This is a genomic window from Claveliimonas monacensis, assembly GCF_014982975.1.
GTDB lineage: Bacteria > Bacillota > Clostridia > Lachnospirales > Lachnospiraceae > Claveliimonas > Claveliimonas monacensis.
Genome location: NZ_JADCKL010000005.1, coordinates 115,344 through 173,014, shown reverse-complemented (window position 1 = coordinate 173,014; position 57,671 = coordinate 115,344). Strand labels below are relative to the sequence as shown.

The following is a 57,671-nucleotide window of genomic DNA, read 5'->3' as shown; positions in this document are numbered from 1 at the left end:
GGACAGTCAGCGGCACCAGCATGACAAAAGAACTGACGAAGGTCTACGAACAGTACGGGCGGAACGATGAACTGATCTTTACATTGCTCCGAAACGCGGCAGAGACGGCCTTTGACCCGGAGGTCAAGGATACACTGGAAAAGAAATGGAAAGGAATTTAGAATGGAAAAGAAAGAGATTTTAAAATATGTAGATCACACGCTTCTGACGCAGAGCGCAACCTGGGAGGAGATCCGCCAGATCCTGGATGATGCCATGAAATACGGGACAGCATCCGCCTGCATTCCGGCATCCTATGTGAAACAGGCGGCAGACTATGTGGAGGGAAAACTTCCGATCTGTACAGTCATCGGATTTCCAAACGGCTACAGCACAACAAAGGTCAAAGTATTTGAGACAGAAGACGCTGTGGAAAACGGCGCTTCCGAGATCGATATGGTCATCAACATCGGCCACCTGAAAGACAAAAAGTATGATAAGATTGAAGAGGAGATCCGCCAGATCCACGAGGCCTGCGGCGGAAGGATACTGAAAGTCATTATCGAGACCTGTCTTCTGACGGAAGAAGAAAAGATCAAGATGTGTGAGATCGTCACAAAAGCCGGGGCAGAATACATTAAGACATCCACCGGATTTTCCACTGCAGGTGCAACCGCTGCAGATGTGGAGCTGATGCGGACCCACGTCGGAAAAAATGTGAAAGTAAAAGCAGCCGGAGGCATTTCCTCTTTTGAGGACGCGGAAGAATTTATCCGTCTCGGGGCAGAGCGGCTGGGCACGAGCAGGCTGGTGAAAATTGTGAAAAACAGCCCGGACGCAGGAGCCGGATATTAAGTCGGATACTGGCAAACAAGAGACAGGGAAAGGAGGCGGCGGGCGTGTGCACCTGCATCACGTACGAGAACGGTGACTTTTATTTTGGGAGGAATCTGGATCTGGAGTATTCTTTTGGAGAGAGGGTGGTCATCACACCGAGAAATTATCCTCTGACATTCAAAAAAGAGGCAGCGATGGATTGCCATTACAGTATGATCGGCATGGCGTCGGTGATGGGGGGATATCCTATGTACGCCGAGGCGGTCAATGAGAAGGGGCTTGGCATGGCAGGGCTCAATTTTCCGGGCAATGCGTTCTATCCGTTGGAGGGTAAAAAGAAGTACCAGGTCACACCCTATGAGGTGATCCCCTGGATACTGGGATGCTGTGCCACAGTCAGAGAGGCCCGCATGTACCTGGAACAGGCAGACCTTGTGGGGATACCATTCGCAGCGGACGTTCCCCTGGCGCCTCTGCATTTTATGCTGGCAGACAAGACCGGCGCCCTGGTGGCGGAGCCGGTGGAGGAGGGGCTTAAGCTCTACGAAAATCCTTTTGGCGTGCTGACAAACAACCCGCCTTTTCCCTTCCATCTTATGAACATGCAGCAGTATCTGAACCTGACTGCGAAGGCTCCGGAGAATCGCTTTGGAGAGGGGACAGATATGAAGCCCTTTGGCCAGGGAATGGGGGCTGTCGGCCTTCCGGGAGATGCGTCGCCGGCGTCCCGGTTTGTGCGGGCCGCTTTTGTAAAGTGGAACTCCAGAGCCAGGCGGGAGGAGAAGGCAAATGTGTCCCAGTTTTTTCACATTCTTGACAGCGTGGCGATGGTTCGGGGGATGGTACTGACTGAGGAAGGTCGGGAGGATATCACCACCTACTCCTGCTGTGTCAATGCCCGCACCGGCGTGTACTATTTTAAGACCTACGACAACCACAGGATACAGGCCGTGGATATGAGAGCGGAAGATATGGATGGAAGCGGGCTCCTTGCATATGAGCTGCCTTTAGAGGAGGACATCCAGTACAGACTGAAACAGGGAGGAAGAACAGAAGATGCATGATATAGATAGTGGAAGAGAAGAGGGGGGGTTTGAGATCCGCCTGATCCGGCCGGAAGAGGCGGCGGAGGCGGCGGAAGCGGAAAGGATATGCTTTCCGCCCAATGAAGCAGGGAAGAGGGAGATCGTGGAGGAAAGAGCGGCCCTGGCAGGAGAGCAGTTTTTGGTGGCGGCAGACAGAAAGAGCGGGAAGATCGCAGGGTATCTGAACGGGCTGGTGACAGATGAGACCAGTCTGCGGGACGCGTTCTTCAGGCAGACAGGCCTGCACGACCCGGAAGGGGCCAATGTCATGATCCTCAGCTTAGGAGTGCTGCCCCAGTACCGCGGGCAGGGGCTGGCTTCTGCGCTGATGGAAAAGTATGCGCAGCAGGAGCGGGAGCGGGGCCGCAGTATGCTCGTTCTCACCTGCCTGGAGGAGAAAGTAGGGATGTACGAGAAGATGGGATTTAAAGACCAGGGTATGTCCCAATCCTCCTGGGGCGGAGAGAGCTGGCATGAGATGACCTGCATGCTGTAGGAGGGAAAAAACGTAACTGCCGGTTAAAAAAACTTCCTGAAACTTAATGACTGCTCAATATACACAGGAATTCCCATCTGCTACAATAACAGTAACGAAGGCCTTCAGAATAAAGAATGAGGAGGAACAGTCTGTTATGCAGATGAAAGATGTGATACGCAGAAAACGCAAGGAGCTTGATCTTACCCAGGAGCAGATGGCGGAGTATCTGGGCGTGTCGGCTCCTGCTGTCAATAAGTGGGAGAGCGGCGCCACATACCCGGAACTCTCTCTCGTCCCCGCCCTGGCCCGGCTTTTAAAGACAGACCTGAACACGCTGATGTGCTTTCACGAAGACCCGACCCGTGAGGAGATCGCGCAGTATATGAACGAGGTGGCTGAGATTTCTAGGGAGAACGGGAGCGGGCCTGGGAGATCGCAGGCTACAGCCGGAAGGTGATGGAGATTTACAGGTGGGATTACAGCGGGCTGGCGCTGGAATTTACGGTGGCCATGGAGGAAAAGGACGCGGACCGATGTGTGGAGATCCTGCGGGAGATGCTGGACTCTCTGTCCAGGCGGTCGGAGATGGAGAAGTCGATCCTGTTTACCCATATAGCCACAAAGGAGATGGATCCGGATTTCGGAAAGCAGATAGCAGAAGCGCTCCTGATGGCGATAGAAAGGGATGACCAGTATCAATTTCTCAGAGAGAGGGAAGACTTTCAGGAGATCCTGGCAGGATACGCCAGGAAGGATTGATTTTGTATGTTTGCTGAATATGTTCTCCTTTTTGTCGGGATATGATATAATAGGGTTTATCCGACAATAAGAAGAAAGGAAACAGAGGATGTCCAGATTCATTCCTCTGTGGAGAAAGTTATGAAAAGTTTACTGATATTGGGAGCCGGCGGCTTCGGCCATATGATCCAGGAGACAGCCCGGCTCCTGGGATATGAGAAAGCGGTCTTTCTCGACGATGCGGTGAAAGGCCCGGACGTAGTGGGAAAATGCTGTGATTATGAGAGCTTTCTGCAGCAGTACGACACGGCTGTGGCAGCCCTGGGGGATAACAATATGCGTCTCCACTGGACGGAAAAGCTGATGGAGGCAGGGTACCATGTGCCGGCCATCATCCATCCGTCGGCAGTGGTGAGCCCAAGTGCATCTATTGGAAATGGCAGCTTTATTATGCAGAGGGCTGTTGTCAATACGCACACGATAGTGGAACACGGCGTACTCATCAACAGCGGTGCGGTCGTGGATCACGACTCCCATATCGGCTGCGGGGCCCATATCGGACTTGGCAGTGTGGTAAAAGCCAACTGCAGCATTGCCCCCAAAGTGAAAGTGGAAGCCGGGGAAGTGATCTTCTCCACAAGACGGAAGATTGACGGCGTGGAGGACAGGAACCTGGAGGACGCCATCTACGCTTTTGGGTTTGGAAACCGCTGCAGCTATGTAAAGCCTTTTGGCGCCGGTCATATCAATGAGACCTACGCTGTGTACATGCCCGGGGAGGGCGGAGACGAGCTGGCCTATGTCCTGCAGAGAGTGAACAGCAATGTATTTAAAGATCCTGCGGGAGTTATGGACAATATCTTCGGCGTGACAGAGTATCTGCGGAATGTGATCCGCAGGGAGGGCGGAGATCCGGACAGAGAGACCCTCTCCTATATCAAGACAAAGAGCGGCTGCAATTATTTTGAGGACAGCGAGGGGGAGCCCTGGAGATGCTACAACTTTATTCCGGACTCTGTCTGCTACCAGCTTGTGGAGGAGCCGGAGCAGTTCTACCAGTCCGGCAGCAGCTTCGGGCATTTCCTGAAGCAGCTCAGTGATTATCCGGCATCGAAGCTGAACGAGACCATTCCGGATTTCCACAATACGATCAGGCGGTTCGAGGCATTCCAGGTTGCGCTGAAGAGGGATCTGAAAAACCGGGCGGACTCCTGCCGGCCTGAGATCGACTTTGTGCTGGCCAGAGAGAAGGACTGCGGCGTGCTGGTGCATCAGCAGGATGAGGGGATCCTTCCTCTCCGGGTGACCCACAATGACACAAAGCTGAACAACATCCTCTTTGATGAGAAGACGGGGAAAGGGCTGTGCATCATTGATCTGGATACCATCATGCCCGGACTTGCGGCAAATGATTTCGGAGATTCCATCCGCTTTGGCGCTGCCACCGCAGAGGAGGACGAGCCAAACCTGGATCTTATGCATTTTGACATTTCTCTCTATGAGCTGTATGTGAAGGGATATCTGGAGGAGACGAAAGATGTCCTGACAGAGGCTGAGATTGGAAGTCTTCCGTGGGGCGCGCGTCTGATGACGCTGGAGTGCGGTATCCGCTTCCTGACAGATTATCTCCAGGGAGACACGTATTTTAAGACGGATTATCCGGAGCACAACCTGATCCGGGCCAGGACCCAGTTCCGCCTGGTGGACGAGATGGAACAGCAGTTTGAGCGCATGCAGGAGATCGTGCAGAAATATACAAAGTAAACGGCAGAAGCAGGGGTGGTCGTGTGGTAGAGTTTATTGATTATGAGAAGCGGCTGACGTGTGAGGACCATATTGTGCTGTGGTACTATTTCCATATCTATGTAGACCCGGAGAAGGACTATCGATCTTTCCGCATTACGGAGGAGCTGATCAACGCCTATAATGCCCCGTCCAATCAAAGCAGGAGAGAGGAGATCTTCAGGATCACGGAGCGGATGAAGAAGGAGCTGGACGTCTGGCGGGCCAGATATCACGAGAGAATATGGGAGTACGAGAAACCTGTCATATGGGCGGACCGCAAAAAGACGGATTATTATCTGAACCAGCTGGAGACATCCCACAGATTTGAGGTGTACATAGACTACTGTTTCAGACAGAGAGGATATGACATCGGTCTCTATTATGGAAAACAGCAGCAGTACTCCCAGGGGGAGACAAAGGCAGGTATAGAGATCAAGTGTGACAGGAAGCTGCGCGAGACAGGGAATGTCTATATAGAGTACCAGGAGAGAATGACCAGGGAAGGTGTGTGGGTAGACAGCGGGATATTGAAGCCGGACGAGACAAAATACTTTCTGATCGGAACGGAGGAAGAGTTTTATATTCTTCCGAGGGAGGCACTGTACGGGCTGTATACCGGAGTGGTCCTGCAAGGAGAATACATTCCAGGGGCCAAAAAGGTGAGAGAAAAAACACACGGAACTTCCAAAGGATTTATTATCAGCAGTCAGATCGCCGGGCAGATCAATCTGACTGTGGAGGAGACGATCCAGAGGCTTACGCAAGAAAGAAGATAATTACGTGGAGTAGATCCCGTCTACTGTGATCCGTTTAAAGAAGCGGGACAGGCCCAGCTGAACTGTCTCGCTGTATTTCAGAGGCGTCTTGTAGATGAAGATGTCTCCGAAATCGTGGGAAAAGCTTTGAAAACCATTTTCTTTTAAGGCAGCTGCCTCGTCCTGATCAACAAACCTTGCTGATATATTTAACATCGGGCCGCCTCATGTGGAGCACACGTGGGGGCTGATCAGGATGTGGCTGTGGCCCTTTTCTTTCATATGGTCTGTCAGACGTTTGTCCAGTTTAAAATGCATATCGATCACCCTTTCTGCTTTTGTTGTAACTGTATTGTAAGACAAAAATAAAAATTTTTCTGTGACGAGGTTACAGTCAGCAGAAAAAGGAAAAACGGATGACTCTCCTTAGAGCCATCCGTTTTTTCTAAAGCTTTTCGCCTGTCAGCATCTCGTATGCCTGCAGATATTTGTCAATGGTCTTCTGTACAATGTCCTCCGGCAGTGTCCAGTCGTTGTCCGGGTTGGCCTTCAGCCAGTCGCGGGCAAACTGCTTGTCAAAGGAGGGCTGTCCGTGTCCCGGTTCATACCCTTCAGCCGGCCAGAAGCGGGAGCTGTCCGGTGTCAGCATCTCATCGCCCAGGACGATATTGCCGTTTTCATCCAGACCGAACTCGAATTTGGTGTCTGCGATGATGATCCCCTTTGTCAGAGCGTAATCAGCGCACTTTTTGTAGAGGGCAATGGTGTAGTCGCGAAGGCGGGCTGCATACTCCTCGCCTTTTCCCGGGAAATATTTCTCCAGATGAGCGATGCTCTGCTCGTAGGAGATGTTTTCATCGTGGTCGCCAATCTCCGCTTTTGTGGACGGTGTGTAGATAGGCTCCGGAAGTTTGTCAGACTCTTTTAAGCCCTCCGGCAGTTTGATACCGCACACAGTGCCGTCTTTCTGATAGCTGGCCCAGCCGCTTCCTGTGATGTAGCCACGGACAATGCACTCGATGGGGAGCATCTCCAGCTTGCGGCACATCATGCTGTTGCCGTCAAATTTTGGCTGTTGGAAAAATTCCGGCATATCTTTTACATCTGTGGAGATCATGTGGTTGGGCAGGATGTCCTGTGTCATGTCAAACCAGAATTTGGACATCTGTGTCAGCACAGTCCCCTTCTTTGTCACTTCATTTTTCAGGATCACGTCAAAGCAGCTGATGCGGTCTGTTGCGACCATGATCAGGCTGTCGCCGTTGTCGTAGATCTCGCGTACTTTTCCTTCTTTGATTGGCTTCATATCGTATACCTCATTTCTATGACCTGTTGATGGTGCTGCGTCTTTTTGCGGCGCTTGGATATCCCTGCACGCTGCGGCTGCATCCGGCCTTGGGATATCATGCTAAACAGATTATAACACAAAAATTATAATTTGCTCTAATTTTCACGTATTCTTTTATTAGCTTTTATAATAAGTGCTTATAATCATGCCGACGGGCAAGACTGGCCTCTTGTAAATCAGTGCTGTTGTGATAAGATAAAGACAGAAATAAAGAAAGGGAAGGTGTTTCATATGAACGCAGAAGTGAAAGACTATGTTGTAGAGAAAACTCACGAGCTGATGGAGGCAGCCTCCTGCAGCAAAGAGGCAAAAGAAGCAGCCCAGGCATGGCTTGATGCGTTGGGAACAGCAGCGGAAGCAGAAGAGACAAAGAAATACATCGCTGAGCTGGAAGAGGATATCATGCCGCTGGAGGGGCTCATCGCCTTTGCGGAGTCTGATATGGGAGTCAAGGTTTTCGGAGACGCCGCCGGTGGTGTGGCAGAGCATGCAAGACAGATCAAGGCTGCCGGAGCGAAATACTGCGACTGCCCGGCCTGCGCGGCTGTGGAGGCTATCCTTGCGAAAAAGGAGGAGATGCTGGCTAACTGAGAAGGAGCCGGCAGATCAGGAGTGGATAAAGTGAAGAAAAAGGAAACGGCGCCTATGTCTGCGATGTGGACATGGACGAGGATGAGTATATCCGCTTTATATCGGACAGTCACTACGCCTGTCCTTACTACCGCAACGGGGACGATTACAGGATAGTCAGAAAACAGATGTAAAAAAATCCACTGTATCTTTTTGATTTTAAAGGTACAGTGGATTTTCAGCTTATTCCATCCATTGGAATTTACCTCCTTATTTACTTGATATCTATTTGAAACTATTATCTCAAATAGTGAATTTTTTTGTTTTAAATTACGTTCCCATTGGTCTTTACCTCTTTCGTTAGTTTCGTTAAAAATTGGATTTAAGATTCAGTTTTCGGTGGTCCGTCCTCCTTTTCTTTTGATGGTTTTATCATACACCGTAAAAGAGAAAATGTCAATATAAAAATCAGAAAAAAGTAAAATTATTTAAAAGATAACAGATTTATATGATGGATAAAAAATATAAAATTTTTAATTTGTATATAAAACATAAAATTTTCGGACAAAATCGGAGCAGCCTCTGAGAGACTGCTCCTCTGTGTGAATAACGGTGAACTAGTTATCCGATCCGGCTGCAGCCTGGAGCTTTTCAATCAGGGCTGTCAGCTCATTCTCGGACAGACCGGAAAAGCTCTTGAAGGAGCGCAGCGGAGAGTTCTCCAGCATTTTCAGCGTCATTTCCGGGGTGATGGCCTCAGAGGCGGCCTCTGAGGAGTTGTCTCCTCCCCCGATCATATCGGAGGCCAGATCCTCCATCATAGAGCGGATGACCGGGGCTGTCCTGGGATCGGCCAGGAGCTCTGCCACGGTAGTATTCCGGTGGATGTGGAAAGGCAGTTTTGTGTCTGTGGAAAGGCGGACGGTCTTGGAAAGGCGGATGTCTCTGGAGGAGGCGGCCGCCAGGATCTGGTAGTCGCCGGAAGCAGCGTACCAGTCGTGGATCTGTGTGTTATACCAGGCAAAACTGCGCTTGTCCAGCGTCATGGTCACGGCCTTTTCCTGTCCTGGTTCCAGGTAGACTTTGACAAAATTTTTCAGTTCCTTCTCCGGCCGATTCGCGGCTTTGGTCTGGTCTGCCACATAGAGCTGCACGATCTCTTTTCCGGCCATGTTCCCCGTATTCTTCACTTTGAGAGACACAGTCAGTGTGTCGTCGTCTGCCAGCTGGTCGCAGGAGAGCTGCATGTCGCTGTACTGGAAGGTGGTGTAGGAGAGACCGTGGCCAAAGGGGAAGCGAACGTCCATCGCTTTTGTGTCGTAGTACCGGTATCCCACGAATACCCCTTCTTTGTACTCCACTTTCTGCCCGTCTCCGGGGAAGTTCAGGTAGGAGGGATTGTCCTGCAGCTTCAGGGGAATGGTCTCCGCCAGTTTTCCGCAGGGATTGGCCAGGCCGAAGAGGAGACGGACCTGGGCGGCCCCTACTGCCTGGCCGCAGAGGTAGGACTCCAGGATGGCGTTTACGTCATCGGCCCAGGGCATTTCCACGGGAGAGCCATTGTGGAGGACAACCACCGTGTTTTTCTGTACCTTGAGGATTTCTCTGATCAGCTCGTTCTGAGATTCCGGCATCTTCATATGGGTGCGGTCGTATCCCTCGGACTCAAACGCGTCGGGAAGGCCGGCGAAAATGACGGCGATGTCCGCTTCAGAAGCAGTCTGCACTGCCTCTGCCAGAAGGTTCGGATCTGTCTGGTCCTCCGCCACATCATACCCCTGGGCATAGGTGACAGAAGAGGTGATCGTAGGGGTCTGCTTCACGGCATCCAGCGCACTTGTGATCTTGCAGGAATTGATGTGGGAGCTGCCGCCGCCCTGGAACCTGGGCTTTGCGGCAAATTTGCCGATAAAGGCGATCTTCTTTCCCTCTTTGGGAAGGGGAAGAATGCCGTCGTTCTTGAGGAGGACCATGGACTCTTCTGCGATCTTCGCGGCAAGCTGGTTATGCCTTTCTTTGTCAAAGTTTCCGGGCATGCGGCGGTCTGCGAATTTAAAGATGATCCTTAAAATGCGCTCCACAGCGGTATCCAGGACGGACTCATCCAGCGTGCCTGCCTTGACGGCGGCCACGATCTCCGCGTCTGTATGTCCGCCGCTGGCGGGCATCTCCAGATCCAGACCGGCTTTCAGGCCTTCTATTCTGTCATTGACGGCTCCCCAGTCGGACATGACATAGCCACCAAAGCCCCACTCGTCCCGCAGAACTTCTGTCAGGAGCCAGTGGTTCTCAGAGGCAAAGGTGCCGTTGATCTTATTGTAGGAGCACATGACTGTGTCCGGCTTTCCCTCCTTGATCGGTGCCTCGAATGCGGCCAGGTAGATTTCCCGGAGCGTCCGCTCATCTATCTCGGAGGAGCAGGACAGGCGGCGGTACTCCTGGTTGTTGGCAGCAAAATGTTTGATGGAGGTGCCCACGTTTTTGGACTGTACGCCCTGGATATGGGCGGCTGCCATCTGGGCGGCCAGATAGGGGTCTTCAGAAAAGTATTCAAAATTCCGTCCGCACAGGGGAGAGCGCTTGATGTTGACTGCGGGACCAAGGATGACTGACACATCCTCGGCCTGGCACTCATCTCCCAGGGCTTCCCCCAACTCTTTTAATAGATCCCGGTCAAAGGAGCAGGCCGTGGCGCAGGCTGTTGGAAAGCAGACAGCTTTAATGCTCTCGTTTGCCCCAAGATGGTCAGCTTTCTCGTTCTGTTTGCGGAGGCCGTGGGGGCCGTCGCTGACCATAACTTCCGGGATGCCCAGGCGCTCCACTCCCTTCAGGTGCCAGAAATCTTTGCCGGAGCACATGCCGGCTTTTTCCTCCAGAGTCATCTGGCTGATGATGGATCTGATATCACGTTCCATAAATGTACCATTCCTTTCTAAAATGCCGGGAGATACCGGCATGATTTTTCTTTTACGCCTTTACGATAGCATAAACACCGTGGAAATGATAGACGGAAAATTTTCGGATTGCGGGAGGGAGTTATATTATATAAAATAGAGGATAGATTGGAAATGGGAGGCGAAAAAATGATCAGATGGAACAACGATTATAATCATGGAGCTCACCCGGCTATCCTGCAGGCATTTGCAGATACAAATGACAGCAGCTATGAAGGCTATGGGCTGGACGAGTGGTGCCGGAAGGCGGCCGGGGAGATCCGGAAGCACCTGGGAGGTGTGGATGCGGACATACATTTTATGCTGGGAGGAACCCAGGTGAACTACACAATGATCGCCGCTGCGCTCCGCCCTTACCAGGGGATCATCTGTGCTGACTCAGGACATATCCAGGTTCACGAGACCGGCGCGGTGGAGAACACAGGCCACAAGATCCACGTGGTTCCGGGAGTGGACGGAAAGATTACGGCGGCAGCTGTGGAGAAGGAGGCGGAGAGCTACCGGACAAGCGATGTCCCGGAACACGTGACGCAGCCTAAGATGGTATTCCTGTCCTTCCCGTCTGAGTACGGCACCATCTACACAAAGGAAGAGCTCTCCGGGATCAGCTGGGTCTGCCGGGAGTACGGACTTTATCTGATGGTGGACGGCGCCAGGATGGGTTACGGCCTGGGCGCGGAGGGAAATGACGTGACTTTGGCGGATATTGCGGCGGCAGCGGACATTTTCTACATCGGCGGCACAAAATGCGGTGCCATGATGGGAGAGGCTGTGGTGATCGTAAATGAGGAGCTGAAGGATCATTTCCGCAATTATATGAAGCAGAATGGGGGACTGCTGGCAAAAGGCTGGGTGCTGGGACTTCAGTTCTACACTCTGTTCAAAGACGGCACATATTTTGCGATCACAGAGCAGGCGGACCGCTATGCCATGCAGATCCGGCAGGCTTTTGCCGAGAAAGGCATACCGTCTTATATCGAGAGCCCGACTAACCAGCAGTTTGTCCTGCTGACAGAAGAGCAGAAAGAAAAGCTGGCAAAGAACCATATATTCGAAAACCAGTTCTGGACGGAGGACGGCCGTTTCTGTGTCCGTTTCTGCACAAGCTGGAGCACAAAAGAGGAGGAAGTGGAGACCCTTTTAAGGGATATCAGGGAACTGTAAGATTTCTGAAGAAGGAGTGGAAAGAGGGGAGACAAGATGCAAAAAGAGGACAGGAAAAAAAGAGAGGGACAGAAGATCCTGATGCGGGGCGGCAGCATCGTGGAGCGGATCCGGGCAGCAGAGTAAGCGGGAGTCTGGAAACATGTAAAGCAAAGCAGGCTGGAGCAGGAGAGAAAGGAGCAGGAATTATGAGGATATGGATGGAAGAGCAGGTGGGAGAGAAGGATCATTTTGCGGCGGGTATTACGCTGTCCGTGATCGGACTGGCTGTTGCGGCCATTGCGCTGCCCTGCGGGGTTACCCTGATGGCTTTGATCCTTGGCGGACCTGTAGCCGAAGTCTCTCTTGCGGCCTGCATCGGGGGAGCGGCTCTGACCGTCTTTCTGGCAAGAAAGATCGGCCGGAAAGTCCATCAGTACTGCACGGTGTTCTGCCAGGATGACGAGGGCAGGCTCTTTGCAGTGGACATCCGAAAATTTGTCGGCTGCCAGAGGGGGGCGATCGGATTTGTCCAGATGCTCTTTCAGATGCAGAAGGCAAAGAAAAATATGAAGACAAGCCATATCCTGGAGAGGTATATGCGGCAGAGGCCAAGTCTTACCGGGGTGGAGACACAGATCCTGTCAGTGGAGAAGATGCGGATGGCGGGAAATGGCTGGCGTGTGATATGTCAGGTAGAATATCCGAACAAAAAGAGAGGAAAGAGGAGCTTTCTGCTGGTGGGCGGATATGAGAACGAGGGAGAACTGGTAGCTGCCTTTGAGAGGCGGCTTAAGGGAACTGTAATGTAGACTAAGGCCTTGAAAGGAGCCTTTGAAAGAAAAAAGAAAAGATTTCAAAAAAGGGTTGACCCTCCTCCTGGGGCAGGGGATACACTGTCATCAGATCCGGATCAATGCCAGCAGAAAGGGGAAGAGGAACATGCTTCAGATCGGTGAATTTTCAAGAATATGCCAGGTGAGCGTCAAGACGCTGCACCACTATGACAGGATCGGACTTCTGGCGCCTGCAAAGGTGGACGCCCTGACGGGGTACCGCTACTATGAAACGGAGCAGATCGATGCCATGAACTATATCCAGCGCCTGAAACGCTACGGCTTTTCGCTGGATGAAATCCAAAAGCTCCTCACCCTTTCGGATGATAGAGAAATGCTGGTCAGGCTGCGGCAGCAGAAAGAGAGACTCAAGCAGGAGCAGCAGGAGAGAGCCATCATCCTGAACGAGCTCCAGACGCATATTTCTGTATTTGAAAGGACAGGTGACATGATGACATACCAGAAAGGCTACAGGATCGAAGTGAAAGACTCGCCGGCCATGAATGTGCTGACAAACCGGGCCATGATGAGCGTGGATGAATTCGGGAAGTACTACAGCCCCCTCTTTGAGAGGGTGCCAAAGGAGCGGGTCACCCCCACCGGAATAAACGGATCCAGGTACTACGATAAGGAGTTTGACCGGGAATCTTCGGACATTGAGCTCTTTATCGGAATAAAAGAGAAGGACAAGGCGGATGAGGTGATGGAGCCCCGCCTGTGCGCCATGACGCTCCACAGGGGCAGCTACTCCACCCTCTCGGAGGCCTACGGGGCGGTGGTCTCCTGGATCATGGAGAACGGCTATGAGATGGCGGGGGAGCCCTTTGAGCTCTATCTCAGGACCCAGTTTGACACCCTTTCCCCGGAGGAGTGGGAGACGGAGGTGTATTTTCCGGTGAGGAAGAAGTAGAGGATGAATAGCTCCGGCGAGACGGTTGGAATAGGTCTATAAGAAATTTATGAAACTCACTTTCTGTTATACTGTGGATAGATGACAGAATGTGGGTTTCTTGTTAATTGATTTTAATAATGGTACAATGATTATACTGATCTTGTTTGCGTGATCAACAGCAATTAAACACTATATTCTGGATAAAGGGATAAGGAAAGTAAAATGTTTGAAAAAGCACAAAATGAAAAAAACAAGGCAACATATGATTTTACAACTTTGTGGTCAACGCAATTTTTCGGATTTTATCAATTCAAAAATTTTTTGGAATTTGCATCGGATCAGAGTGTACAAATCGATTATCTGAAAAGCAGAGATGTGATATGGGGGAATGAAAACGGGGAAGGACATGATATAATGTCTCAAGTAATGATTGATTTTTACTTGAACGATTTTGCCGACGCAGTGAAACTGATAAAGAATCAATTTATCGTTTTCCTTTTTACCAGATATGAGTTTGTGATTCAAGACACCGTGAAATGTCTGATTAACGATGAACCACAAAGACTTTTAAAAATATTGAAAATTTATCCGGATTATGAAAAGACGTTAGGTTTTAACTTAAAAGATTTTATTAACTGTCAGACAAAGGAAGAGTATATAGCTCTTATGAGCGAACGCTTTGCCAATAAAATTTTATCGGGGAGGCCATCAAAGGTTCTTGGCAGACTACGATGTCTTTTAACATTTAAAGATATTGATGAATCTGTTTTGGATGAAATTATGGATAGGCGTAATAAAATTGTCCATGAAGGCCATTTATACGATATGAAAATTTCGGATTTGGAATTCTACTATGATGCTATAGAGAACTTGCTGACAGTACTGGCAACAGCACTAAAAAATATTAATATATATGTTGAGGATGAAGGGAAAATATTAAACGGAGAACACCAATGAAACTATTATGAAGACAGAGCGGTACAGTCTCTCACCACAACGCCCACAGGCTATCAGGCCACTGTGTCGGGAACAGAGGACTATGAGGCAGAGAGTGAGCTGGATGGGGATGAAATCGCAGAAATGTACTGTGATTGGCTCTATGCGATGGAAGGGGGCAATGTGAAAGACCGTGCTTCCGAAAGATGTAGAAGGAGTGACCTGTCCGGCAAAGCAAAGTAAAAATAAAAAAGAGGATGAGATACAGGAGGTTATAGCCCTGGCGCGTCAGGATCCCCTTTTTGCAATACTCTTCTGACAAAATACGGCTACAGGAATCCGATGCTGCTTGTGCGTCTGGAAAAAGAACTGGATAGAGATAAACGCTGTCTGAAATGTCTTCTGAGACTAAAAAATGTATGTACCGAACAGGAATGGAACGAATACCGGGAGAAATGTCTGGAGCAGACTCCTGGAAGCAATACAAAAAGAAGGTTGGATTACTCGTCTAGATCAGTATGAAAAGGTACTGAAGGAATATTTTTCGGAGCAAGTAGGGGAGATGTATATCAGCTATGTGCAGAGTCAGGCGGAAGGGCATCCTACAGGAAAATGTATAAGGAGATTATGACATATTTAAAAGAGATAGGGAAATATCCGAACGGAGAGGACATTGCCCGGAAGATTGCAGACGAATGGAAACAAAAGTACAGGCGCAGATCCGCTATGATGGATGAGCTTGGAAGGGCCGGATTTTAGGAGGAAGATATGTTTCACAGAAAAAAGAAAAGTACGTCAGCTTACGACCCGGCCACACACATTCCAGCCATACGCTGCAGTATCTGCACTGGCGAGCAGGTAGCCGGCTTTCAGGAAACTGCCACCGGAAAATTTACAGATATCTGTCTTATACGAAATGAGGCGGACTTGAAAGAATTCCGGGAGCAGTACGGGATCAGCGGCGAGATAAAAAAGATATATTAAGATATATTGAGGATTGTATCCGGCGACACAATATGTTATGATACTTAAACAAACACATGTTCGAAAAAGGAGGTGGCTACAGTGCGAGAACAGACAAGCGAAGACCTGACAATCTATACAAAGACAGTTCCGGCGCGGGCGGGGGAGTATGCGGATTTCCCCGGAGACCTCCTTCCGGAAATCGGCTCCTATCTGGAAAAGCAGGGCATTTCCCGTCTCTATATCCACCAGGCAGAGATGTTCGAGAAGGCGGCCAGTGGAGAGAATGTGGTGATCACGACATCCACGGCCAGCGGTAAGACTTTGAGCTTTCTTCTGCCTGTGCTGCAGGCGATCCTTAAGGACCCTCTGACGAGGGCTATTTTTGTCTATCCCACAAAGGCTCTGGCAAGCGACCAGTACCGGGCACTGCGCCCGGTACTGGAGTATTTCGGGGAGGGACGGATCTCGGCGGGAGTGTATGACGGGGATACCATGCCTGCAGAGAGGAGCAGGATACGCAAGAATGCGAACATTATCCTCACTAACCCGGAGATGCTCAATGGAGCTTTTCTGCCCAACCACAGTAAATACGGATTTGATTTTATTTTTGCCAATCTGAAATATGTGGTGATCGATGAACTTCACAGCTATCGGGGAGCCTTTGGAGCTCACCTTGCCAATATTTTCCGCAGGATGAAGCGAGTCTGCGGATACTATGGGTCCCAGCCCCAGTTTCTGTGCAGCTCCGCCACCATTGCAAACCCGGTGGAGCTGGCACGGAAGATCTGCGGCGTGTCCTTTGCTCTGGTCAGCAGAGACGGAGCGCCGGCTCCGGAAAAGGAGTACCGGATCCTTCAGCCTCCCCGCATTAAGGGCAGCAATGATAAGGAGTATGGCAGGCAGTCGGCGTCCTCTGTGGCAGCAGAATTGATCCCTATTCTTGCGGAGGAGGAGCATCATTTTATTGCCTTTGGGAAAAGCAGGAGAAATGTGGAAGTTATTTTAAAGGAGGCCAGGGACAGACTGGATGAGGCCGGATTTCTGGCCGGGGCGGACAGCTCCCGGATCGCCGGATACAGAGGGGGATATACCCCACAGGAGAGAAGGCAGATCGAGGGGAAGATGACCAATGGGGAACTGCTTGGTCTTGTGTCTACCAATGCGCTGGAGCTGGGAATTGATATCGGAAAGCTGGACTCCACAGTGATCGTGGGATACCCGGGGACACGTGCTTCCTTCTGGCAGCAGACCGGGCGGGCCGGAAGAAACGGAGAGAAGTGTGTGAATTATCTGATCCTGGAAAACCAGCCTTTTGATCAGTACATTGCCGTTGACCCGGACTGGCTTTTTGCCGGAGGCAGCGAGAATGCGATCGTAGACCCGGATAATCTGCTGATCCAGCTGTCGCATATCCGGGCAGCTGCGGCAGAGCTGCCCCTCTCTCTGGACGATGCAGCCCTTTTTCCGGATCTGGGTGAGGTGATACCTGTGCTCCTGAATGCAGAGGAGGTCCGCGCCCTGTCAGGCCGGTTTGCCTGGTCAGGATCTGCTTTTCCGGCAGGGGATTACAGTCTGAGGAACATGGATAAGACCCGGTTTAAACTGCTTCTTTGCGAGGAGGGAAGCGGGACCATGCGTGAGATCACCGAGATGGATGAGTCCCAGGCCTACCACGAGCTCCATCCGGGGGCGGTCTACATGCACGACGGGGAGCTCTACGAGGTGCTGAAGCTGGATCTTGTAAGCCGGACAGCGGAGGCAGTGCCCTTTGAGGGCAATTATTACACTGTGCCTGGGGGAACCCAGGAGACAAGGATCCTGCAGGTGTTCCAGGAGGAGGACTTTGAGAGGAGCCATATTTGTTTTGGGGACATCAATGTAAATGAAGTGGTCTCCATGTACAAAAAGCTCCAGTTTCACAACCACCAGAACCTGGGCTATACTTCTCTGACAGTCCCCCTGCAGAAAGACTACGACACAGAAAGTACCTGGATCACGATCCCGGAGAATGTGGTGTGGACCTACCGCAGCCTTTTAGCGCCTGCAAGGAACGGAGAGCTGACACTGAACAATCATTTTGAGGGAATGGCCTGGGCTATAAAGAATGCGGCTATGATGGTGACCATGACAGAGCGGGATGACATTGATGTGATCGTATCCAACAATGCCCTCATTCCAAATGGCAGGACAGGAGAGGAAGTCTGTCTCTATATTTACGACAAATATGAGGGAGGGCTTGGGTACTCGGAGAAGATCTATGACCTGGTGCCCCAGATCGTGGACGCCGCTGTTCGGATGGTGGGAGGATGTGCCTGTGAGGATGGATGTCCTGCCTGCGTGGGGGATTACAGTCTGGACAAGAAAATGGTCCTGTGGGGGTTGGAAAATTTAAGAGAGCAGACTGCGCCGCCGGATTTTCATGGCAAAAAGGCCGGGGTGGAAGCGCCTGCTTTAGAGAAAGCATTCTCCTTTTTCAACCTGGCGGATCAGTGGCCAGCTTTCTGCGACACAGTAGTGAGAAGCAAAGAGAGAGGCGGCGCGTTCCTGGGTGTGATCCAGAAAGTGGAGGTAGAAGGACACTGCCTGATCCTGACGCTGGGAAGCCGCTTTTACGGGACGTGGATGGATGATCCGGACAACCGGCGTTGGTTGGAAAGCACCCTGCGCCGCTACGTATCCTGCCCGGCAGATATGGGGGTGGAATTCCGCGTGGAGGAAGACGGGGAGCGAGTGGAAAAGACAAAGGGAAAGCTGAGGCGCAGATACGATGACCGACTTTCGTGAGAAACAAAAAGAGAGGTTCTGTAAGATCCGTACACACCAGTTAAACGCGTACCAGAGGGAGGCAGTGCTGGATGAGAGCCCTGCCTGTGTGGTCAATGCCAATGTAGGCAGCGGAAAGACGACAGTACTTATTGAGAAGATCCTTTATCTGCATTTTGAAAAAAAGGTTCCCCTGGAGAATATGGTGGTACTTACGTTCACAAACAAGGCGGCAGGCGAGATCATTCAGAGACTTTTGGAGCGGGAACCCTCAGTCACAGAGGAAGAGACAGCCCGTTTCGGGACATTTCACAGCGTGGCGCTTTTTCTCCTGAAAAATTGCCTTCCTCTGGAGAGGGAAGGATGGACAGGAGATTTTTCTGTCATGGACCCGGATGAAGAGACGGAGCTGGCCCTGGGTCTTGCAGCACAGAGAGGACTGAAGATCAAGTACAAAAACAGGCTGAAAAAGCGGCTGGAGCAGGAGCGCACCTCCTGGCAGCAGGGGAAGACATCGAGATACGGAGACGATCTGTTTCAGCTTTTTCCCCTGCTTGAACAGGAGAAAAAGCGGCAGAACAAGATGACTTTTTCGGATCTGATCCAGGTCAGCACGGCTCTTCTGCGCAGAGAAGACAACTGCCCGGAGTGGATCATTGTGGATGAAGTGCAGGACAGTGACGTCCTGCAGCTGGACTTTCTGGAGGCACTTGGAACGGACAGAGAGGGAGAGCGCCGGTCGCGGCTCTTTGCGGTGGGGGATCCGAACCAGGTGATCTACAGCTGGCGGGGCACGACGGAGAATATGTTCTTCCTGCTCAAACACAGATTTCAGGCAAAAGAACTCTCCCTTCCGGTGAACTACCGTTCTAATGCGTCCATCCTGGAGGCGGCCAACCGTTTTCTGCAGTTCGGAGGAAAGATCGAGGGTGCGCGAAGGACACAGGAAAGGATTGCCGTGCGCAACCACTACGATCCTTTCCAGGAGGCGGAGTATCTGGCTGATCGGATAGAAAAGCTCCACGCAGATGGCCTGGACTACAGGGAGATAGCCGTCTTTTACCGCCTCCAGAGACAGGCCGAAGTTCTTGAGAAGGTCTTTCAAAGAGCGGGTATTCCCTGCAGTCTGTCGCTGAAAAGGACCCTGGGAGATGTGCCGGTGCTTGACTATCTGGTAAAGATCCTTAAGTTTTCCGTCAATCCCGCTGACAGCCAGACAGGGATACAGGTGCTGGCGGACCGGAGGTATGGAAGAAAGATCAGTCTGAAAAAAGCGGCTGCCATTGTGGAGGGGCGGGAGAAAGAAGTTTCCCCTCTTCTGGACCGGATGACCGGGTTTGCCGGGGCGGTGGAAGAATTGCCGGGACAGGTCTGCCCCCAGTGGCTGTTTGACTACTTTGACCTCAGGGAACAGCTGCACCCAACTTCCGCCGATTGCGAAAGGGATGCGGAGGAAGTGATGAGACTTCTGGAGCATATCTTCCGGTTCTGCCAGGGAAGGGATGGGACCTTTATGGAGAATCTGCGCCGTTTCCTGGACAGCTCTATGCTCTATGGCCTGGAATTTCTAAAGGGAGACGAAAAAGAAGGGGATGGCGTCCGGCTGATGACCCTCCATGCCTCCAAGGGACTGGAGTTTGACACGGTGTTTCTGATCGGTATGAATCAGGGACTGATCCCCCTGCGGTGCCAGAACTTTGAGCAGGAGGAAGAGGAGAGACGGCTTTTCTTTGTGGGGATCACAAGAGCCAGGAATCACCTGGAACTGTCCTACTACACGAACCCGGGAGAACCTGGAGTTCTGGAGGGATACAGTCCCTATCTGCGGATGATCCCGGAGCATCTTCTGGACTGGAGAGAACTGCGCAGTCAGGAGGAGAAGAGAGCCAGCCTGCAGGAACTAAGAAGAGAGGTGGCGGCCGGAATGAGAAGAAGACAGCAAGAGCAGAAGCCCTGCAAAGAGGAACACTGCCCGGAGAAGTCCTATGGGGAAGAAACTGATCCGGAGGTAAGGAAGATAAGGAGAGCCCGCCATCGGAAATACGGAGAAGGGGTCATTGTGGGCGGGGACGAGATGATGATCGAGGTGGAGTTTGTAAGCTACGGGCGAAAGCAGTTCCTCAGGGCCTTGGGGGAAGTGGAAGAAATAGATTGAAAACGAGATCGCTGCAGAGGAGATGATGACCATGGCGGTGGAAAACGGAGAGTGGATTCTTCACGGAATGGACTGGGACAGCCGGGAGCGCATCCGGTCCTGGAGAGAATTGACAGACTATGTAGAGCAGGTTGGATTTCTGCCCCTTTTTAAAAATGAGGTGGATGGATTTTCGGTGGAGGAGAAGACCTCGCCGCTTTTCTGGTGGACAGGGGATCCGGAGCAGGATCCCTGGGAGTGGAGAGCTATGATCGCCAGGAGTGAGAAAGTGGCCTACGGGAAATTTTTCAACAAAAAGGCGGGATTTATCTCCCTGAAATGGCTTCCGTATTTCGCTAATTACAGGCGGGATGGCTATGACTTTGATGCCAGGTGGGAGGACGGCCTGGCCGGATACCGAAGTAAGAAGATCATGGATCTTTTTGATGAGGGGGAGACGTATGCGTCCTATGAGCTGAAAAAGGATGCCGGATTTGGAAAAGGAGGGGAAAAGAACTTCAGTGGCATAGTGACAGAGCTGCAGATGCAGACCTATCTGGTAACCAGAGACTTTCGGCAGAAGAGGAACCGCAAAGGTCAGACTTACGGGATGGCTGCGTCCGTCTATGTCAGACCGGAGACGCTGTGGGGATATGAGATCGTATCTGCGGCCTATAGGGAAGCGCCGGAGAAGTCAGGGCAGAGGATCATGGACCGGGTCAGAGAGCTGTACCCGGATGCAGATGAGAAGAATATACGGAAGGTATGCAGATGATGCGGGTGTTGCAGGAAGATCTGTGATTTTGTTGCATACATCGGGCAGAAAAGGTATGATAAATTTATCTGAGCAGCAAAGCACGGACATCAGCAGACAGAACAGGAGGAGACCAGAACATGAAGATCACAAGCATTGCCCTGGATCTGGACGGCACTACGCTGAACAGCCAAGGTGTACTGAGTGAAAGGACAAGGCGGGCTCTTGTGCGGGCGGCCCAAAGCGGCATCTGTGTGATCCCTGCCAGTGGGCGTTCTTTTGACTCCCTGCCCGGGGAGATCCTGCGAATCCCCGAAGTCCGCTATGTTATCACTTCCAACGGAACAGCAGTGGTGGATGTACATACAGGAACGTATCTGCGTAAATTTGTGCTGACAGAAGAGTCGGTGGAGAAGATCCTCCTTCTCATGGAGGATGAGCAGGTGGCCTATGAGGCGTTCATAGACGGGAAAGCCTACGCCCAAAGCGCCTATGTGGAAGATCCGGTGCGGTTCGGAGCTATGCCGGCGGCTATTGATTATATACGCAGGACACGGGAGCCGGTGGAGGACATGGAGACGTTTATCCGGACTGGCGGAGCGGCGGGGAAGTTGGATTGTCTGGATGTGGTAGTGAAGGGCGAGGAGAAAAAACGCAGACTGTGGCAGCTTCTGGAGAAGGAGGTGCCGGATATCTATGTGACTTCCTCTGTGCCGCAGCTTCTGGAGATTTCCTACAAAGATGCAGGCAAGGATTCAGCCCTTCGGTTTCTGATGGAATACCTTGGGCTGGAGCAGGCAGAGTCCGCGGCTTTCGGCGATGGGGACAACGACAGGGGCATGCTTGCCTTTGCGGGGATAGGGATCGCAGTTGCCAACGGATCACAGGGATGCCTGCAGGCGGCGGACCATGTCACCAGCTCCAATGATGAAGACGGTGTGGCTGAGGGCGTTGAATGGCTGCTGTCCCTGCAGTCAGCGAACTGCCCGGCGGAGCAGATGGCAGATTGGGCAGAAGACTGAGAAGAACAGGATAGGAGAAAGCGAATATGAAGATCATTATTTCACCGGCCAAGAAGATGAAAAGTGAGCCAGACCTGTATCCTTGCCGGGAACTTCCGGTTTTTCTTGCGGAGGCCAGGCAGCTGGCGGACTGGATACAGAAATTGACATATCAGGAGGCCAAGGAGCTTTGGAAGTGCAGTGACGCCATTGCGAAGGAGAACTTCCGAAGGTTCCAGGATATGGATCTGGAGAGAGGACTGACACCGGCCATCCTCTCCTACGAGGGCATCCAGTACCAGTATATGGCACCGGCAGTGTTTGAGGAGAGGGAGATCTCTTACATTCAGGAGCATCTTCGTATCCTCTCGGGATTTTACGGAGTGGTGCGCCCACTGGATGGTGTCACGCCCTACCGTTTGGAAATGCAGGCAAAGGCGACGGTTGCCGGAACCAGGGATTTGTATGAATTCTGGGGAGACAGGATTTACCGGGCAGTGGCAGAGGGGGACGGGACCATTCTCAATCTGGCATCCAAAGAGTACTCCAGATGTGTAGAAAAATATCGGGTTCCGGGCGACAGGTTTGTGACCTGCGTCTTTGGGGAACTGACAGACGGGAAGGTGCGGCAGAAGGGCACGCTGGCCAAGATGGCCAGAGGAGAAATGGTCCGCTATCTGGCGCAGACAGGCGCCGCGGATCCGGAGGACGCAAAAGGATTTGACCATCTGGGATACCGATTCAGGGAGGAATTGTCCGGACCGGAAGAATATGTATTTATAAAGGAGTAGAAAAGGTGGATTTTTATCAGAGAGCTGGCATTGTGTGCGGGGCCATTCCCCGGGGGACAGTGGCCTCCTACGGACAGATCGCCCTGCTGTGCGGGAAGCCGAAAAATGCAAGGCAGGTAGGGTATGCGCTCAACAAGGGAAGGCTGGGAGAAGAGGTCCCTGCCCACAGAGTGGTCAACAGCAGGGGGCTTTTGAGCGGAGCGGCGGCCTTTGACACATTTGACATGCAGAAAAATCTTCTGGCCGGAGAGGGCGTGGAAGTTTTGTGGACACGAGAGGGATGGCAGGTGGACAGGAAACGGTACGGATGGAAACACACCATGCAGGATGCAGAAAAGTTCCGCGCACTGTTTGAAGAGCTGGGGATTTAGTGCCGGGGCGGCTGGATGCTCTTCTTATAGCTGTGCCGCCAGATACAGCTATAAAAATATAGATAAATTTATTTTTATCTTGCATTTTCTGAAATGCTATGTTAACTTTGTACGTATAGAAAAGCAGTTCTGCTATTCTTGTTTTATCATTTATTCTATTTTTTAATCAGGCGTTTCGCCGGACAATTACCAGAAACAAACTCAGATTCAGCCGAGACGGGAGGTGGTCTGCAAAAAGCACTTTGACTTCTGATGACAGGGATTTTATAGAAAAACGGAGGTAAACATAATTGAAGAAAATTTTACGTGTAAAATGGTGTGTGCTTTTTTTGTCAGTAATCATTTTGTGTAGTGCTGTGCTCCATCTCCGGGCGGCAGAGGAGAGTGAGGGGGAGAATGGGCCAAAGGAAGACGAGATCATCTGGACACTGGGGCGCGACAGTGAAAGGGAAGAGACAGACAGGTGTGCAGTGACAGAGGGTGGGATCACGCCAAGGTCGGCAGTGGGCTCCCTGTGCACCATCTCGCACGGTGCCAGCCACAGCTATGGGGGATGGTTCACAAGAGAATTTTATGTGGCAGCCGAGACGGGAGAGTACACAGGCTACTGTGTGCAGCCTATGAGTCCGCCGCCTTCCGGAACCTACCAGGTGTCAAAACTGGACAACGATGTGATCAAGGCTCTCCTTATGATGGCGCCGGGGTATCCCTGGTTTGATTCCTATGGGAAGATCATCTACAACGAGGCGGACAACAATACCTACGCTTATGCCCATGCGGCGCTGAGCTATGCCTACGAGGGGAGCCTTACCGGGCTTAGCGCCAGTATGCAGGATGGCGTGAAGAATATGGTTCACTATGCCACAGCTGCTGTCCAGGGATCCTGGGCGCCGGAGGTCCATGACAATCTGGGCCGCTATGAGGTATATATTGCCTACAATGACCAGCAGGATATCGTCTGGCTGGAAGAGCGGCCGAAAGGGAATGTACAGCTGCGGAAAATATCTGCCCAGACAGACGTGACAGATGGAAATACCTGCTACAGCCTGGAGGGAGCTGTCTACGGAGTATACACAGACGCCGGGTGTACAGCCCAGGTGGGAGAGCTGGTAACGGATGCTTCCGGCACAAGCGGCCTTCTGGCCGTCGATGCAGGAAGTTACTATGTGAAAGAGAAGACGGCGCCCAGAGGCTATGCGCTGGATGAGACTGTGTACAAAGTGGAAGTGGCGGTCGGACAGACGGCCCAGGTAAACGCAGAGGACATTCCTCAGAAAAATCTGCTGGAAGTCCTGCTGAAAAAGTACGACAGGGAGGTGGAATTTCAGGAAGAAGGAAACGCTCCCCAGGGAGCGGCCTCTCTGGAGGGAGCTGAATTTACCTTCCGCTTTTATCCCGGAGACTATGACAGTCTGGAGGAGCTGGAGGGCGTGGATCCTACAAGGACCTGGGTGCTGCGAAGCAATGAGAAGGGGGAGGTACGCATGGGTGAGGCATTCCTGGTGGGAGGAGACCCGGTGTGGAAGGATGGGAACGGTACATGGTTCCTTCCCCTCGGCACGGTGACGATCCAGGAGACGAAGGCGCCCCAGGGGTACAACATAAGTGGAGAGACGCTGCTGCGGCGGATCACACCGGAGGGAACCGGGGAACAGGTGCAGACCTACCAGACGCCGGATTTTGCGGAGGACGTGATCCGGGGAGACCTGGAGATCATCAAAGTCTACCAGAACGAAGAAGAAAAGGAAGATGTACTGGAGGGGATTGAAGGCGTGGAATTTACTCTTACATCCAGAACTACGGGGAAAGAAGTGGTCCGGATCGTGACAGACCATGAGGGGAAAGCAACGACAAGGAACAGGGACTGGCCAAGGGGGAGGCTGGTCTATGATACGTACCTTGTGACAGAGACAAAGACGCCGGAAGGGTACAACCCTGTGGAGCCTTTTGAGGTCACGATAGCGGAAGAACAAGTGACAGTCAGCGGCATATACCGGCAGGATACCCTGATCACCAGCCCCATTCAGGTGTTGAAGGTGGACGTCTCTACAGGGAAAGTGATCCCGGTGGCAGGGGCGCAGTTCCAGCTGCTGGACGCAGACAAACATGTGGTGACCATGACTGCCCGCTATCCAGAGTATCAGGTATATGATACATTTGTCACAGATGAGCAGGGGCGTTTTACTTTCCCGGAAAAGCTGAAGTACGGGAGCTACTATCTGCGGGAAGTAAAAGCGCCGGAGGGTTACCTGCTCAGTGAGGAAGAGCTGGCTTTTTCCGTGGAGGAGGAAAAGGACTGGGGCAGTCCTTTGGTAATCCGGTTCGCAGACGAGAATGCCATGGGAAGGATCTGTGTTGCGAAGTTTGAGACAGGGCAAAAAGAGCATCTGGCGGGCGCAGAATTTGAGATACGTGCAGCGGAGGATATTGTGACACCGGATGGGACTGTCCGGCTGAAGAAGGGAGAGCTGGCCGGGACTTTGACGACAGAGAGGGGAGAGACGGTATCTGGGGAGCTGTTTCTTGGAAAGTATACGATCAAAGAGACCAGGCAGATCCCGGGATTTGCCCTGGCGGAAGAAACGTACCAGGTGGAACTGAAATACAAAGACCAGACCACACCTGTTGTGGAGGAGCATCTGACTGTCTATAATGAACCAACTTCTCTTGTAATACGCAAATGTGAGAAAGGCACAGAAGGGGAGACTGTGCTGGCAGGTGTCAAGTTTAAAGTGTGGCTGAAACAGGAGCATACGGAGGAGGGCCAGGAGACGGATGGGGAAGAAGAAGCTTCCCCAGATCCGGACTATACGCTGGAAGAGATATACGAGACAGACAAGGACGGTAAAATTGAGATTCCTTATCTTCTGCCGGACAGTACATACTGTATACAGGAGGTGGAGACCCTTTCGGGTTATCTCCCGGAAGATACAGTCCATGAGATCTATGTGGACGCCCAGGGGCGGATAGAGGGAGAAGCTGTCTGTGTATGGAGATGTGAAAACGATTATACCAAGCTGCGGATCTCAAAGCTGGATGGAGGCAGCCGTCAGTATCTGCCGGGGGCTGAACTGAAACTGGAGCGAAAGCTGGACAGCGGAGAGCGGGAGCTGGTGGAGAGCTGGACTTCCGGGGAGGAGGAAAAGCAGTTTGACAGGCTGCCTCCAGGAGAGTATGTGCTGACAGAGGAGCAGGCGCCGGAGGGATATACGAAAGCAAAGCCTGTGGACTTCACCCTGCAGGAGACCGGGGAAGAACAGAAGGTGGAGATGTTGGATGAGCCTTTGGTGGAGGCGCCGAGGACAGGAGACATTTCTTATATCCCCGGCCTTGCGGCAGCGGCAGCTGGCTCCCTTGTCCTGATGACATGGGTGCTGCGGAGCAGAAGAAGGAAGTGACGGAATGGATTATTGTGTGATCTGCGGAAGTATCGTCCCGGAGGGGACGCATGTGTGTATAAACTGTATACAGGCGGTGCTGGGCAAGGAGCAGGAACCGGGCGTTGTCATGGAAGAAAAAAGTGGATATAATGGGGAAAAGAACAGAAAAAATAAGACAGAGGAGTGAAAGTGATGCAGATTTATGAAGGCCGCCCGGCTGCAGCCGGAAACAGGATGGAAAAAGAGATGAGGGTATATGAACTTCTGGACGAACTGGGGATTTCCTACGTCCGGGCAGACCACGAGGCGGTTATGACGATCGAGGCATGCAGGGAAGTGGATGAGGCACTGCAGATAGAGATCTGCAAAAATCTGTTTCTGTGCAACCGCCAGAAGACAGCTTACTATCTTCTGGTCATGCCGGGCGGGAAAAATCTGCAGACAAAGGAGCTGTCGCCGCAGATCCCATCCTCACGCCTGTCCTTTGCGTCGGGGGAGGATATGGAGAAATATCTGAATGTGACGCCCGGATCCGCTACGATCATGGGTCTGATCTTTGACCCGGAAAATAAAGTCCAGCTTTTGATCGACGAAGAGGTGCTGGAGGAAGAATATTTTTCCTGCCACCCCTGTATTAATACATCCAGCATCAAACTGCGGACAGAGGATGTGCTGGGAAAATTTCTGCAGGCCGTGCATCATGATTACATAAAAGTAAGGCTGAGCAGGTAGAAGTGGGCTGTGGGAAAGTGGTATATATGTTCCCCTTTTGGTATAAACTGTAAAAAAGAGAACGGATCAGAAAGGGGACAGGCAGGATGGAGGATGTATATCGCCAGGCTGCAGAGCCGGAAGAGAGACTGGAAAAATGTGTGCTGTGCGGGCGCACTGTCTCGGTGTGGAGAGAAAGCCATATCTCGGAGAGAAGATACTATGTAGAAGGTGCAGGACAGCTCTGTGCCAGATGTTTTTACGACGTATACCAGAATGAACTTGCTTTTTGACCGGTAAAGATGTAATGTTTAGCGTGATGGATATACGTGACAGATAAGGAGGAAATTTTTGATGGATGGGAAGATGACGCAGAGGGAGCGAATGCTGGCCGGACTTTTGTACAATGCGGCGGACCAGGAGCTCCATAAGGCCCGTATCCGGGCCAAGCATCTGACATATCTTTACAATACTTGTGATCCGGCGGATATGGAGAGGCGGGCCTCCATCATGAAGGAACTGATCGGTGAGCAGGCGGAGCACACATGGATCGAGGCGCCGTTTTACTGTGACTACGGATGCAATATCGTGTTCGGTGACAACTTTTATTCCAATGTACACCTTACCATACTGGACTGCGCAAAGGTGATCTTTGGCCATGATGTGATGATCGGTCCCAACGTAGATATCTACACGGCAGGGCATCCGGTCCATCCGGAGACGCGCTGCACGGAGTGGGAGTACGCCAGGGAAGTGAGGATCGGCGACCGGGTGTGGATCGGCGGACGAAGTGTGATCAACCCGGGAGTGACCATAGGCAATGACTGTGTGATTGCTTCTGGGAGCGTGGTGACAAAAGATGTACCGGACGGCGTGATCGTTGGAGGAAATCCGGCGAAAGTGATCCGAAAGATCACGGAGGAGGATAAAAAGTACTATTTTAAAAAGCTCCCCTACGACAGAGGTGTGTAGGGAAAAATATAGACAGACAGACGCGGGCAGGAGAGGGAAGATCTCCTGCCCGTACTTTTTCACATTATCACGGACATACAGGAGAATATCGCAGGCGTGCTATTGACAGTTTCCCCTGGAAATGATAGTATGATGATATCAAAATGATATTAAAATAAAGCAATTGATTTTGGAGAAGGGGGAAATGATTATGAGTAAAGAAAAGGTCAGGCAGGAAAGAATACTGAATCCGGTCAGCGGCTATCTGATGCTGCTTCTTGGCATTGTGGGAATGATCGCCGGGATCGCTATTATGATCGTGGGATTTATCGCAGGAAGCCGGGTCGGAAGCGGTGCGCTGTCTGTCGTCAGCGTGATCCTTGGGATTCTTGTCCTTACAGCAGCTATCATCCTTCTGTGCGGGCTGAAGGTTCTTAACCCAAACGAGGCCTATGTGTTCACCGTGTTTGGAAACTATTACGGCACATTGAAAAAAGAAGGCTTTTTCTGGGTCAATCCTTTCTGCTCTGCCATCAACCCGACAGTAAAGTCAGCGCCTGTCGTGGCGGCATCGGGCAATGGAAAGTCCGTATCTGTATCTGTGGGGAATAAGGAAAAGAAAGTTTCCATGCGGACAATGACGCTGGATAATAAAAAGCAGAAAGTCAATGACCTGCTTGGAAATCCCGTGGAGATCGGAGCGGTAGTCATCTGGAAGGTGGTCAATCCCACAAAGGCAGTCATCAATGTGGAGAACTACAAAAATTATCTGTCCATCCAGTGCGACTCCATCATTCGGAACACAGCCAGGCAGTACCCCTATGATATGAGTGAGGGGGCAGATGAGAAGTCCCTGCGTGGCAGCAGCCAGGAGATTGCGGACATCATGAGCAGAGAGCTGCAGGAGAGGACGGAGGATGCAGGCATCAAGATACTGGATGTGCGTATCACCCACCTTGCCTATGCGCCGGAGATTGCGTCAGCTATGCTCCAGAGACAGCAGGCGGCGGCCATCATCGATGCCAGGCAGAAGATCGTGGAGGGAGCAGTAGGCATGGTGGAGATGGCCCTCTCCAGGCTGAACGAGAAGGACATCGTGGAGCTGGACGAGGAGAGAAAGGCAGCCATGGTGAGCAATCTCCTTGTAGTCCTGTGCGGAAACAAGGATGCGCAGCCCATTGTGAACAGCGGAAGTTTATATTAAATTGACAGAACGGTAAGAAAGGAGGGGGATGCTTTTGGAAAAAGAAAATAAAGCGGCTGATAAGTCCAAGGTAAAAAAGCAGGTGCCCCTCCGGCTGTCAAAAAAGCTGTACGATGAGATCGCCCAGTGGGCGGAGGACGACTTCCGCTCCATGAACGGCCAGATCGAGTATCTCCTGACAGAGTGCGTGAAGCACAGGAAGGGGAAGAAGGATTTATAAAATCTTAAGATTTTGCAAGGAAAACATTAAAGTCTTCCTGCTATCATGAAGGTACCATTTCCCACAGGAGGTGGTACCTTTCCTATTTGTTTTATTTATGGGAGAGCAGGAAGGAGAGAAGTCTTATGCATGAGAGGATCTTAGTGGCAGACGATGAACCGGATATTGCGGATCTCGTCTGCCTTTATCTGCAGAATGAGAACTATGAGACAAGAGTGTGCTATTCCGGGCAGGAGGTGCTGGAGGAGGTCCGCCGGGAAAAGCCGGACCTTGCCATTCTGGACATCATGATGCCGGGAGTGAGCGGGCTCACTGTCTGCCGGGAGATACGGAAAAAAGATACGTACCCGGTTATTTTCCTCACCGCAAAGGGGGAGGAGATCGACAAGATCAATGGCCTGGCACTGGGGGCGGACGACTACATCACAAAGCCCTTCCGGCCCCTGGAGATGGTGGCCCGGGTAAAGGCCCAGCTGCGGCGCTGCAAGAAATACAACTGTACCGGCCAGGAGGAGGACCTGCTGGTCCGGGGAGGCCTCACCCTGAATGTGCGGACCCATCAGTGTACCCTTGGCGGAAAGAACCTGAAGCTGACGCCGACGGAATTCTCCGTGCTGGAGATCCTGTGCCGGAAGAAGGGCAGCGTGGTCAGCTCCGAGGAGCTGTTCCACGCCATCTGGAAGGACGAGTATTACAGTAGGAAGAACAATACCATCACTGTACACATCCGGCATCTGCGGGAGAAGATGGGTGACTCCATTGACCATCCAAGGTATATCAAGACAGTCTGGGGGTGCGGTTATAAAATTGAAGAGCAGTAAAAAGTACTGGAAAGCGGCGGCAGGGGTTCTTGTGTCCCTGCTTGTGCTCTATTTTCTGTTTGATTTTGTGGACTATGTCTGCAATGGCGTGTTTGTGGAGTGGTTTACAAGAAATTTTGTCACCTCTGTGCCGACCTGGTACGATCCCCAGACAGGGACGACAGTCATGCGTGAGGAGATATTCTGGCCTTCCCTGAAAAATTTTATCTTCTGGGGCCTGGCTGTGGTGGCGGCAGCTGTCATCATCCTTGTCTTTGTTTTTACAGAGAAAAATACGGCGAAGATACGGCGGGAGGCCCAGGAGAGCATGGACAGCATGAAGGAAGAGCAGAAGAGGCAGGCCCAGGTCATTGAGGACGAGATGAGGCGGAAGGATGACCTGATCGCCTACCTGGCCCACGACCTGAAGACACCTCTCACCTCGGTCATCGGATACCTGAGTCTCCTTGATGAGGCGCCGGATATGCCGGGAGAGCAGCGGGGAAAATACCTGCACACGGCCCTCTCCAAGGCGGAGAGGCTGGAGGGGCTGATCAACGAATTTTTTGACATCACCCGGTATAACCTCCAGAAAATGCCCCTGGAGAAGCGGCGGGTCAACCTGTGCAGCCTCCTTGTGCAGGTGACGGAGGAGCTCTATCCCATACTTGAAAAGCACGGAAACAGAGTGGAAAATGAGGTGGATGAGGAGGAGTACATTTACGCCGACCCGGAGAAGATGGCCCGGGTCTTTAACAATCTGCTGAAGAACGGGGCGGCCTACAGCGACCGGGATACCTCCATTAAGATATGGACCCGGAGAAAAGGGGAGGAGATCGCCATTATTTTTGAAAATACGGGGGTCACCATACCCGGGGAAAAGCTGGAGATGATCTTTGATAAATTCTTCCGTCTGGACGAGGCCCGCGGAGGAGAGTCGGGTGGGTCCGGGTTGGGGCTTGCCATTGCGAAGGAGATCGTCAGCCAGCACGGCGGCAGCATCGCCGCCCACAGCCAGGAGAGGACCACCAGGTTTGAGGTGCGCCTGCCCGCCTGGTGTTAGGCGCGGCTGCGGAAAAATCCTTTCAGATGCTCACAAAGTCTTAATCTTTTCTTAGTGATCAAACAACTCCATATTAAAGTTCCGCTCTCCCTTCTCTGGTAGATTAAGAGCCAGAAGAAGGGAGAGAATGCTATGGACAGAAGAAAGAAGAAGCTGCAGAGACGCAGGAGGAACCGGCTTGCCTTTATCCTGCTGGCTCTGATGCTGATCTTCATATGGCTTGGAGCGAGAAATTATATGAATATGGAGGGGCTGGGATTTCCTGGCTCCGGGGACGGAGGACGGCTGTCCGCCTGCCTGGAGGACCTGCACAGTACATCGGCGGCTCTGGTGGATGCCGGGACCGGGGAGAAGCTGGGGGCATCCGGCGGGAGCAGGCGTATCTATCCGGCCTCCATGACAAAGATCATGACTGCTGTGGTGGCGCTGGAGCATATCTCTGGCCTGGATGAGACCATCACCATGCCGGGAGATTTCTACGGACAGCTCTATGAGGAGAACGCGTCCATGGCCGGGTTTGAGCCGGGGGAGGAGGTATACTACCGAGAGCTCCTCTACGGCGCGCTCCTTCCCTCCGGGGCAGAGTGCTGCATGGCCTTTGCGGAGAAGATCGCAGGCAGCGAGAGCGCTTTTGCGGAGATGATGAATGAAAAGGCGCAGGAGCTGGGGATGAGGGACACCCATTTTACCAACTGTACCGGACTCCACGACAGACGGCACTACTCTACGGCGGAGGACATGGCCCGGCTTGTGGTGTATGCCCTGAAAAATGACGCCTTCCGGCAGGCCTTTACCAGCAGGTCCTGCACTATGGCGTCCACTGCCTTTCATCCCGGGGGATTTACCGTGACAAGCACCCTCTTTGCCAGCCTTTCAGACCCGTCTGTCCCGGGAGGTGAGATCCTGGGAGGAAAGACCGGCTACACGGAGGAGGCGGGCCTTTGTCTGGCAAGTCTGGCAGTGGTGAACGGAAAGGAGTATGTCCTTGTAACGGCCGGGGCCCCGGGGGATCACCAGAGTGAGCCTTACCATGTGCTGGATGCAGTGAAAGTATATGGAAGGATCGGGGAAAACCCGGGATAAATTTTGGCTTTTTTGTTGCAGTTCTGATTGAATTATGTTATTCTAAATGTGTCGAGGCGGCGTATCTGCCGCCCATCTATCTATTCGGAGCCTGATTTCCAGGCATGCCCCGATATTGTACAACTGAACAGAGCAGGAAACGCGGGCCGTGCCTTTGAGACCCGGGCCGGATATGCAAAAAGATAAGCCCCCTTTCCTGCAGCAACTTACAGGAAAGGAGAAGACTGTGGCAAAAAAAGATGACAATTTTATCATGCTTCCCACCGTGGATGTGTGTTTTAAGGGATTGATGTACAATCCCAAAGTGCGGAAAGGCTTTATCGCCGCTCTTCTGAAGGCTGACCCGGCGTCTGTCCGGGAGACGATCCTGCTTCCCACGGCGCTGCGGCAGGAATACCCGGATGAAAAACTGGGGATCCTGGATGTCCGCACCATGATGGAAGACGGGGCCCAGATCAACATGGAAATGCAGGTGGAATCGTTTAAACACTGGGATGCCAGGTCGCTGTTCTACCTGAGTAAGATGTACACAGAACAGCTGAACAAGGGAGATTCTTACGAAAAGCTGAAGAAGTGTATCCATGTGAGTATCCTGGACTTTGTCCGGTTTGCGGAGGATGATACATGCTACCGGACCATCAGCCTTTGTGATGAACAGACCGGGAAAAGGTACACAGACCTTTTAGAACTGCAGATCCTGGAGCTTAAAAAGCTGCCGAAGGAACTGCAGAGCGACAATGAGGTCATCCGCTGGATGCGCTTCCTGGCAGGGAAGACCCGGAAGGAGTTCGAGGAAATGGCAGGGACAAGTGAATATATTGAAGAGGCATACAGAGAGCTGGAGAGGATGAGCGCAGACGAGAGGGCCCGGCTGGAGTATGAGGCCCGGCAGAAGGCCATAAGAGACCACGATGCGATTATGAAGAGCGCCTGGGAAAACGGTCTGGAGAGCGGTATGAAGCAAGGCCTGGAACAGGGGCTAGAACAGGGAATGGAGCAGGGCTTGGAGCTGGGCCGGCAGTCTATCATACAAAAGATGCTGGACAATGGCGCCAGCCCGGAAGAGATCATGGGGCTGACCGGAGCGACGCAGGGGGAAGTGGAGAAGGCACAGAATGAAGCAGCCCGGGAATTGTAATTTTCCGCTATCCATATTATAATAGACAAGATAAGCCCCGCCCGGACAACCGGCAGCGCGGAGCCGGGCAGGGGCGATGACGAAAGAGGGAATGATCATGTACATAGCGGACCTTCATATACACTCCCGATATTCCCGCGCCACCAGCAGGGACTGTACACCGGAACATCTGGATCTGTGGGCCCGGCGGAAGGGTATACACATTGTGGGAACCGGCGATTTTACCCACCCTGCCTGGCGGGAGGAACTGAGGGAAAAACTGAAGCCTGCTGAGGACGGGCTGTACGTGCTGAAAGATGAATACAGGATAGAGGATGAGACAGTGAGGGGCAGTATGACTCCTCGTTTTGTTGTTACAGGGGAAATAAGCTCCATCTACAAAAAAGGAGGAAGCGTGCGCAAAGTCCACAGCCTGATCCTCCTGCCCGGACTGGAGGAGGCAGAGGAGATCGCAGGCAGGCTGGAGGAGATCGGCAATATACACTCGGACGGGCGGCCGATCCTGGGCCTTCCCTGCCATGATCTGCTGGAGATCCTGCTTACTACCTGCCCGGAGAGTGTCTATGTGCCCGCCCATATCTGGACACCCCACTTTTCCCTTTTTGGAGCGTTCTCCGGCTTTGACACGGTGGAGGAGTGCTTTGAGGACCTGACACCCTATATCCATGCAGTAGAGACAGGGCTCTCTTCTGACCCGCCCATGAACTGGCGGGTGTCGGCTTTGGACAGGTATCACCTCATCTCCAACTCAGATGCCCACTCTCCGGCCAAGCTGGGCCGTGAGGCCAATCTTCTCGATATCGAGATGTCCTACCAGGGGCTGCGGCGTGCCATCCAGGAAGGCAAGGGACTCTATGGAACCATTGAATTTTTCCCGGAGGAGGGAAAATACCACATGGACGGCCACAGGAAATGCGGTCTTTGTCTGACGCCTTCTGAGACGGAAAAGTATGGCGGCCTCTGCCCGGTGTGCGGCAGGAAGATCACCATCGGCGTATCCCACCGGGTGGAAGAGCTGGCGGACAGACCGGAGAACTATGTGAAGCCGGGGGGAGCAGCTTTCGAGAGTCTGGTGCCGCTGCCGGAGGTGATCGGCGCTTCGCTGGGACATTCCGCTGCCAGCCGGAAAGTCCAGAGAGAGTACGAAGAGATGCTGGCGAAACTGGGACCGGAGTTTGAAATCCTGAGGACAATCCCCCAAGAGGAGATCCAGAGGGCTGCGGGGCATCGGATCGCGCAGGGGATCATGAGGCTAAGACAGGGAAAAGTAGAGAGAATACCGGGCTTTGACGGGGAGTACGGCACGGTCAGGCTCTTCACGGCAGAGGAGATCCAGAATACAGATGGGCAGATGGATTTTTTCAGCCTGATCGGTGTGGAGCCGGAAACGATGGGGAAGAGACAGCCGGAAGAGCCGGCGTCTGTCCAGCCAGGAGAAGCGGAAGAGCAGCATCAGAGTCAGACAGAGATCCAGACGTCAGGGAGAGCTGCGTCCCTCAATCCGGGGCAGCAGGAGGCGGTGCAGAAGATCTGCCGCCATCTGGCAGTCATGGCCGGGCCGGGAACCGGGAAGACCCGGACGCTTGTATCCCGGATCCAGTATATGCTGGAGCACAGGAAAGTAAAGCCCTCTGAGATCACAGCGGTCACCTTTACCAACCAGGCTGCCGGGGAAATGCGGGAGCGCCTGAAAAAAGAGCTGGGAGCCAGGCGGATCAGCGGCCTGCAGATCGGCACCTTCCACAGTATCTGCCTGCATTTCCTGCGAAGAGAGGGAATGGATTTTTCGCTGGCAGGAGAGACCCAGTGTAAAAACATAGCCGGGGAGGCGGTGTCTGAGGCGGGGCTGCCCTTCGGCAGCGGTAAATTCCTGGATGTCCTGTCCCGGAAGCAGGCGGGCATGCCGGGATGGGAGAGAGAGCTGGGAGAGCCGGACGGAAGCGGGGAGAAGAGTAACAGAGAATGCTTCCGGCGGGCGGAGGAGCTGTACAGAAAGAAAAAGCGGGAGCAGAAGCTCCTTGATTTTGACGACATGCTCCTGGAGACACTGCGCCTTCTGGTAAACGGCACTCCGGCTGGAAAGCAGTTCACCTGCCTGCTGATCGATGAGTTCCAGGATATAGATCCTCTCCAGTATGAACTTGTGAAAGCCTGGGACAGGCAGGCGAGAGAACTCTTTGTCATCGGAGATCCCAACCAGTCCATCTACGGCTTCAGGGGAGCGGATGCAGGATGCTTTGATCGGCTGAAGGCAGATGTGGAAAAGCGCGGGGAAGAGTTCTGCACAGTGGAGCTGACAGAAAACTACCGCTCCACACCCCAGGTCCTTGAGGCGGCGCAAAAGATGCAGGGCTGCATGCCCCTGCATCCCAACTGTCCGGATGGCGAGCCGGTGCGCCTGGTGAAAGCCGGAAGCGAGATGGGAGAGGCCATTTTTATTGCAAAAGAGATCGGGCGTATGGCCGGAGGCATCGGCATGCTGGAGGCCCAGGAGCTGTCCGGAAGCAGGGAGAGGAAGCACAGATCTTTTGAGGAAATTGCCGTCCTATCCCGGACACACCGGCAGGCGGAGCTGGTGGAGGCCTGCCTGCGCAAAGAGGGGATCCCCTACATTGTGGCTGGAAGAGAGAGTTTTCTTGCGGATGAGAAGGTCCAGGGCAGCATCTGCTTTTTCCGGTACCTGGAGCATCCGGAAGACCAGTCTGCGGCCCGGACAGCGGCTGAGCTTCTCCTGAAGCTTTCGTGGAACCAGGTGACAGAGGAGATGGTGCGTACCATGGCAGAAAAATACCGCCCTCTTTATGCGAAGAAGAAGCCTGGGAAATTCTTGGAAATGTGGATGGAGGACCTGGATCTTCAGAAAGCAGAGGCCATGAAGAAGATGGCAGGCATGACCGTCTTCTATAAGACGATGCCGGAATTTCTTCTGGACCTTGAGCTGGGGGTGGAGAGCGACCTCAGAAGATGCGGTGGCAAACAGTATCATTCTGGCGCTGTCACGCTGATGACGCTCCACGGTTCCAAGGGTCTGGAGTTCCCGGCAGTGTTCATTTACGGGGCCAGAGAGGGGAACATCCCTCTGGAAAATGAAAAGCGCCCGGCGGACGAAGAGGAAGAGCGGAGACTTCTCTATGTGGGAATGACCCGGGCCAAGGAGGAACTGATCCTCACCTGCTCCGGGGAGGAGTCCAGGTTTCTTGCGCATCTTTCCGGGAACGCTCTTTTCCGGGAAAAAGAAAAACCGCGGAAAAAAGAGGAGAGTTGTCATCAGATGCGCCTCTTTGAACTGGAAGATTGAGAACGGGAGGATGAGTGGATGAGGAGAAATATACGGCTGGAGGACATTTCCGATGGAAAGCTCTACACGGCAGAGGATATGGTGAAGGCAGACTGTCGGGGCTGCGAGGGATGCTCTGCCTGCTGCCATGGCATGGGCAGCTCCATCCTGCTGGACCCCTGGGATATCTGGCTTCTGACCAGGGGTACGGGGAAGGATTTTGCCGGACTTCTGGCAGAACATATTGAGCTGGGGCTGGCGGACGGTATCATCCTTCCAAGCCTTCGGATGGCGGGAAAAGAGGAGGCCTGTACGTTCCTGGATGAGAACGGGCGGTGCTCTGTCCACGCTTTCAGGCCGGGGATCTGTCGGATGTTTCCGCTTGGCAGATACTATGAGGACACAGGCTTCCGGTATTTCCTTCAGGTGCATGAGTGCCAAAGAAAAGACCGGAGCAAGATCAAGGTGCGGAAATGGCTGGATATCCCCGACCTTAAGAAATATGAGACATACATTTTTGAATGGCACAGCTTTCTGAAGCTCTGTGAGCGGGAGTCGGAGGGGCTGGATGGGGACAGTCTGAAAATATTGCAGATGTATCTGCTTCGCACATTTTATCAGATGCCCTGGAGCGGGGACGATTTCTATAAAGAGTTCTATGCCCGGCTGGCGCAGGTAAAGGAGAAGCTTGGTTTATGATAGAGAGATATGAAGAGCTGAGAGGCTATCTGCCGGGGCTCCAGAAGGATATGCCGGAGTGCTACGGAAAACTGGCGGAGATCTTTGAGCATCAGGTGTTTGAACTGCACCTGGGAGAGGAAAGGGGCAGGAAGACAGATTTCTATATCCCCTACATGATGAACGACGCCCTGGAGTGCTATCTGGTACTCAGGGACGCGTGGATGACAGGAGATTATCTGGAGCTTGACCCGGAAGAATATCCCATACAGGGACAGCTTGCCTGGCGGGACGATAAGTCTGCCCTTATTGTCAAACAGGGAAAGGAAAATGTATTCACCATATGGTTCGCGGAGCTGACAGAGGTGTTCCAGTGCTATCAGTACCACAGGATCGGACATTTCTGGGTACAGGGTCAGGAGCAGTGGCGCCAGCTTGTCTATATGGTGGGAACTGTCTATGAGAAATACCAGTATCTGGGAGATGCGGCCTGTAACACGGAAGAGCAGGCATTTATGCGGCTCATCGAATTTTCGCCTTTCCGGTACTGGTCCCCTGTAGGCGAGTCTCTGGATGACCGGTATCCCTCCACCCGGGAGGGGGCCCTGTGCATGAAGGAGATGGCCCTGGAGGCAGGGGATAAAGGATACGCAAGGCTGGCAGGGATCTATGCCAGATTTCCGGCCGGTTTTCTGAAGAGAAAGCTGGCAAAGAAGCTGTGCAGCCCGGCCCGGCAGGGATTGTACGAGAACATATATGAGAAAATACGGGCGGCCTCTCTGAAATATCCAAAGAGAGTTTACGGTGAGGAGCTGGATGGAAAGATCCTTGGCGAGAGAAAGCGGATTCATCAGAAGCTGCACAGAGCGGGATTTTCCGGGAAATACCCGGTTTACACAAAAGGAAACGTGCAGATCGTGGCTGCGGAGGAACATCCCTTCACTACCATGGAGGCGGAGGATTTTACCTTCCGCATCCGGTTCATGGTTTCCCGGTGCAGGAAAGAAAAAGAGATGGGAAGAAACTGCGGATTCTTCAGTGGCAGGGGAAGAGAGGGACGCATACAGGAGGACCTGGATCTGCTGCTGGGAGAACTGGAAGAATAAAAAGATAAAACCGGAAGATAAATAAGAAAAGGAGAAGGACAGATGACAAAGAAGCAGAGAGCCCTGGAAGTGATCGAGAGGCTGAAAAAAGAATATCCGGACGCAGGCTGCACCCTGGACTATGATCAGGCCTGGAAGCTCCTTGTGAGTGTGCGGCTGGCAGCCCAGTGCACGGACGAGAGAGTCAACAAGATCGTGGAAGTCTTATATGAAAAGTATCCCACTGTGGACGCCCTGGCAGATGCGGATGTGGCGGATATTGAGGAGATCGTGCGCCCCTGCGGGCTTGGAAAGAGCAAGGCCAGGGACATCAGCGCCTGCATGAAGATTTTAAAGGAAGAGTACGGCGGCAAAGTGCCGGACGACTTTGACGCTCTCCTTGCGCTGCCCGGTGTGGGACGGAAAAGCGCCAACCTGATCATGGGGGATGTATTCGGAAAACCTGCCATTGTGACAGACACCCACTGCATCCGGCTCACCAACCGGATCGGGCTGGTGGACGGCATCAAGGAGCCCAAAAAAGTGGAGATGGCTCTCTGGAAGATCATTCCCCCGGAGGAGGGAAGCGACCTGTGCCACCGGCTTGTGTACCATGGACGGGATGTGTGTACGGCAAGGACAAAGCCCTACTGCGACAGGTGCTGCCTGGAGGATATCTGCAAGAAGCAGGGCGTATAGATAAAGTGCAGATAATGTATAATGTATACTTGAAAAGCACATGATATAGTGGTATTCTGGTATAGCTGAATACGAAAAAAGGAGAAACGTGGAATGACTGTAGAAGAATGGCTGGGCGAAGAAAATCAACTCGGCACGGACATATGGACAAAGAAATACTGCAACGAGGGAGAGAGCTTCGATGAGTGGGTAGGGCGCATCAGCGGCGGAAATGAAGAGATCGCCCGGTATATCCGCGAGAAAAAGTTCCTGTTCGGGGGCAGGATCCTGTCCAACAGGGGATTGGACAAGGAAGGCAGGAAGGTAACCTACTCCAACTGCTACGTGGTGGACCCGCCGGAGGATAATATTGAGAGCATCTTTGACTGCGCCAAAAAGCTGGCGCGGACCTACAGCTACGGCGGAGGCTGCGGGGTGGATATCTCAAGATTAAGCCCGAGAGGGGCGCGCATCAACAATGCGGCAAAAGAGACAAGCGGTTCGGTTTCTTTTATGGAGCTCTACTCCCTTGTGACAGCGCTGATCGGACAGAACGGAAGACGCGGAGCGCTGATGATCTCCATCGACTGCTCTCATCCGGATGTGGAGGAGTTCATTGATCTGAAGACAGATCTGGAGAAAGTGACAAAGGCCAACATTTCCGTCCGCATTCACGAGGACTTTATGGAGGCAGTAAAGAAGAACGAGGACTATCTCCTTCACTATACAAGGCAGGCCACAGGACAGGTGATCGAGAAGCAGGTCAATGCCAGGGATCTGTTCCGCAAGATCGCGGAGACAAACTGGGACTATGCAGAGCCGGGCGCTCTGTTCTGGGACCGCATTGAGGGCTGGAACCTTCTCAGCAACACAAAGGAGTTCTCCTACGCCGGAGTCAACCCCTGCGCGGAGGAGCCTCTTCCGGCAGGAGGAAGCTGCCTGCTGGGAAGCATCAACCTTTCCGCCTTTGTGACAGACCCATTCACAGATCATGCGCAGTTTGACTTCGAGGGTCTGAAACACTGCGTGGAAGTATCTGTGGGAGCTTTGAACGAAGTGCTGGAGGAAGGACTCCCCCTGCATCCTCTGCAGGAGCAGCAGGAGAGCGTGGCAAAGTGGCGTCAGATCGGACTTGGCATCATGGGGCTTGCAGACTGTCTCATCAAGCTGGGACTTGCCTACGGCGAGGAGGATGCTGTGGTCATGTGCGACAAGATCGGATTTGCCATGGCAGATTCAGCGATCGCCGCCTCTGCAAAGCTGGCCAAAGAGAAGGGCGCTTACCCGGCCTGTGAGATCGATGAGGTTATGAGCACCCCCTATTTCCTGGCAAACACGACAGAGAAGACAAGGGAGCTGGTGAAAAAGTACGGGCTTCGCAACTCCCAGCTTCTGACCATCGCGCCCACGGGAACATTGTCCACCATGCTGGGCATTTCCGGAGGCATTGAGCCGGTTTATGCAAATTACTATGAGAGAAAGACAGAGTCTCTCCACGGCACAGACGTTTACTATAAGGTATACACAAAGATCGTGGAAACTTACATGAAGCAGTTTGGCATCAAGAGCGACGCGGAGCTGCCGGACTACTTTGTGACAGCCATGACACTGGATTACCGTCAGAGGATCGACATGCAGTCCATCTGGCAGCAGCATATCGACGCCTCCATCAGCTCCACAGTAAACGTGCCTAACGGATTCACGGTGGAGGAGACGGAAGGCCTCTACATGTACGCCTACGAGAAAGGGCTGAAGGGCATTACCATTTTCCGGGATGGCTGCAAGAGGATCGGCATCCTCAACACAGATATGAAGAAAGAGAAGAAGGAAGTCACCGCAGGCGAGGGGCTGAAGAGAGGCGAGATCCTTCTTGTCACAGACGACGTGGTAGGCAAGAAGCGCAAGCTGGTGACAGGATGCGGAAGCCTGCACTGTATCGCCCTGTTTGATCCCAACACAGGAGCTCTTCTGGAGACTTACTTAAGCAAGGGCTCCACAGGCGGATGCAACAACTTCATGGTGGGCCTGTCCCGTATGATCTCCATCAGCGCAAGAGGCGGCATCAGCATTGAGACCATTGTGGATCAGCTGAATTCCAGCGGCTCCTGCCCATCCTACACGGCAAGAAGGGTGACAAGGAAAGATACAAGCAGGGGCGCCTGCTGTCCTATGGCTGTGGGCAACGCGCTCATGGATATGTACAATGAGATGCAGGAGGAGCTGGCCGCGAAAGAGAACTGCGAGGCAGAAAAGCCGGTGAAGAAGGTCAAGAAGGTCCCGAAGCCGAAGGCAGTGTCCACGGAGATGGACAAGGATAAAATGTACTGCCCGGAGTGCGGGGAGCCTCTTGTATTTGAGGAAGGATGCAATATCTGCAAGAGCTGCGGATGGAGCAAGTGCCATTAAAAGTGAAGATGAGATGAAAGTAATTGCGCAGTGTACACGCTGCGCAATTATTTTTTTGTCAAGGGGTATGGTATTGTACTGAGAAACAGATACTAAAGAAAAAAGAAAGAGGAACAATTTATGGAAAAAAAGACATTCAGGATCAGAAAGCATGATATGGAGAACTTCCGGGAATACCTGCAGGAGAAGGAAAATTCTTCTGCGACTATAGAAAAATATACAAGAGACATGAAAAAATTTTGGGGATTTTGCGGCGGAGACCAGGAGATAGGGAAGGAAAGACTGCTGGAATACAAGGAGTGGCTGATGAACAGCTATTCCGTGAACAGCGCTAATTCTATGATAGCGGCACTGAATCAGTTTCTTGTGTTTATCGGCATGGAGCGCCTGCGGATAAAACGTATACGCATGCAGAGGGCGGATATACAAAGAAGTGGAAAGCATCTGGACAGAGAAGAGTTCCGTCGCCTGGTACGGACAGCCCGGGCAGAGGGCAAAGACCAGCTTGCCATGATCATGGAGACCATGTGCGCCACCGGCATACGGGTGAGTGAACTGAAATTCTTTAAAGTGGAAAGCATAAAGAGCGGCATTGTGCGGGTGTGGAACAAAGGGAAATACAGGGTAGTGATCATCCCGGCGGCGCTGAGGAAAAGACTTCTTTTATATATTTTATATATAAGTAAGAACCATATCCGGTCCGGACTTATCTTCTGTACACGTACGGGAAAGGAAAAAAACAGGTCCAATATATGGAAAGAGATGAAGCGGATCGCAGATAAGGCAGGCATTGCGCTGGAAAAGGTCTTTCCCCACAACCTGAGGCATCTGTTTGCAAGAACCTTTTATAAAGTGACAAAGAATCTTCTGAATCTGGCGGATATACTGGGACACAGCAGCCTGGAAGTCACAAGAAACTATGCGTCGGATGGGATCAATGAGTGGAAGAGAAATCTGGAAAAAATAGAACTGCTTGAAAATGCAACATAACATTAATTATGTAGTAAATGTAATCTCCTGAAGGATAAAAACCAATTAACATTTTTTATTCTATAATATACGATTTCAAAAGTCAATCCTTTCAGAAGAACAGACAGAAGCAGGCTATAAGCAGTGCATCTACATATCTATTACCTTGGTATTCGCAGAGGTCCCTTTTCTCCTAATAAGCTTTTTATGCTCTGGCGGCTTCGCTATAAAACGATTTACAGGGACCCCTTCTGGCAAAAGGAATATTTACTACATAATTAATGTTATGTAGTTGTGTTCCTGAAATGAGAGAACAATAAAGGAGTGATAGGTAAATGAGGAAGTGCAGAAGACGCCTGACTGCCAGTCTGCTTGCGCTCACACTTCTCCTTTCATCCGGCGGCATATCTGCACTGGCTGAGGGAGAGACCGGGCAGAGCGCTGCGGGCGGACAGAAGACAGAGGGCGTAACGCAGGATGGAGCGGAGCAGGGCGTAGGCCTCGGGACAGCGGAAAGTACAGAATCTGCCACGGAAGAGCAGCCGGCGGGAGAGACAGAGCAGTCCGATACCGGCGCAGCAACAGTGACAACCATCTCTGAGTGGAGCTGGGTGGACCAGGAAGGTCTCCTGCAGGAAAATGACGGAGTATGGGGAATCGGTATGCCGGGAGCCAGCGAGGAAAATCCACTGACCCAGGATGCCTTATCTTCCATGCTTCCAGCGCAGATCCAGGCAGTGACAGCAGAAGGGGAGACAGTGACACTGGATATTGCGTGGGATCTGTCGGCAGTCCCGGCAGAAGGAATCTGGAGCGGTGACCATGTGTTCACGGCAAGCCTGCCGGAGGGCTATCAGATGGCGGAAGGCGTAAGCGGACTGAGTGTGACAGTACAGCTCGGGGAAGCAGAGCTGCATGCTGTTGGCCAGGACATCCTGGAGGCCAACACAGTAGAAGGCAAAACGCCCCAGGGGACGACGATCAATGTGTTTGACTATTGGCTGGATGAACAGGATGCCAGCGATAAGAGCAACCCTGAGAGTTATTTCGATAAGGGGATCAACAGTGGAAAAGTATTGAAATTTGGGAAAGGTATAGGAACAGATAGCAATACTTCAGAAAGTCATCTGGATAAAAACAATGTAAATGATTGGACCAGCAGCAAGGCAGTGCGCCCGGGAATTGTCAGCTCTACCCTGAGTGATGGTTACCCGGTCCTGAACGAGGATAAACTGGACGGTACTTCGCTTGCCTATCTTTTTGATCCGCTGCTCGAGCATGACGGCAAAGCTTCTTATCCCAATGCATCAGGGCTGCTCCAGGTGGATGATGAGGGATATTTCTATTATAACAGCCAGAAGAACTTCGCAGAGCTGGATCGGGCGACCAAAGAATTTACCTTATATGATACCTGGGCCGTCTACGCAAAAGGAGGCTCGCCGGATGGCCAGTTCTTCCCGTTTGATTCGGGCGCTGAGGTGTTTGAAGCGGCGGGAGACGGAGGCATCCAGGCCAGCAATGTGAATTCAGTAGAGGAGTATGACTCCGGGGAGAACGCAGGACAGCAATATCCCGGAGTATCGATCAATCACTATTTTGGACTGACCATGACAACCCGTTTTGTCCAGCGGTATGGAGGCTATACAGACGAAGACCCGACTGATAAAGTAACCTATGAATTCAGCGGCGATGATGACGTATGGGTATTTATCGATGATGTCCTGGTGGCTGACCTGGGAGGGATTCATGACGCGGCCTCGCTGGAGATTGATTTTAGCAGTGGCAAGATTTCCGTTAATGGCAGTGAGACGGGAACCCTGAAGAGTATGTACGAGAAGGCTGACAGAGCTGGCCAGACAACCTGGCAGGAGAATACATTTGCAGACAATACCTATCACACGTTGAAATTTTTCTATCTGGAACGCGGGAACACAGACTCTAATATGCTTTTGAAGTTTAACCTGGTGACTATACCGGAAAGTGGGATCATCAAAGTGGACCAGGTGGGGAACCACATACCGGGTGCGGCCTTTACGTTGTATGAGGCTGATGAGGAATATAATAAGAGGGAGCAAATCTGCAGCGGCGTGACAGATGAGAATGGAGAACTGGTCTTTGTGGATGACCTGGGAATGCCTGTCAGCCTGGAGGATTTGTACAGCGATGGTATCCGGTATATGGTTCTGGAGGAAGGGACGCCACCCTCGGGATACAGGAAGTCCGGAGACATGAAGCTCCGCTTTGAAGAGTCAGGGAATGTGGATGTGGTCCTGCTTTCATCCAATCAGTGGGAAACCGGCTCTTACGCCAATGCGAAGGTAACGGCGCAGACCGGAGCAGAGATAGCTTTATCAGATGGAACAAAGGTGGATATGGATACCAACGGGGGGACCTTGTTCGCGGTTGTCCTGCAGAGACAGGATATGAGTGCCGGGCTGAGCGAAGCGGGAAATTGGAAAGCTGTTTCCGGCAATCCGGAAACTGGCTGGAAGGTGGCTCAGGACAGCTCCCTGGAAAGTATCATTAAAGCTGCAAAAGAAAGCCCGTATAGGTTTACTGTTACGGCCAGCGGCGCATATGAAGTGAATGTAGAAAATGTACCGGGGGACATTACAAAATACTATTATATGCTGTCTGAGGGAAACAAAAACGAGGCGGAATATACCATCGGCTATTTCTATACAACAGCGACAACAATAAGCGACGCTGCTGCTGATAATACAAAGCTTGTGGATAGCGATGGATTTGCGAGGGTATTCTCTGTGAATCTCTATGTGCCCAATATACAGAACAACCTGTATGTACAGAAGCTGGATGAAAACGGGATGCCTGTCTCGGCTGCTGGTGGAAAGACAGCGACTTTTGCCCTGTATCATGCGGAAGATGTGGTTGTGAAAGACGATGGTACATATACTTCTCCTAGCGCAGCAGAGCCGGCATATACGCAGGCCACCAGCGACATGACAGTTCCTCTTGAGCTGACGGGAGGGGCCATGTTCAGCAAGATCCCGCTGGGAGAATACTATCTGATAGAGACAGATGCCCCCGAGGGATACAGGGCATCGGAGAAGGCAGTCCATGTGATCGTTGACAATACGGGCGTCTATGCGGATGCAGGTACAGACACAGATGAAATCAGTGTACGCAGAGGAGTCGGCTCGATCGTGAGGAGCATGCTCCAGTTCGCTACAGATGATGATGTAGATGCCACGCTCCATGACATCAAGACAGAGCTGGTCAGCGGGACCTTGGGGAACGGGACTTTTGCCTGGGGTGACTGGGATAAAGACACTGGCAATGACCTTCATCTTCAGTTCCAGAATACGCATGAAGCTCTGGAGTATGGGACTCTAAGCGAAGAAGGAGATCCTTATTTTGAAGTGGAGGGCGGATGGTCAAAGCTGCTTGTAAGGCAGTGCTTAGCACACCAGAGCGATGAGGGGATCAAAGGGAACAAGACAGACCTGAATGACGAGGATCTGACCAATCTTTTCTCAGGCACCGTGACTGTGTGTGTGGAGAATCGCAGGATAAACAGTCTGACGCTCAGCAAAACGGTAGTGGATGAGAGCGGGGTGGTTGAGAAGGACCAGGAGTTTACCTTTACAATTACCCTGAAAGATACGAAGGGTCAACCTTTAACTGGTGGATTTGCAGCAGAAGGGTCAGGGGCGCCTGATCCTGCAACAGTTCAGTTTACAGAGGGTGTGGCGACGGTGACTCTTACAGACGGACAAAGCATCACGATCACAGGCCTGCCCACAGGCGCAAAGGTCCTGATAACAGAAGAGGATATACAGGGGCAGACATATGACACAACGTATGTTGTGGGAGACGGAACTGCTGAAGAAGGGAAAGAGACAGGAGAGCTTGTCATTACCGACATCGGCAGCGTAAACGTGGCGTTTACAAATACATATGTACCGACAGCGGATTTTGGCTTTACGAAGACGGATAAAGGCGGCATGGATGAGGGCACTCATCTTTCCGGGGCAGTGTTTGCAATATACCAGCTGACCTGTACAGATCCCTCCCACGGGCATAAAGACAGCCTGATAGAAATAGCTGATGCAGAAACAGGCAAAATAGCTACAGATTATGAGAATGCCAGCTGCTGGAAGCTGATAGAGGTAGTGACTTCGGGCAAAGACGGCCGGGTCACCTTTGAGGAGCTCCGCATAGATGCCTCTGAGTATCGGCTTGTGGAGCTGACAGCGCCCGATGGATATACACTGCCTGGGGGCCAGTGGAGGATTGCCTATGATACGGATAGCAAGTCCTTTGGACCGGTAGACAGTGAAAGCGCTGTAGGCAATCCGCCAGCGATCGGGACCAGCGAAGAAGGGTACTATATCATGAACTACAAGCCCGGTGAGCTGCCCTTCTCCGGAAACACCGGGATCAGGCTGTTCTTAATAGTCGGCGGCATCCTGATGGCAGCCGGGGCTGCGGGAGCTGCCTGGCATCTCAGGAGAAGGGGAAGATTTGCCCAGGAAATGACAGGATAAGCGGTGGATATGGGCGGGAGCGCCGCCCTTAAAATAGATGTCCATAAAAGCAGAAAATAGAAAAGAAAGTGAAGCAAAAAGGGGGAATCCTAAAAATGAAAAAGAAATCCAAAGCGGCAAGAGTCCTGGCGTTGTGCCTGGCAATAGTGATGATACTCTCAATGAGCATGACGGCGTTTGCTGTAACCAGCAGTGACAAAGAGACGATTACGGTAAACGGCCTGGAGACCGAGCAGAGTGTCACGGTACATGCGTACAAGATCATTGATGTAAATGTGGATAATGCGTCAGAACAGCCCACCTATCCCATGTACACATGGGCAGATGAAGTGGCTGACTGGGTGGCGCAGCATTATCCAGGCTATATTGATAGAAATGTGGATAACGCGGTAAAAGATATTTTCGGTTTGGACGGTACTGTGACTGCAGATGAGCAGTCAGGTTTCCTGGAGAGCATGGCAGCGACTATACGGTCGGGGGGGGAAATCCACCTTTCTGAAGCCGCACAGGAGACCGGCAAAGGCAGCGTTACCTTTGCTGATATGACAATGGGCGAGTACATCCTGCTCACAACCGGAGGGACAAGGGTTTACAGTCCCGCCACGGCGGAAGTTATCCCTGTTGAAAACAAAGGCGCATGGACGGTCCAGAGTGACGAGGTCGATATGAAAAGCGAAACACCCCCTATTGAAAAGGATGTTGCTGAGGGTGAGGATGACACGGTTGCGATCGGAGATACGGTGACTTATCAGATTTCTGCGACTGTTCCGGATTACCCGGAGGGAGCAACAAATCTTACGTTCTACATCAGGGACAGCCTGGGAGAAGGCTTTGATTACTCGGGAGATAATTCCATTCGTGTCTATGAGACGAGTATTTCACAGGATAATCTTTTGACAGCGGGCACAGACTACAGGGTGGCAGCTCCTGTTCCGGATGGAAGCACGTTCCAGATCAACTTTACAGATACCTATGTTAGGGGGAATCCGGGGGTTAAAATTTATGTTACCTACACGGCTGTTGTAAACGAAAAGGCCTTTGTGGAAGACGCGCTCGGAAATGATGCCTTCCTCGGGCTTGCCAATGACCCATATGGAGATGACAGCTATGAGACACCTACAGATAAGGACGTCTATACATACGGCATCCAGTTTGACAAAGTGGATAAAGAGGGAGATGCGCTTTCAGGTGCAGAGTTTACACTTTCTGCCGCTGACGGCAGAGTGTTGACATTCACTGAGACTTCCACGGGCGGCATATATGATTATGATCCGGACAGTGGGAATACAACATTGACAGTTCCGCAGGACGGGTCTTTACAGGTCCAGGGCCTTGATGTCGGGACATACACTCTGAAAGAGACAAAGGCGCCGGATAACTGTGTACTGCCGACAGGAGTGATCACGATCGTGCTTGGTGATGTGGATGAAGACGGAAGGCTGGATGCTGGCACCTCATCTGCGACAGCCGATGGGACAGCGACTATCTATGGAACGGTTTCGCTCGATACGAATAAGATTACTTTTGATGTCCAGAATATCAGTTCTGACGAGGCAGGCTTCAACCTTCCCAAAACAGGCGGCATGGGAACTCTTATATTCACCATCGCAGGTATCATCCTCATGGCTGGCGCAGTTACCATGATCACTGTGATCGCGAGAAAGAAGAAAGCGTAAGTGTAAAAGACTGAAAAACCGGGTTTATCTGACATGAACGAATATAAGACGACTGAAAAAAAGAAGAACCCTTTATTCCTCCTGGCGCCTCTGCTGCTTTTTGCAGCAGGCGCCGGGATTTTCCTTTATCCGGCCATCAGTAACATGCTGGCGGAGCGGCAGCAGGAGAAGGTGATCCGTACCTACCAGGCGAAGGTAAGTGAGATGGACCAGGCGCAGATCGACGCGGCGTGGGCGGAGGCGGAGGAGTACAACGAGAACCTGGCGGGGGATCCGGTCCATGACCCCTTTGTCATGGGCAGCGGCTATGTCCTTCCGGATAACTACAGCCAGGTGCTCAACATCAACGGAGACGGCGTCATGGGATACGTGGATATCCCGGAGATAGACGTGTATCTTCCCATTTATCATGGGACAAGTGAGGAAGTGCTGGCCGAGGGGGCCGGGCATCTGGAGATGACGGCTCTGCCCATCGGCGGGCTGGACCGGCATTCTGTCATCAGCGCCCACAGGGGACTGCCCAGCGCGGAGCTCTTTACCCGCCTGGATGAGATGGAGACAGGGGACCGGTTCTATATCCATGTGCTGGACCAGACGCTGGCTTACGAGGTGGACCAGATCGAGGTCATCGAGCCGGAGGAACTGTCCCTGCTGCAGCCGGAGGAGGACAGGGACCTGGTCACGCTCCTGACGTGCACGCCCTACGCGGTCAACACCCACCGCCTCCTTGTACGGGGGACCAGAGTACCCTATGAGGAAACGGAGGCAGAGGACAGCAGCAGGACAGCAGACCAGGGCAGAGGCTGGCTGGATACATACCTGCACGCGATCCTCCTGGGGCTTCTTCTCCTGGCGGCCATTGCGGCGGCTGTCTTCTTTGCAAAAAGGAGAAGAGGAAAACGGCGGGGGAGAAAGAGACGCAGGAGAAGACAGTGACATGCGGTGATATGCGGTGACAGAAAGGACGGTTGGGATGAAAAGAGTCATATTTACCACGCTGGCTGTGCTGCTGTTCCTGGCGGGAGCCTCGCTGCTCCTGTATCCCCACGCAAGGAGCCTCATGTCAGAGTATGAAAACGGGCAGGAGATCAGCCGTTTTCAGGATGAGAAGCTCCGGATAGAGCAGGGGAGCGGACAGGAAGGGAGTACAGGGACAGACTATGGCGGGCTTCTGCAGCAGATGCAGGAATACAACGCCAGTATCTATGAAAACGGCCAGAGCGGCCTGGTGGACGCCTGGAGCTATGAACAGAACCCCTTTGATCTCCAGGCGTCCGGGCTCCCTGACGACATGGTGGGCTACATTACCATCGACGCCATGAACCTTCGGATGCCCCTGTATGTGGGCGCCAGCCGGGAGAACATGCTGAAGGGGGCGGTGGTGCTGGGGCAGACCAGCATGCCCATAGGCGGGGAGAATACCAACTGCGTCATCGCAGCCCACCGGGGCAACGGGGGAATCCCCATGTTCCGGGAGATCGAGGTGCTGCAGGCGGGAGACAAGGTGGAGATCACCAACCTCTGGGAGACGATAGAGTATCAGGTAGAAAAATGTATCGTCATTGAACCGGACGACGTGGATGCGGTAAAGATCCTGCCGGGGGAGGACATGGTCACCCTGATCACCTGTCATCCCTACCCCCAGAATTACCAGAGATATGTGGTGTACTGCAAAAGAGCGGGAGAAGGACAGGCAGACGGTGATGAGGAGCTGCAGGCAAGGCTGGGAGACGGACTTCCCTATGAGTCCTCGGAGGAGGATATAAGGACAGAGCAGATGTTAAATCTCATTGCCCTGGGAGGTCTTTTGACAGTCTTTCTCTTGGCGGTGATATTTCTTTTCACACGGAGGAAGAAGAAAAAGAGAAAGAGAAAGAGAAGGGACAGATGAGGAAGCAGGCATATAAGAAGGATCTGACGGGGCAGCGCTTCGGGCACCTGACTGTCCTGGAAAAGACGGACAGGACTGAGCAGAAATACAGAGTGTGGAGATGCCGCTGCGACTGTGGGCAGGAGATTTTTGTCAATACCAAGCGGCTGAAGAACGGGACCGTGGCGGACTGCGGGTGCATCCCCAGGAGCAGTGCCCGCAGGGGGAGCATTGCCGAGGACCTGACGGGGCGCGTGTTCGGGCACCTGACTGTGCTGGGCAGGGCGGAGAACAAGTATGGCCGGACCTGCTGGCTGTGCAGGTGTGACTGCGGAAATGAGAAGGCTGTGACTGCCCGGGACCTGAAAGCGGGAAAGGTGAAGAGCTGTGGTTGCCGCTCCCATGAGCACGGACATAACAGAGTGGACCTGACCGGGCGGAAATTCGGCAGGCTGACAGCTCTGCGCCCAACAGACAGGCGGGACCGGAAGGGCTCTGTATACTGGGAGTGTCAGTGTGACTGCGGCAGGGTGGCGGAAGTGACAGAGGACGCGCTCGTGCGGGAAAGCGTCATGAGCTGCGGCTGCCTGAGAAATGAGAACAGGAGTAAGATACGTGAGAAGCTGCACCGCATTGACGGTACCTGTGTGGAAATCCTTGAGAAGAGAAAATCCAGGAAGGACAATACCAGCGGTTTCCGGGGCGTGTTCAGGACCGGGAACGGAAAATACCGGGTGAACATAGGATTTAAAGGGCAGAGATTCTATCTTGGCACGTATCAGGATTACGGGGAGGCGGTGAAGGTCCGTCTGCAGGCAGAAGAGCTCATACACGGCGGTTTTCTGGAGGCTTATTACAGATGGAAGGAAAAGGCGGCTTCTGACCCTTCCTGGGCGCTCCGGCATCCGCTGGAATTTGAGGTGGAGAAAAAGGAGGGAGAGCTTGTCATAAATGGCTCTGTAAAGGAAACAGTACCGCGGCCGGACTCTTAGCGAGACGGCCGCTTTTTTATGCTTATTTTTGTTAAAAAATCTACTTCCGGCAAATCTGGTTACAACCGGTCCGGGTAGTGTTATAATAAAAAAACTATGGGGAAACATGTCGAGAGGAGAGAAGAAAATGAGCAGACTAGAGATTAAGGCTCCAAACAGAGCCAGAATTGTCATGGAAGGTCTCTATAAAGATCTGGAGAGACGGATCGAGTCCAGTCCGCCGGGACTGTGTCCTGTGGACATGTCGAGAGCCTTCCTGGAATTGTGCCATGCCCAGACCTGCGGAAAATGCGTGCCGTGCAGGATCGGTCTTGGGCAGCTTAACCATTTTATCAAGGATGTGCTGGATGGAAAAGCCACCATGAAGACGCTGGATTACATGGAAGAGACAGCGCTCTCCATTATGGAGTCGGCGGACTGCGCCATCGGCTACGAGGCGGCCCGGATGGTCTACAAAGGGCTGATCGGATATCGGGATGACTATATTGAGCACATAAAAAATGGAAGATGTACATGCAGCTACAATCAGCCTGTGCCCTGTGTGGCACTGTGTCCGGCCCATGTGGACGTGCCCGGGTATATAGCTCTTGTAGGCGAAGGAAGATACGCAGATGCCGTGCGTCTGATCCGCAAGGACAACCCGTTCCCCACTACCTGCGGATTCATATGCGAGCATCCCTGCGAGGCAAGATGCCGCCGGAATATGGTGGACGACTCCATCAACATCCGGGGACTGAAGCGGATGGCGGCAGACTATGCGGGCGAGGTGGACCCGCCGGCATGTGCTCCTTCCACCGGAAAGCGGATCGCTGTCCTTGGAGGAGGGCCGGGAGGCTTAAGCGCGGCCTACTATCTGCAGCTTATGGGACACCAGGCTGTGGTGTACGAGATGCTGCCGAAGCTGGGAGGCATGCTGCGGTACGGCATTCCCAACTACCGGCTGCCAAAGGAGCGGCTTGAGGACGATATCAACTGTATCCTGAAGACAGGCGTACAGGTAAAATACGGCATGAAGATCGGCCAGGATATTACGATCCAGCAGCTCAGGAAGGAGTACGACGCTGTGCTCATCACCATTGGCGCCAGCACGGACAAGAAGCTGGGACTGGAGGGAGAGGACGCGGACGGCGTACTCTCGGCAGTACAGTTCCTTAGAAATGTAGGGAAGAATATCATCATGGATCTGACCGGCAAGGAAGTGGCCGTGGTAGGCGGCGGAAACGTGTCCATGGACGCTGTCCGTACAGCGAAGCGTCTGGGGGCCAAGAAAGTCAGCATTGTTTACCGGCGCCGCAGGGCAGATATGACCGCTTTGCCCCAGGAGATCGAGGGAGCCATCGCTGAGGGCGTGGAGCTGCAGACACTGAAAGCACCGGCAGCCATTGACGTGGATGAGGCGGGCCAGGTGAAGGGTCTTTATGTGACGCCCCAGATGGTCAGCGCCATCAAGGACGGCAGAGCCAGCATCCGGCCTACCGGCGAAGAGGACCTCTACATCCCCTGCGACGTGCTTATTGTAGCCATCGGCCAGAACATTGAGACGCGCCACTTTGAGGAGGCGGGCATTCCGGTAGAGAGAGGAAAGATCCGCACAAAGAGCACGGGAACCTTTGAGAATATGCCCGGCGTCTTTGCAGGCGGAGACTGCGCAAGTGGTCCGGCTTCTGTCATCACCGCCATTGCGGCCGGCAAAGTGGTGGCTGCCAATATTGACGAGTATCTGGGCTACCATCACGAGATTTCCTGTGATGTGGAGATCCCGGAACCCAATCTCTCAGACCGCTCACCGTGTGGCAGGGTCAACCTGACAGAGCGCGAGGCCTGTCTGCGGGTGAAAGACTTTGAAGGAGTCGAAAACTGTATGACGGAAAACGAGGCGAAGCAGGAGGCAGGACGGTGCCTGCGCTGCGATCATTTCGGCTACGGAATATTCAAAGGAGGGCGTGAGAGTATATGGTAAATCTGACGATTGACGGAAAGCATATTTCCGTAGAAGAAAATACAACGATCATGGAAGCGGCAAGACAGAACGGCATTCCCATCCCCAGCCTCTGTTTTCTGAAAGGGATCAATGAGATCGCGGCCTGCCGCGTCTGTGTAGTGGAACTGCAGGGGAAGGAGCGCCTGATCACATCCTGCAACAATGTGGCGGAAGAGGGCATGGTCATCTTTACCAACAGCCCGAAAGTGCGCAAGGACAGGCGGACCAATGTGGAGCTGATCCTCTCCCAGCACGACTGCCAGTGCGTCACCTGTGCCCGCAGCGGCAACTGCAGCCTGCAGAAGGTGGCCAATGATCTGAATATTATCGATCTTCCCTACCGGCAGGAGATTGACCGGAGAGAGTGGAACATGGACTTCCCGCTGATCCGCGATTCGGCAAAGTGTATCAAATGCATGCGCTGTATCCAGATCTGCGACAAGGTACAGAAGCTGTCTGTCTGGGATGTGGAGGGAACCGGCTCGCGGACCACAGTCAATGTGTCCGGGCACATGAATATCGAGGATGCTCCCTGCTCCCTGTGCGGACAGTGCATCACCCACTGCCCGGTGGGAGCCCTGCGTGAGCGGGACGACACAGAGAAAGTGTGGGATGCCCTGGCAGATGAGAAGAAGACCGTGGTTGTCCAGGTGGCGCCTGCTGTCCGCACTTCCTGGGGAGAGCAGACCGGACTTGCGCCGGAAGATGCCACCATTGGAAAGATCATGGACGCTCTGAAGAGAATGGGAGCGGACTACGTATTTGACACGGTATTTTCCGCGGACCTTACGATCATGGAGGAAGCCAACGAGTTTGTACAGAGATTTACGGCGGGGGAGCTGAAGGGGCACCCCATGTTCACCTCCTGCTGTCCGGGATGGGTGCGGTTTATCAAGTCCCAGTACCCTCATCTTGTCAGATATCTCTCCACGGCCAAGTCCCCGCAGCAGATGTTCGGGGCGGTCATGAAGACCTATTTCGCGGAGAAGATCGGAAAGAAGCCGGAGGAGATTTACACCGTGTCCGTCATGCCATGCGTGGCCAAGAAGGCCGAGCGGGAGCAGGAACTCTTCTATGAAGAGTACGCAGGACATGATGTGGATGCAGTCATTACTACAAGAGAACTGGTAAAGATGATGCGTTCTGCCCATATCAGTCCGGATACGCTGGAGGATATTCCCGGGGACTCTCCTATGCAGGAGGGAACCGGAGCGGGCGTCATCTTCGGCGTGACAGGCGGCGTTATGGAGGCGGCTCTGCGCACAGCCTATGCGATCATCACCGGGGAAAATCCGGACGCGGACGCTTTCAAGGCAGTCAGGAGTCCCGGATTTAACGCAAATGACGGTGTGGCAGAGGCAGAGCTTACCATCAATGGGATCAAAGTGCGCACGGCGGTAGTCAGCGGACTTGGAAATACCAGAACTCTTCTTGACAGAATGGAAAAAGGGGAAGTGGAGTACGATTTTGTGGAAGTCATGGCATGTCCAGGCGGCTGCGTGGGCGGCGGCGGACAGCCGATCCACGACGGTCAGGAGCTGGCCTTTGAGAGAGGAAAGCAGCTCTACCGTCTGGACAAGGATTATAAGGTGCGCTTCTCACACGAAAACCCGGATATCCTGAAGCTCTATGATGAGTATATGGGGCAGCCTATGTCACATAAAGCACATATGCTGCTGCACACAGAACACGAATGTGAGGTTAAATCTTTGTAAAATTGTAGATTTTCTACACCCTTGTCCGGCCGACAATGCTAAAATAAGACATTGAAAAAAGTCAAAAAAACGGAGCGATGTTCCGGACAAGGGAGTGACAGATATGTGGAAGACTGAACTGAGGCTCTGCTATGCCATGCTGAGCCGTAACCAGAAAAAAGCGGCAGATCTGCTTCTGGAAAATCCGGAGGCGGCCGGGAACATGACTGTGCGGGAACTGGCAGAGAGGGCCGGCGTGGGGCAGGCCACCATTATCCGCATGCTGCAGGCAGCAGGGTATGAAAGCTGGTCGGCCTTTCAGAAGACTGTGTGGCAGGAGAAGGGGCAGCAGGAACTGTCCGGTGAGCAGACCGGGCAGAAGCGTGAAAATAAGAAGTACGAGGCAGTCTTTCAGATCATACGGGATGATCTGACCATGATATCCGATATGGCAAAACACCTGGATCTCAGACAGATGGAAGAGGTGGTCAGAGTCATTAAAAAGGCCAAGATCATCGATGTATACGGGACAGACAACTCGGCCAACGCGGCGGCTGAACTTTCGGGGCGGATGCTTCATCTGGGACTTACCAGCCGGAACTACTCGGATCTGTTCTTTCAGAAAGTCAGCGCCGGGCATCTGGGGAAAAAGGACGTGGCCATCGGTTTCTCCATATCCGGAGAAACCCAGGCTGTCATAGATTCCCTGGCGGCGGCTAAGCAGGCGGGGGCAGTGACGGTGGCTGTGACAGGCGGCCAGACGTCAGAGCTGGCACGGATCGCGGATTACATTTTCATTACGCCCACGATCCATTTTTCGGAGATCAGCAGATGGATCTCATCCAGGATCTCTCAGATGGCTTTTGTGGACGCCCTGTGCGGGGCGATCATGCTCAGCGATCCGGAACGGTTTGACAGGATGCTGATACAGTCCACGAAGGAGTTTGAGCAGGATATGCATCATAAAGAAGAATAAAATGGGGAAAAGGATTTTTCGGAGCGTTGCTCCGGGAGGTCCTTTTTTTATGCTCTCCCGCAGAAAATGACTTAACGCAGACTTTACATTTCTTTGAAGATTTTTTAAAAATCATTGTTTATAATCCGGGTTGTGTCCGAAAGGACGCAGGAGAAAGGAATAAGAAATCCATGTTCAGACGAATTTTAAAACAGGCTCTCCCGACCATGATCGCATTCACGATGTCAGGCATGTACAGTGTGGTGGACGGACTGTTTGTGGGAAAAGCGGCGGGGGACATCGGACTTGCGGCGATCAATATCGCCTGGCCGATACCGGCAGTGATCACTGCGCTGGGAGTCGGAATCGGAACAGGCGGAAGCGTCCTCTATTCCAATATGATGGGGAAAGGGGACCGGGAAGGCTGCAGGAGAATGTTCAATACCACAGCGACCCTTCTTGTCCTGGCTGGTATTCTCCTGTCACTTTTCCTCTTTCTTGTGAGAGATCCTCTTCTTCAGATCTTAGGGGCGGAAGGTGAGGTGCTGGAAGAGGCACAGAAGTACACAGGCATCATTATCGCGGGAGGCGTGCTCCAGGTATGCGGTACCGGTATCACTCCCATCCTGCGGAACATGAACCTGTCCTTCGCGGCCATGATCAGCATGGTGACCGGATTTGCGGTCAATATCGGAGTCAACTATTATCTGATGTTTCCAATGGGAATGGGGATACGGGGCGCGGCCTGGGGCACGGTGACAGCCCAGCTTGTGGTCCTCGTCATCAGCGTGGCGGTTCTTCTTAAGGCTTACAAAGAGAAAGCCCGTCCGGCTCTGGAGGGAAAGCTGGCCGCAGGGATCTGCCGCAGCGGCGTCACGGCTTTCGGTGTATCCCTGGCTCCCACGGTGGCTCTGATCTTCACCAACTGGCAGTGCCTGCGGTACGGTGGAAACGCGGCGGTAGCCTGCTATGCAGTGATCTCCTATATTGTGTTTCCGGTACAGTACCTTCTCACCGGCATAGGAGACGGCGTGCAGCCGCTGCTCAGCTACTACAACGGAGCAGGAAGGCCTGCGGAGCTGGCACAGGTCAGAAAGACAGCAAGAGTCGGAGCCGGTGTGCTGGGAGTCATCACCATGGCAGCAGTGTTTATCTGTACGCCGCACCTGGCCCGGTGGTTCGGGCTTTCGGATGAGGCGGTTGTATTTTTTGAAACCGGCATGCGGATCAGCGCAC

General features: G+C 52.7%; 51 protein-coding genes and 1 pseudogene (2 of these 52 cut by a window edge). 49 read left to right on the top strand and 3 right to left on the bottom strand.

From position 1 onward, the window contains the following. The 8 genes from add to INF30_RS08760 form a co-directional block, all read left to right on the top strand. Window positions 1-161: the 3' portion of an adenosine deaminase gene (gene add / locus INF30_RS08795; RefSeq protein WP_226394922.1), read on the top strand. 805 nt of this gene lie to the left of the window's left edge; only the last 161 of its 966 coding nucleotides appear in the window; the start codon falls outside the window, past its left edge; it ends in the stop codon at window positions 159-161. Between the two features lies 1 nt (window position 162). Continuing rightward, complete coding sequence (gene deoC, locus INF30_RS08790; protein ID WP_226394921.1) at window positions 163-834, top strand: deoxyribose-phosphate aldolase; 672 nt, start codon at window positions 163-165, stop codon at window positions 832-834. 44 nt (window positions 835-878) lie between these two features. Continuing rightward, window positions 879-1,880, top strand: a complete 1,002-nt coding sequence (bsh, locus tag INF30_RS08785; protein WP_226394920.1) for a choloylglycine hydrolase — start codon at window positions 879-881, stop codon at window positions 1,878-1,880. Next, window positions 1,873-2,397: a GNAT family N-acetyltransferase gene (locus INF30_RS08780; protein ID WP_226394919.1), complete on the top strand. Its 525-nt coding sequence runs from the start codon at window positions 1,873-1,875 to the stop codon at window positions 2,395-2,397. The genes bsh and INF30_RS08780 overlap by 8 nt, the downstream gene beginning before the upstream one ends. Window positions 2,398-2,533: 136 nt before the next feature. Beyond that, entirely contained in the window at window positions 2,534-2,836 is a 303-nt protein-coding gene (locus tag INF30_RS08775; RefSeq protein WP_226394918.1) for a helix-turn-helix transcriptional regulator, read from the top strand. Further along, complete coding sequence (locus tag INF30_RS08770; protein WP_226394917.1) at window positions 2,836-3,138, top strand: hypothetical protein; 303 nt, start codon at window positions 2,836-2,838, stop codon at window positions 3,136-3,138. The genes INF30_RS08775 and INF30_RS08770 overlap by 1 nt, the downstream gene beginning before the upstream one ends. Before the next feature lie 120 nt (window positions 3,139-3,258). Next, the gene (locus tag INF30_RS08765; RefSeq protein ID WP_076779296.1) at window positions 3,259-4,881 is read left to right on the top strand and encodes a phosphotransferase; all 1,623 of its coding nucleotides are present in this window, start codon (window positions 3,259-3,261) and stop codon (window positions 4,879-4,881) included. Between the two features lie 23 nt (window positions 4,882-4,904). Next, window positions 4,905-5,678 carry a hypothetical protein gene (locus INF30_RS08760; protein WP_226394916.1) on the top strand — a complete coding sequence of 258 codons (774 nt, stop codon included), beginning with the start codon at window positions 4,905-4,907 and terminating at the stop codon, window positions 5,676-5,678. Here the strand turns inward: INF30_RS08760 and INF30_RS08755 are convergent, their stop codons facing one another. Beyond that, a complete protein-coding gene (locus tag INF30_RS08755; protein ID WP_226394915.1) occupies window positions 5,679-5,873 on the bottom strand; it encodes a hypothetical protein in 195 nt (64 codons plus the stop codon). Between the two features lie 229 nt (window positions 5,874-6,102). Next, the gene (locus INF30_RS08750; RefSeq protein WP_226394933.1) at window positions 6,103-7,023 is read right to left on the bottom strand and encodes a phosphoribosylaminoimidazolesuccinocarboxamide synthase; all 921 of its coding nucleotides are present in this window, start codon (window positions 7,021-7,023) and stop codon (window positions 6,103-6,105) included. A gap of 213 nt (window positions 7,024-7,236) precedes the next feature. On the opposite strand from INF30_RS08750, the gene INF30_RS08745 reads away from it, so the two are divergent. Then, complete coding sequence (locus tag INF30_RS08745) at window positions 7,237-7,596, top strand: molecular chaperone Hsp90 (RefSeq protein WP_076779288.1); 360 nt, start codon at window positions 7,237-7,239, stop codon at window positions 7,594-7,596. A 50-nt stretch (window positions 7,597-7,646) separates the two neighbouring features. Further along, window positions 7,647-7,769 (top strand): annotated as a pseudogene (locus INF30_RS14855) (DUF6472 family protein); the annotation flags it as partial. A gap of 423 nt (window positions 7,770-8,192) precedes the next feature. Here the strand turns inward: INF30_RS14855 and INF30_RS08735 are convergent. Continuing rightward, window positions 8,193-10,490, bottom strand: coding sequence for a glycoside hydrolase family 3 C-terminal domain-containing protein (locus INF30_RS08735; protein WP_226394914.1), 2,298 nt, complete (start codon window positions 10,488-10,490; stop codon window positions 8,193-8,195). 168 nt (window positions 10,491-10,658) lie between these two features. On the opposite strand from INF30_RS08735, the gene INF30_RS08730 reads away from it, so the two are divergent. The 39 genes from INF30_RS08730 to INF30_RS08545 all read left to right on the top strand — a co-directional run. Then, the gene (locus INF30_RS08730; RefSeq protein ID WP_226394913.1) at window positions 10,659-11,693 is read left to right on the top strand and encodes a threonine aldolase family protein; all 1,035 of its coding nucleotides are present in this window, start codon (window positions 10,659-10,661) and stop codon (window positions 11,691-11,693) included. 188 nt (window positions 11,694-11,881) lie between these two features. Then, entirely contained in the window at window positions 11,882-12,484 is a 603-nt protein-coding gene (locus tag INF30_RS08725) for a hypothetical protein (RefSeq protein ID WP_226394912.1), read from the top strand. A 22-nt stretch (window positions 12,485-12,506) separates the two neighbouring features. Next, the gene (locus INF30_RS08720; RefSeq protein WP_311136014.1) at window positions 12,507-13,418 is read left to right on the top strand and encodes a MerR family transcriptional regulator; all 912 of its coding nucleotides are present in this window, start codon (window positions 12,507-12,509) and stop codon (window positions 13,416-13,418) included. A 204-nt stretch (window positions 13,419-13,622) separates the two neighbouring features. Continuing rightward, a complete protein-coding gene (locus INF30_RS08715; RefSeq protein WP_226394911.1) occupies window positions 13,623-14,357 on the top strand; it encodes a HEPN domain-containing protein in 735 nt (244 codons plus the stop codon). 63 nt (window positions 14,358-14,420) lie between these two features. Continuing rightward, window positions 14,421-14,579, top strand: a complete 159-nt coding sequence (locus INF30_RS08710; RefSeq protein ID WP_226394910.1) for a hypothetical protein — start codon at window positions 14,421-14,423, stop codon at window positions 14,577-14,579. A 384-nt stretch (window positions 14,580-14,963) separates the two neighbouring features. Beyond that, the gene (locus INF30_RS14640) at window positions 14,964-15,095 is read left to right on the top strand and encodes a hypothetical protein (RefSeq protein ID WP_264176886.1); all 132 of its coding nucleotides are present in this window, start codon (window positions 14,964-14,966) and stop codon (window positions 15,093-15,095) included. 9 nt (window positions 15,096-15,104) lie between these two features. Next, the gene (locus tag INF30_RS08705) at window positions 15,105-15,320 is read left to right on the top strand and encodes an aspartate dehydrogenase (RefSeq protein ID WP_076779266.1); all 216 of its coding nucleotides are present in this window, start codon (window positions 15,105-15,107) and stop codon (window positions 15,318-15,320) included. Between the two features lie 72 nt (window positions 15,321-15,392). Then, the gene (locus INF30_RS08700) at window positions 15,393-18,086 is read left to right on the top strand and encodes a DEAD/DEAH box helicase (RefSeq protein ID WP_456298486.1); all 2,694 of its coding nucleotides are present in this window, start codon (window positions 15,393-15,395) and stop codon (window positions 18,084-18,086) included. Further along, on the top strand, window positions 18,070-20,220 hold the full coding sequence (locus tag INF30_RS08695) for an ATP-dependent helicase (protein ID WP_226394908.1): 2,151 nt from the start codon (window positions 18,070-18,072) through the stop codon (window positions 20,218-20,220). The genes INF30_RS08700 and INF30_RS08695 overlap by 17 nt, the downstream gene beginning before the upstream one ends. A 31-nt stretch (window positions 20,221-20,251) precedes the next feature. Next, window positions 20,252-20,974, top strand: coding sequence for an AlkZ-related protein (locus INF30_RS08690; RefSeq protein WP_226394907.1), 723 nt, complete (start codon window positions 20,252-20,254; stop codon window positions 20,972-20,974). 119 nt (window positions 20,975-21,093) lie between these two features. Beyond that, window positions 21,094-21,975 carry a Cof-type HAD-IIB family hydrolase gene (locus INF30_RS08685; RefSeq protein ID WP_226394906.1) on the top strand — a complete coding sequence of 294 codons (882 nt, stop codon included), beginning with the start codon at window positions 21,094-21,096 and terminating at the stop codon, window positions 21,973-21,975. A gap of 26 nt (window positions 21,976-22,001) precedes the next feature. Then, a complete protein-coding gene (gene yaaA, locus INF30_RS08680; RefSeq protein ID WP_076779258.1) occupies window positions 22,002-22,745 on the top strand; it encodes a peroxide stress protein YaaA in 744 nt (247 codons plus the stop codon). A 5-nt stretch (window positions 22,746-22,750) separates the two neighbouring features. Further along, the gene (locus tag INF30_RS08675) at window positions 22,751-23,116 is read left to right on the top strand and encodes an MGMT family protein (RefSeq protein WP_226394905.1); all 366 of its coding nucleotides are present in this window, start codon (window positions 22,751-22,753) and stop codon (window positions 23,114-23,116) included. Between the two features lie 290 nt (window positions 23,117-23,406). After that, complete coding sequence (locus INF30_RS08670; RefSeq protein ID WP_226394904.1) at window positions 23,407-26,514, top strand: SpaA isopeptide-forming pilin-related protein; 3,108 nt, start codon at window positions 23,407-23,409, stop codon at window positions 26,512-26,514. Window positions 26,515-26,518: 4 nt separating this feature from the next. Then, on the top strand, window positions 26,519-26,683 hold the full coding sequence (locus tag INF30_RS08665) for a hypothetical protein (protein ID WP_226394903.1): 165 nt from the start codon (window positions 26,519-26,521) through the stop codon (window positions 26,681-26,683). Window positions 26,684-26,688: 5 nt separating this feature from the next. After that, window positions 26,689-27,228 (top strand): prolyl-tRNA synthetase associated domain-containing protein, encoded by a 540-nt coding sequence (locus INF30_RS08660; RefSeq protein ID WP_226394902.1) that lies wholly within the window; start codon window positions 26,689-26,691, stop codon window positions 27,226-27,228. Window positions 27,229-27,314: 86 nt separating this feature from the next. After that, entirely contained in the window at window positions 27,315-27,500 is a 186-nt protein-coding gene (locus tag INF30_RS08655) for a hypothetical protein (protein ID WP_226394901.1), read from the top strand. Between the two features lie 61 nt (window positions 27,501-27,561). After that, the gene (locus INF30_RS08650) at window positions 27,562-28,179 is read left to right on the top strand and encodes a sugar O-acetyltransferase (RefSeq protein ID WP_330391161.1); all 618 of its coding nucleotides are present in this window, start codon (window positions 27,562-27,564) and stop codon (window positions 28,177-28,179) included. Between the two features lie 184 nt (window positions 28,180-28,363). After that, window positions 28,364-29,362: an SPFH domain-containing protein gene (locus tag INF30_RS08645; RefSeq protein WP_408639752.1), complete on the top strand. Its 999-nt coding sequence runs from the start codon at window positions 28,364-28,366 to the stop codon at window positions 29,360-29,362. A gap of 28 nt (window positions 29,363-29,390) precedes the next feature. Further along, entirely contained in the window at window positions 29,391-29,582 is a 192-nt protein-coding gene (locus tag INF30_RS08640) for a hypothetical protein (RefSeq protein ID WP_076779246.1), read from the top strand. A gap of 125 nt (window positions 29,583-29,707) precedes the next feature. Next, complete coding sequence (locus tag INF30_RS08635) at window positions 29,708-30,403, top strand: response regulator transcription factor (protein ID WP_226394899.1); 696 nt, start codon at window positions 29,708-29,710, stop codon at window positions 30,401-30,403. Beyond that, entirely contained in the window at window positions 30,390-31,445 is a 1,056-nt protein-coding gene (locus INF30_RS08630) for a sensor histidine kinase (RefSeq protein WP_226394898.1), read from the top strand. The genes INF30_RS08635 and INF30_RS08630 overlap by 14 nt, the downstream gene beginning before the upstream one ends. Before the next feature lie 132 nt (window positions 31,446-31,577). Further along, a complete protein-coding gene (locus INF30_RS08625) occupies window positions 31,578-32,528 on the top strand; it encodes a D-alanyl-D-alanine carboxypeptidase family protein (protein WP_226394897.1) in 951 nt (316 codons plus the stop codon). 226 nt (window positions 32,529-32,754) lie between these two features. Further along, window positions 32,755-33,666, top strand: a complete 912-nt coding sequence (locus tag INF30_RS08620; protein WP_226394896.1) for an Rpn family recombination-promoting nuclease/putative transposase — start codon at window positions 32,755-32,757, stop codon at window positions 33,664-33,666. A 97-nt stretch (window positions 33,667-33,763) separates the two neighbouring features. After that, window positions 33,764-36,964, top strand: coding sequence for a UvrD-helicase domain-containing protein (locus INF30_RS08615; RefSeq protein ID WP_226394931.1), 3,201 nt, complete (start codon window positions 33,764-33,766; stop codon window positions 36,962-36,964). A gap of 18 nt (window positions 36,965-36,982) precedes the next feature. Then, on the top strand, window positions 36,983-37,642 hold the full coding sequence (locus tag INF30_RS08610) for a YkgJ family cysteine cluster protein (protein ID WP_226394895.1): 660 nt from the start codon (window positions 36,983-36,985) through the stop codon (window positions 37,640-37,642). Beyond that, window positions 37,639-38,727 carry a DUF3878 family protein gene (locus INF30_RS08605; protein WP_226394894.1) on the top strand — a complete coding sequence of 363 codons (1,089 nt, stop codon included), beginning with the start codon at window positions 37,639-37,641 and terminating at the stop codon, window positions 38,725-38,727. Before INF30_RS08610 ends, INF30_RS08605 begins: the two co-directional genes overlap by 4 nt. Window positions 38,728-38,769: 42 nt before the next feature. Further along, window positions 38,770-39,405: an endonuclease III domain-containing protein gene (locus INF30_RS08600; RefSeq protein ID WP_226394893.1), complete on the top strand. Its 636-nt coding sequence runs from the start codon at window positions 38,770-38,772 to the stop codon at window positions 39,403-39,405. 93 nt (window positions 39,406-39,498) lie between these two features. Further along, on the top strand, window positions 39,499-41,790 hold the full coding sequence (locus tag INF30_RS08595) for an adenosylcobalamin-dependent ribonucleoside-diphosphate reductase (protein WP_226394892.1): 2,292 nt from the start codon (window positions 39,499-39,501) through the stop codon (window positions 41,788-41,790). Window positions 41,791-41,910: 120 nt separating this feature from the next. Beyond that, on the top strand, window positions 41,911-42,780 hold the full coding sequence (locus INF30_RS08590; RefSeq protein ID WP_226394891.1) for a tyrosine-type recombinase/integrase: 870 nt from the start codon (window positions 41,911-41,913) through the stop codon (window positions 42,778-42,780). Window positions 42,781-43,094: 314 nt separating this feature from the next. Beyond that, window positions 43,095-47,267 (top strand): SpaA isopeptide-forming pilin-related protein, encoded by a 4,173-nt coding sequence (locus INF30_RS08585; RefSeq protein ID WP_226394890.1) that lies wholly within the window; start codon window positions 43,095-43,097, stop codon window positions 47,265-47,267. A gap of 95 nt (window positions 47,268-47,362) precedes the next feature. Beyond that, window positions 47,363-48,943, top strand: coding sequence for a SpaH/EbpB family LPXTG-anchored major pilin (locus INF30_RS08580; RefSeq protein ID WP_226394889.1), 1,581 nt, complete (start codon window positions 47,363-47,365; stop codon window positions 48,941-48,943). Window positions 48,944-48,976: 33 nt separating this feature from the next. Continuing rightward, the gene (locus tag INF30_RS08575; RefSeq protein ID WP_226394888.1) at window positions 48,977-49,879 is read left to right on the top strand and encodes a class C sortase; all 903 of its coding nucleotides are present in this window, start codon (window positions 48,977-48,979) and stop codon (window positions 49,877-49,879) included. Window positions 49,880-49,916: 37 nt separating this feature from the next. After that, the gene (locus INF30_RS08570; RefSeq protein WP_226394887.1) at window positions 49,917-50,834 is read left to right on the top strand and encodes a class C sortase; all 918 of its coding nucleotides are present in this window, start codon (window positions 49,917-49,919) and stop codon (window positions 50,832-50,834) included. Further along, window positions 50,831-51,805 (top strand): transcriptional regulator, encoded by a 975-nt coding sequence (locus tag INF30_RS08565; protein ID WP_191384140.1) that lies wholly within the window; start codon window positions 50,831-50,833, stop codon window positions 51,803-51,805. The genes INF30_RS08570 and INF30_RS08565 overlap by 4 nt, the downstream gene beginning before the upstream one ends. A gap of 127 nt (window positions 51,806-51,932) precedes the next feature. Further along, a complete protein-coding gene (locus INF30_RS08560; RefSeq protein ID WP_076779227.1) occupies window positions 51,933-53,765 on the top strand; it encodes an NAD(P)-binding protein in 1,833 nt (610 codons plus the stop codon). Then, a complete protein-coding gene (locus tag INF30_RS08555; RefSeq protein ID WP_226394886.1) occupies window positions 53,759-55,501 on the top strand; it encodes a [FeFe] hydrogenase, group A in 1,743 nt (580 codons plus the stop codon). Before INF30_RS08560 ends, INF30_RS08555 begins: the two co-directional genes overlap by 7 nt. A gap of 103 nt (window positions 55,502-55,604) precedes the next feature. Continuing rightward, entirely contained in the window at window positions 55,605-56,456 is an 852-nt protein-coding gene (locus INF30_RS08550; RefSeq protein ID WP_226394885.1) for a MurR/RpiR family transcriptional regulator, read from the top strand. A gap of 170 nt (window positions 56,457-56,626) precedes the next feature. After that, on the top strand, window positions 56,627-57,671 hold the 5' portion of the coding sequence (locus INF30_RS08545; protein ID WP_226394884.1) for an MATE family efflux transporter. The gene runs 248 nt beyond the window's last position; the window shows 1,045 of its 1,293 coding nt (coding positions 1-1,045); the start codon lies at window positions 56,627-56,629; its stop codon lies beyond the right edge, outside the window.

What these genes read in the sequence shown, in the direction of transcription:
- INF30_RS08655 (WP_226394901.1), top strand. Translation starts at nt 27,315, where the DNA reads ATGGAGGATGTATATCGCCAGGCTGCAGAGCCGGAAGAGAGACTGGAA.
- INF30_RS08600 (WP_226394893.1), top strand. Translation starts at nt 38,770, where the DNA reads ATGACAAAGAAGCAGAGAGCCCTGGAAGTGATCGAGAGGCTGAAAAAA.
- INF30_RS08660 (WP_226394902.1), top strand. Translation starts at nt 26,689, where the DNA reads ATGCAGATTTATGAAGGCCGCCCGGCTGCAGCCGGAAACAGGATGGAA.
- INF30_RS08610 (WP_226394895.1), top strand. Translation starts at nt 36,983, where the DNA reads ATGAGGAGAAATATACGGCTGGAGGACATTTCCGATGGAAAGCTCTAC.
- INF30_RS08650 (WP_330391161.1), top strand. Translation starts at nt 27,562, where the DNA reads ATGGATGGGAAGATGACGCAGAGGGAGCGAATGCTGGCCGGACTTTTG.
- INF30_RS08560 (WP_076779227.1), top strand. Translation starts at nt 51,933, where the DNA reads ATGAGCAGACTAGAGATTAAGGCTCCAAACAGAGCCAGAATTGTCATG.
- INF30_RS08590 (WP_226394891.1), top strand. Translation starts at nt 41,911, where the DNA reads ATGGAAAAAAAGACATTCAGGATCAGAAAGCATGATATGGAGAACTTC.
- INF30_RS08705 (WP_076779266.1), top strand. Translation starts at nt 15,105, where the DNA reads ATGTTTCACAGAAAAAAGAAAAGTACGTCAGCTTACGACCCGGCCACA.
- INF30_RS08780 (WP_226394919.1), top strand. Translation starts at nt 1,873, where the DNA reads ATGCATGATATAGATAGTGGAAGAGAAGAGGGGGGGTTTGAGATCCGC.
- INF30_RS08550 (WP_226394885.1), top strand. Translation starts at nt 55,605, where the DNA reads ATGTGGAAGACTGAACTGAGGCTCTGCTATGCCATGCTGAGCCGTAAC.
- INF30_RS08695 (WP_226394908.1), top strand. Translation starts at nt 18,070, where the DNA reads ATGACCGACTTTCGTGAGAAACAAAAAGAGAGGTTCTGTAAGATCCGT.
- INF30_RS08570 (WP_226394887.1), top strand. Translation starts at nt 49,917, where the DNA reads ATGAAAAGAGTCATATTTACCACGCTGGCTGTGCTGCTGTTCCTGGCG.
- INF30_RS08615 (WP_226394931.1), top strand. Translation starts at nt 33,764, where the DNA reads ATGTACATAGCGGACCTTCATATACACTCCCGATATTCCCGCGCCACC.
- INF30_RS08645 (WP_408639752.1), top strand. Translation starts at nt 28,364, where the DNA reads ATGATTATGAGTAAAGAAAAGGTCAGGCAGGAAAGAATACTGAATCCG.
- INF30_RS08665 (WP_226394903.1), top strand. Translation starts at nt 26,519, where the DNA reads ATGGATTATTGTGTGATCTGCGGAAGTATCGTCCCGGAGGGGACGCAT.
- INF30_RS08755 (WP_226394915.1), bottom strand. Translation starts at nt 5,873, where the DNA reads ATGTTAAATATATCAGCAAGGTTTGTTGATCAGGACGAGGCAGCTGCC.
- INF30_RS08555 (WP_226394886.1), top strand. Translation starts at nt 53,759, where the DNA reads ATGGTAAATCTGACGATTGACGGAAAGCATATTTCCGTAGAAGAAAAT.
- INF30_RS08715 (WP_226394911.1), top strand. Translation starts at nt 13,623, where the DNA reads ATGTTTGAAAAAGCACAAAATGAAAAAAACAAGGCAACATATGATTTT.
- INF30_RS08580 (WP_226394889.1), top strand. Translation starts at nt 47,363, where the DNA reads ATGAAAAAGAAATCCAAAGCGGCAAGAGTCCTGGCGTTGTGCCTGGCA.
- INF30_RS08575 (WP_226394888.1), top strand. Translation starts at nt 48,977, where the DNA reads ATGAACGAATATAAGACGACTGAAAAAAAGAAGAACCCTTTATTCCTC.
- deoC (WP_226394921.1), top strand. Translation starts at nt 163, where the DNA reads ATGGAAAAGAAAGAGATTTTAAAATATGTAGATCACACGCTTCTGACG.
- INF30_RS08595 (WP_226394892.1), top strand. Translation starts at nt 39,499, where the DNA reads ATGACTGTAGAAGAATGGCTGGGCGAAGAAAATCAACTCGGCACGGAC.
- INF30_RS08725 (WP_226394912.1), top strand. Translation starts at nt 11,882, where the DNA reads ATGAGGATATGGATGGAAGAGCAGGTGGGAGAGAAGGATCATTTTGCG.
- yaaA (WP_076779258.1), top strand. Translation starts at nt 22,002, where the DNA reads ATGAAGATCATTATTTCACCGGCCAAGAAGATGAAAAGTGAGCCAGAC.
- INF30_RS08735 (WP_226394914.1), bottom strand. Translation starts at nt 10,490, where the DNA reads ATGGAACGTGATATCAGATCCATCATCAGCCAGATGACTCTGGAGGAA.
- INF30_RS08745 (WP_076779288.1), top strand. Translation starts at nt 7,237, where the DNA reads ATGAACGCAGAAGTGAAAGACTATGTTGTAGAGAAAACTCACGAGCTG.
- INF30_RS08770 (WP_226394917.1), top strand. Translation starts at nt 2,836, where the DNA reads ATGGAGATTTACAGGTGGGATTACAGCGGGCTGGCGCTGGAATTTACG.
- INF30_RS08605 (WP_226394894.1), top strand. Translation starts at nt 37,639, where the DNA reads ATGATAGAGAGATATGAAGAGCTGAGAGGCTATCTGCCGGGGCTCCAG.
- INF30_RS08775 (WP_226394918.1), top strand. Translation starts at nt 2,534, where the DNA reads ATGCAGATGAAAGATGTGATACGCAGAAAACGCAAGGAGCTTGATCTT.
- INF30_RS14640 (WP_264176886.1), top strand. Translation starts at nt 14,964, where the DNA reads ATGACATATTTAAAAGAGATAGGGAAATATCCGAACGGAGAGGACATT.
- INF30_RS08730 (WP_226394913.1), top strand. Translation starts at nt 10,659, where the DNA reads ATGATCAGATGGAACAACGATTATAATCATGGAGCTCACCCGGCTATC.
- INF30_RS08635 (WP_226394899.1), top strand. Translation starts at nt 29,708, where the DNA reads ATGCATGAGAGGATCTTAGTGGCAGACGATGAACCGGATATTGCGGAT.
- INF30_RS08565 (WP_191384140.1), top strand. Translation starts at nt 50,831, where the DNA reads ATGAGGAAGCAGGCATATAAGAAGGATCTGACGGGGCAGCGCTTCGGG.
- INF30_RS08625 (WP_226394897.1), top strand. Translation starts at nt 31,578, where the DNA reads ATGGACAGAAGAAAGAAGAAGCTGCAGAGACGCAGGAGGAACCGGCTT.
- INF30_RS08690 (WP_226394907.1), top strand. Translation starts at nt 20,252, where the DNA reads ATGGCGGTGGAAAACGGAGAGTGGATTCTTCACGGAATGGACTGGGAC.
- INF30_RS08640 (WP_076779246.1), top strand. Translation starts at nt 29,391, where the DNA reads ATGCTTTTGGAAAAAGAAAATAAAGCGGCTGATAAGTCCAAGGTAAAA.
- INF30_RS08585 (WP_226394890.1), top strand. Translation starts at nt 43,095, where the DNA reads ATGAGGAAGTGCAGAAGACGCCTGACTGCCAGTCTGCTTGCGCTCACA.
- INF30_RS08765 (WP_076779296.1), top strand. Translation starts at nt 3,259, where the DNA reads ATGAAAAGTTTACTGATATTGGGAGCCGGCGGCTTCGGCCATATGATC.
- INF30_RS08685 (WP_226394906.1), top strand. Translation starts at nt 21,094, where the DNA reads ATGAAGATCACAAGCATTGCCCTGGATCTGGACGGCACTACGCTGAAC.